Genomic DNA, 42,760 nt, shown 5'->3' with positions numbered 1-42,760 from the left:
TGGCGAAGGGGAAACACCCGGTTACATTCCGAACCCGGAAGTTAAGCTCTTCAGCGCCGATGGTACTGCACCGGGGACGGTGTGGGAGAGTAGGTTGCCGCCGGACAATCTTTGTAGCGGGGCTCTGGACGTTCGTCGTCCGGGGCCCCGCTTTTTCGCGTTCCCGGGTTTCCGTTCCGGTGTTCCCGGGGTGCTGCCGTGCCGTACGGCGGGCTCGTCGAGACCAACTGGTGGGCCTGTCATGCCAGGCGGCCTTGATCGATACGGCTCGTCGGGCGACGGAGCGGTCGGCTCGATCTTCGCCGAGAGACAGAGGCGAGACGGTCGCCGACAGCCGAGTCGTCGCCGTACTTCGCCGACTGGGTGTTGATGCCTGAGCACAGGGGCAGAGGAGGCCTGGGCGGTTGCTAGGCTGGACATGCCGGGCCACCCCACCGCGGGTGGCCTTCGTCGCGCTGGACCACGGATAAGGGCGGGGCAGCGATATCGAACGGGGCGCATCCCGTGGCCGAAGACCGCCCGTACAGCGATCGCCCATCCACAGACGAAGAGGGCGCGCTCGCCGGTGAGCAAATGAATGGACCAGAAGTGAACAGTGATAACGGGCGTGACGGCATGGGCCGGCGCGAAGAAGGCGAGAACCGCGAGTTCGGCGGTCGAGAGAGCGGCCGAGAGGGCCGCGAGTGGGGACGTTCAGGCGACGGTCCCCGATATGGCGAGCGCCGCGAAGGGCGTGGAGGCGGTTCCTACGGTTCCCGGGAGCGGAGTGAGCGCCCCGGTGGCTACCGCGACAGTGGTGAGCGGCGTCCGTTCAATCGTGACGACCGTCCCGGCCAGGGTCGTGACGACCGTGGTGAGCGGCGTTCCTACGGTGATCGTGATCAGGCGCGTAGCCGGTACGGTTCCCGGGATCGGGACGACCGCCCCGGCTACGGCCGTGGCGATCGTGGTCAGCGACCCCCGTTCAACCGCGAGGAGCGTCCCGGTCAGGGTCGCGATGACCGTGGTGAGCGGCGTCCGTTCAATCGTGACGACCGTCCCGGCCAGGGTCGTGACGACCGTGGTGAGCGGCGTACGTACGGTGATCGTGATCAGGCGCGTAGCCGGTACGGTTCCCGGGATCGGGACGACCGCCCCGGCTACGGCCGTGATGACCGTGGTCAGCGACCCCCGTTCAACAGGGACGATTGTCCCCGTGGTGGTTACCGCGATGACCGTGGTGAGCGGCCTCCCTTCAACCGCGAGGAGCGTCCCGGTCAGGGTCGCGATGACCGTGGTGAGCGGCGTCCGTTCAACAGGGACGATCGTCCCCGTGGTGGTTACCGCGATGACCGTGGTGAGCGCCGTCCCTACGGCGACCGCGGCGACCGTCCCGGTCAGGGTCGCGATGACCGTGGTGAGCGGCGTTCCTACGGTGATCGTGATCAGGCGCGTAGCCGGTACGGTTCCCGGGATCGGGACGACCGTCCCGGTTACGGCCGTGGTGATCGTGGTCAGCGACCCCCGTTCAACCGCGAGGAGCGTCCCGGTCAGGGCCGCGATGACCGTGGTGAGCGGCGTCCGTTCAACAGGGACGATCGTCCCCGTGGTGGTTACCGCGATGACCGTGGTGAGCGCCGTCCCTACGGCGACCGCGGCGACCGTCCCGGTCAGGGTCGCGATGACCGTGGTGAGCGGCGTCCGTTCAATCGTGACGACCGTCCCGGCCAGGGTCGTGACGACCGTGGTGAGCGGCGTTCCTACGGTGATCGTGATCAGGCGCGTAGCCGGTACGGTTCCCGGGATCGGGACGACCGTCCCGGTTACGGCCGTGGTGATCGTGGTCAGCGACCCCCGTTCAACCGCGAGGAGCGTCCCGGTCAGGGTCGCGATGACCGTGGTGAGCGGCGTCCGTTCAACAGGGACGATCGTCCCCGTGGTGGTTACCGCGATGACCGTGGTGAACGCCGTCCCTACGGCGACCGTGACGATCGCCCCCGCTATGGCCGTGAGGACCGAGGGGCACGTCCCTTCGGGGATCGTGACGGTGGATTCCGCGCCGAGGGCGGCGGATCCCGCACGCGCTACGGCCGTGACGAGCGTCCCGAGGAGCGCGATGAGGCCCGGAGTCGGTCGCGGGAGGAACTGCCCCCGCTCGCTCCCGACATCACGGCGGACGAGCTCGACAAGGACGTCAGGGACGAACTGCGCTCCCTCCCGCTCGACCTCGCCGACCTGGTCTCCTGCCATCTGGTGGCGGCCGGCCGGGCGCTTGAGGAGGGCGACCCTGAGCGCGCCTATGAGCACACCAAGGTGGCCCGTCGTTTCGCCGCCCGTATCGGTGTGGTCCGCGAGGCCGTGGGCATCGCCGCCTACCATTCCGGGCACTTCGCCGAGGCACTCAGCGATCTGCGTGCGGCGCGCCGTATGACCGGCTCCGACGCCTACCTGCCGGTCATGGCCGACTGCGAGCGCGGTCTCGGCCGTCCGGAGCGAGCTCTCGACCTGGTCCGAACCCCGGAGGCGGAGCGTCTCGACCGATCCGGCAAGATCGAACTCGCCATCGTGGAGTCGGGCGCTCGCCGGGACCTCGGTCAGAACGACGCCGCTGTCATCACGCTTCAGCGCCTTCCGGAGCTGCGTGACACGCGTCCGCACCCGTGGTCGGCGCGTCTCGCCTTCGCGTACGCCGATGCCCTGGCCGAGGCCGGGCACGAGGAGCCGGCGGTCGAGTGGTTCGGCCGCGCGATGGCCTTCGACGAGGACGGCGAGACCGATGCCGCCGAGCGGTACGCGCAGCTGACGGGGACCGTCATCGAGGACCTGGAGGAAGACGAGGACCTCGACGAGGTCGATGAGGTCGATGACGCCGCCGCACTCGATGCTCAGCTCGAGGACGAGGCAGATCTCGACGAGGACGAGCCGGTCTTCGGCGGTGTGTCCGACGTGACACCCGCCGTCGAGGAGATGCCCGCGGAGGAGGAGCCGCCCGCGAAGGCCGCGAGCGAGGCCGTACGCGGAGACGAGGCCGCCGAAGACGAGACCGGCGAGGCGGACGAGGCCGAGACCCGGGAGACCGGGGCCGGCGATGAGGCGGCCGAGGCCATCGAGGACGACGTCGCGAAGGCCGGGGGGAAGGCCGAAGCCGGCATCGGTCCGGCCTTCATCGAGCCGAACTTCGGCGACACCCTCGGCGACACGAACGAGGACGAAGACGAGGACGAGAAGAAGTAGCGGCTCCACGCCGCCTCGGGTGGGCCGGAAGGCTCACCCGAGGCGGTACGGGACCGGACCGGAGCGCGCCGGAGGTCATCGGCTCGATCTGCGGAGGCGTCGGCTCAGGGCTGGACCCGGTTCAGCCAGTGGAGGATTCCGGCCACGTTGGACGGGGCGCCGCTGAGCAGCTCGAACTGCTCGGCCGTCCCGTCGTCGTCCTTCAGGGCCGCGTACCGCTCCCGGGTGCGTTCCCTGACCATGGCCACCGCGTGGTCGAGGTCCATGCCCTCGGAGTGGGCCCGGCGCGTCAGGTCCACCCAGACGCGTAGTTCCTCCGCCGAGCGCTCCAGCGTCTCCGCCACGTTCGCGACCGGTCCGTAATGGCTGAACAGGAGCCGCTGGGGGGCCAGCGACTCGAACAACGCGATCGAGTCGAGCGCGGTCCGCAGGTCGAAGTCCGGGGGCGGGGTCGCCGGTCGCAGATCTCCCGTCTGCGGAAGATAGACGCCGGCGGCGTCGCCGACGTAGAGATCCCCTGTGCCGGAGTCGATCAGGCCCACGTGGTGCTTGGCGTGTCCCGGAGAGTAGTGGCTGCTCAGAGTGCGACCGTTGCCGAGATCGATGCTCCCCGTGTCTCCCAGGGCACGGATGCGGGACGACTCGGTGGGGGAGAGCTCCCCGAAGAGGGTGTCCAGCTTGTCACCCCAGACCATCCGGGCGCTGGACATGAGCCGCGAGGGGTCGGCCAGATGCCGGGCGCCTTTCTCGTGGACCACGACCTCGGCTTCCGGGTAGAAGCCCGCGATGTCACCGACCCCGCCCGCGTGGTCCAGGTGGATGTGCGTCACGACCACCGTGGCGAGGTCCGCGGGGCCCACACCCAGGGAGGTGAGGGCGTCGCGCACGATCGGGGCGGAGGTGGACGTACCCGTCTCGACCAGACAGGGACGGTCTCCCAGGATCAGGTATCCCGCTGTGATGCCGGAGTATCCGGCCATTCTCGTGTCGATCTCATAGACCTCGCCGCCGAGAGCGGTGATGTTGTCCACAGGTCACCTCAGAACTGGAACCGGCATCCCCAGAACGGCGTTCGGCCGTTCCGGCACAGCTCACATCGTAAAGAGTCGTCTCCGATCGGCAGAGGCAGAGATCGGAGGAAGATTCGATGGATCGCAACGAGGTCGTCCTGGTGGGTCGCCTGCCCGAGGCTGCGAGCGTCAGGAAACTGCGAAGCGGGAGCGCGCTCACCAGGTGGCGGCTGATCGTCCGTCGGCAGCCGCGGGCCCGGAGGGTCCAGGTGGACACCATCCCCTGTGCGTCGTTCGCCCCGGAGGTGGCTCTGGCCGCCGCCGGGTGGTTACCCGGTGACATGGTCGAGGTGAGGGGTTCGCTTCGCCGTCGCTGGTGGGGCGACGGCGGATCCAAGTCCTCGGGTTACGAGGTGGAGGTCCGCTCGGCGAGGCATCTCGGTCTCGCTCCCGGGACGGCCCCCACCGGCGACCGGGGTGGGGAGGAGGCGGCGGGTCGCGGGTCGGCGGAGCCGAGGCGGGGCGGGGGCAGACGCCATGAGCACGTGAAGGTCACGCCCTGGAACGGCGGGCGCCTCCCGGGCGGCGAGCGGGCCTCGGACGGAGCCGGCGGATCCGGATGAAGACACCGTGGCCGGCCGGACGATGGGCCGGACTTCACGGGGAGGCGTTCACCCGCGCCTTCATCGCCGGTCTTCGCCGTCAGTCGAGGTCGAACATTCGCAGGACCAGGCCTGTGCGGGGCTTGGGGCCGAAAGAGGTGGACTTGCGTGGCACCCGTTCCCTGTGGGACGCGACGGCGAGCACGTCGTCGACCTCCAGGGGGTTCATGAGCACGGCGGTTCCCCCCGAATCCCGGGCGAGTCGTACCGCGGCCTCCGCGTCGTGGTGCACGATCCGCACGGACCGCTCTTCATCGGGCATCCCCCAGATCTCGGGGAGCAGGAACTCGGCGAGGATCGAGGTGTTCAGCGCTCTCCAGCGGGCCGAGCGGTCGGCGGGCATGGCCCGCTCCAGACGTTCCCGGTTCGGGTCGGTGAGGAGGTGGGCGGTGCCTCCGGCCGACAGCAGGTAGGCCGGCTCCGCCGCGGCCGCCAGCGCGGAGAGCCCTTCGCCGAGGGATCCGTACTCCCGGATCCTCCAGGCCTCCCCGGCCCGGGTAAGCGCTTCGCCGAGCGGCAGCCCCGGGATCACCCGGTGGATGGCCTTGAGGTTGGGCGGGTAGGCGGTGGAGTCCACCAGGAGTGCCAGGCCGAAGTCCCGGGCGCCCGGCATCGGAGGCCGCCCCGGCGCGGTGGCTCCGGTGACGGCTTCGGCGGCGGTTTCGGCGGCGTGGTGCTCCCGCTGGAGGGCGAGATAAGTGGCGTAGCGGTGATGACCGTCGGCGATCAGCGCCCTGCGGGGACGCAGATCCTCATTGAGCAGGGCGAGCTCTTCGGGGGCGGTGATGGCCCACAGCCGGTGTCGCACCCTGTCATCGGTCGTCGCCTCGGCCAGGGGCGTCCGTGAGGCGGCGATCTCGTCCACGAGCCTGGTGGCCGGCCCGCCGTCGCCGTCGTAGAGCAGGAAGATGGGCTCCAGGTTGGCCTCGGTCGTGCGCATCAGGGCCAGGCGGTCGGCGACGGGCCCCGGCATGACGTCCTCGTGCGGCAGGATGATCTGCTCCTCGGGGCCTGCCAGACCCACGTCCCCGATGAGCCCCCGCTGCAGGATCCCGGGTCCGGTCTGCTCGTAGACGTACACGGCGGGTGACTCGTCGACCACCAGCACGCCGGAGGACAGCCAGGTCCGAAGGGTCTCGCGGGCTTCGGCGTAGCGGTGGCGGTCGCTGCCGGGAAGGATGAGCCGCACCACGTTGTTGGGGTGTGTGTCGAGGAGCTCCCGAGCGCCGACCTCTGAGATGAGGTCATAGGGCGGGGAGATCACCTCGGCCAGATCGCCGACCGCGAATCGCACGCCGCGAAACGGGCGTAGCACCAGCCCGTCAGGTGCCGGCAGTTCAGGATTCGCCATGGAGGGCATGTTGTCACAAAGGCCTGTAAGGCTCGGGGGCCGTCTTGAGGGCGCACTGGTGCCCGGGTCGTCAGGGAATCGGTCAGATCTGTCATCTGTCGATGAAGGAGGCCTCACATATGGTCCAAGGACGCAGCGGTTCGCCTGATTCCCCCGATCCAGAGGCGGGCGCTCCCGTCGGGGACGTCTATGACTGGTTTCAACGCGGGATGAAACTTCTGACCGAGGGCAGCCCGGCCGCCGCGGCCTCGCTGCTGGAGCGGGCCGCCGACGCCGAACCGGAGTCGCGCAGCATCAGGGAGGGGCTCGCCCGGGCCCAGTTCAACTCGCGGCAGTACGCCGACGCCGTCGACAGTTTCCGCTGGATCATCGACGCCAACCCGGCCGAGGACTACGCGTACTTCGGTCTGGGGCTCGCCCTGTGGCGCACCGGGGACATGGAAGCGGCGCAGGAGCCCCTGGCGATCGCCGTCGCGATGCGCCCCGACCAGCGTCATTACGTGTCGGCGCTGCGGAGCGTCCGTGCGACCCTCCGCGCCCGTCAGGCATGACGACCGGGGTGGTGGAATAGGGCGGTGGATTCCAACGCGCTCATCGATCCCTACGACACCCTCCTCCTCGATCTCGACGGCGTGGTCTATCTGGGCCGCGACGCCGTTCCGGGGGCTCCGGAGGCGTTGCGGCGGGCGGCGGAGGAAGGGATGCGGCTCGCCTACGTCACCAACAACGCCTCACGCACTCCCGGGGCGATCGCCGAGCACCTGAGCGCGCTCGGCGCCCCGGCGCGTGCCGAGGACGTCGTCACCTCGGCCCAGGCCGCCGCGCGGCTGGTGGCCGAACGGGTCGAGCCCGGTTCGGCGGTGCTGGTGGTCGGGGGGATGGGATTGCGCAGCGCCCTTCGCGCACACGGCCTGCGCCCGGTGAGCACCGCGGCGGAGGGGCCCGCCGCGGTCGTGCAGGGCATCGCTCCCGACCTCTCCTACGGTCTGCTCTGCGAGGGTGCCCTGGCCGTACGGCGGGGCGCCCTGTTCGTGGCGGCCAACGCCGATGCCACTATGCCCTCGGGCCGCGGTGAACTGCCGGGCAACGGGTCGATGACCCGGGTGATCGCCACGGCGACCGGGGTGGAGCCCGTCGTCGCCGGGAAGCCGGAGCCACCCCTGCACCGGGAGTCGATGCTGCGCACCGGCTCCCGGCGGCCCCTGGTGGTCGGTGACCGGCTCGACACCGACATCGAAGGGGCGATGAACGCGGGGGTGGACGCCCTGCTGGTGCTGACCGGCGTGACCGCGCCGCTCGACCTGCTGACGGCGGGCCCCCGCGGGAGGCCCACCTACGTCGCCGCGGACCTGTCGGCGCTGCACCGGCCCTACCCCGCGGTGCGGCGGTCCGGGGACGGATGGGTCTGCGAGGGCTGGACCGCCCGTTGGGAGAGCGGCCGGCTGCGCCTCGACGGCCATGGGGAGGGGATCGACGCTCTCCGCGCGGCCTGTGCCGCGACATGGGAGGCCGCCGGCGAAGGGAGGGCGGACGAGGACGCGGTGAAGGCCGCTTTGGGCTCCTCACTGCCGGGGGAGGGCGTCCGCCGTCGATGATCCGGTCACACGGGGCGGCACGGGTCGTGGATGCCGAAGACTCCGAGGATCAGAGGAGCTTGCGGAGCCGGAGGAGGTCGCCGAAGCTGGCGTCGATCTTCACTTTGCCACCGAACAGGGCGCGCCCCATGTCCAGCTCCCCGTTGACCAGGGAGATCAGATCGTCACTGCCGATGGTCAGCTTCACGTCGGCGGGCCTGCCGTCGGCGGAGGGCCTCTCCTCGAAGGGGCCAAGGCCGCCGTGGTGGATGCGTCCGTAAAAAGTGACGCCGAGGTCGCTGATGTGGCAGCTGATGCTGCGCTCGACCACGTGCTTGGCGCGGCTCGCCTGGTCAACCTCGTCGAACTGTTCGCCGAGTCTGCGCAGTGCCACCCGGCACTCGTCGACGGTCGCCATCGCGCGACGCTCCTTTCTCTTTCCGGACGCTTCCGGATCCTTTGACGTACGGACGGTAGCGTTCCACATGAACATAATGTGCGATCCGGCGTCCGGGGGTTCGCCGGAGGGGGGAGGCGTCGCCATGGTGTTCGATGCGCTGCGCGGTTACCTGCAGGGGGCCACCGGCCTCAGCGAGATGACGACGGCCAGGGCGCGGGAGGTGGTCCGTGACCTGTTCGGTCTGAGGGAGGCGGAGTCACCGCAGGCGTCCGATCAGATCGACGAGATGGCCAGGGAACTGGTCACGGCGGGGGAGGAGAGCCGGAACCAGCTCGACGAGATCATTCAGAACGAGGTGAACCGCCTGGTCGACGCGTTCGATCAGGCGCACGAGAGAGAGATCGAGGAGATCGACCGGCTGCGGACGCGCGTGGCCGAACTGGAGGCCCGGCTGGCCGAATCCGAGACGGCCGCACCGCGCGCCACGCGGAGCCGTACCGCCGCGAAGACCACGAAGACCGCGAAGACCGCGAAGAAGCCGGACGGGACCGCCGGGAAGGCAGCAAAGACGGCGAAGACGGCGAAGGCCACGGGAAAGGCCGCGGTGAAGACGGGGGCGGCGAAGACCGCCGGCGAGGCCGAGGCGAAGGAGAAGCCGGAAGGGGCCGTCGCGAAGGCCGGAAAGACGGGGAAGGCCGCCGGGAAGGCGACCGCCGAGACGGGGAAGGCCGCCGCGAAGACGGAGAAGGGGACGGCGAAAACGACCGCGAAGGCGGGGAGGGGTACGGCGAAAGCGGCTGAGGAGACGAGGAAGGGCACCGCGAGTACGGCGAAGGCCACGGGAAAGGCGGCGGAGAAGAAGACCGCTGGGGGGACCACCGGCAAGGCCGCCACGTCGCCCGGGACCGCAGGCAAGGCCACCGAGAAGTCCGAGGAGAGGGCCACCGGCAAGGCCGCCGCGTCGCCCGGGACCGCGGGCAAGGCCGCTGAGAAGTCCGGGACCGCAGGCAAGGCCGCTGCGAAACCCGGGGCCACTGGCAGGACCGCCGCGAGAACCGGTGGCGAGGCCGCGGAGAAGCCGGGGGAGGACACGGGCAAGGACGGGAAGGGCGCTGACAGGGCGACCGCGAAGGCCGAGAAAGCAGCCGAGCGGGCGACCGCGAAGGCGGAGAGGGCCGCGGAGAAGGCCGCTGAGGCGGGCAGGTCCGCGGAACGCGCCGAGAAGGCGGCGAAGGACACGGAGCGGGCCCGGGAGGCGTCCGGCGAGGGCGGCGAGGCGGGTCAGGGCGGCGGTGGCGCCGCGCCGCGGAAGACCGGTGGAAGATCCACAGGAAAGACCGCAGGAAAGACCACAGGAAAGACCGAGGAGAGAGCCGCCGGGAAGACCGAGGAGAGAGCGGCCGGGAAGACCGCGGGGAAGGCGGGCCGTACGACCGGGACGACGCGTGCCGCGGCGTCCGATACCGTCAAGGCGTCCACGGGCGGGGCGTCCCGTGCCCGTGCGGCGGACAGGACAGCGAAGAGGACGACGAAGAGCACTTCCGGAGGGGACGGATGACCCACCTGCCCGAAGAGACCGGTGAGGAAGAGACCGGTGGAGAGCGGGTCGACGCCGTGCTGAACGGGCTGACCCGGCTCGGCGAGATGCCCGTCTCGGCGCATGTGGGCGTGTTCGAGGAGGTGTTCGCCGGACTGGAGGGGGTGCTCGCGTCGGCGGACGACACCGCGGACCGGCGCCGGTGAGCCGGCGGGCACGTCTCGACAGCGAGCTCGTTCGTCGCCGGCTGGCCAGATCCAGGGAGCAGGCGGCCCAGCTGATCGAGGCCGGCCGGGTCACCGTCGGGGGCCAGGTGGCCGCCAAGTCCGCGACCCAGGTGGACACCGCCGCCGCGATCGTGGTGGCCGAGGCCCCCGGCGGTGTCGACTACGTCTCGCGGGGGGCGCACAAGCTGCTGGGCGCGCTGGAGGCGTTCGGGCCCCGTGGCCTGACCGTCTCCGGGCGGCGCTGCCTGGACGCCGGGGCCTCGACCGGGGGCTTCACCGACGTGCTGCTGCGCAACGGCGCGGCGCACGTGCTGGCGGTGGACGTCGGGTACGGCCAGCTCGCCTGGTCGCTGCGGACCGACGAGCGGGTCACGGTCATGGAGCGGGTCAACGTCAGGGACCTGACGCCCGACATGGTGGGGGAGGCTCCCACCCTGGTCGTGGGCGACCTGTCCTTCATCTCGCTGCGCCTGGTGCTGCCGGCCCTGACCCGCTGCGCCGCCGGGCGGGCCGACTTCGCGATGCTGGTCAAGCCTCAGTTCGAGGTGGGCAAGGAGCGGGTGGGCGCCGGCGGCGTCGTCCGGGACCCCGCCCTGAGGGCTCAGGCCGTACGAGACGTCGCCGAGGCCGCCCGGGGCCTCGGTCTCGTCGTGCGCGGCGTCACCGCGAGTCCGCTGCCCGGCCCGTCCGGCAACGTCGAGTACGTCGTCTGGCTGGGCAAGGGAGAGGGCGCGCCGCCGGTCGCCGACGTCGAGGCGGAGATCGGGCGCGCGGTGGCGGAAGGACCCCGCTAGGGTCTGTCGGTGGACGCGCCGAAGGCGCCGGTGCTCACCCCCCGAAAGAGTGGAACATGACGATCAAGCGCACCGTGCTGGTCACCGCCCACACCGGGCGGCAGGCGGCCGTCGAGAGCGCCCGGCTGGTGATCGGGCGGTTGCTGGAGGCGGGGGTGGCGGTGCGCGTCCTCGGCTCCGAGGCCGAGGCCGTGGCGTGCGCGGGCGCCGACGTGGTGCCGGACACCGCCGTGGCCGTCCAGGACGCCGAGATGATGATCGTGCTCGGCGGTGACGGCAGCCTGCTGCGGGCCGCCGAGTTCGCCCGTCCGGCCGGGGTGCCGCTGCTGGGGGTCAACCTCGGGCACGTCGGGTTCCTCGCGGAGGCGGAGGTGGAGGACCTGGCGGTCGCGGTGGACTGCGTGGTCCGGGGCCGCTACGACGTTGAGGAGCGGATGGCCGTCGAGGTCACCGCCCGCCTCAACGGGCGGCTGCTGGCCGACACCTGGGCGCTCAACGAGGCGACGGTGGAGAAGAACGACCGGATGCTGGAGGTGGTCGCCGAGATCGACGGGCGGCCTCTGTCACGATGGGGGTGTGACGGGGTCATCTGCGCCACTCCGACCGGTTCGACCGCGTATGCTTTCTCGGCCGGCGGCCCGGTGGTGTGGCCGGAGGTGGAGGCGTTGCTGCTGGTGCCGATCAGCGCCCACGCGCTGTTCGCCCGGCCGCTGGTGGTCTCCCCGCGGTCCCGGCTGGCGCTGGAGGTCCAGCCGGAGACGGCCGGGGCCGTGCTGTGGTGCGACGGCCGCCGCCGCTTCGATCTGCCCGCCGGGACACGGATCGAGGTGCGCCGCGCGGAGGTGCCGGTACGGCTGGCGCGACTGCACGGCCTGGAGGACACCGGGGCGCCGTTCACCGACAGGCTGGTCGCCAAATTCGGCCTTCCTGTGCAGGGGTGGCGCGGCCGGGCGAGGCCGTAGATCATCCCGGCGATCACGGTGCCGAGCGCGTAGGATCGTGCCCGCGCACCGCACTGATGTTCGGTGAATTCGATGTGACGGGAGGGACCAGTGCGACCCAGGGTCGAGGAGGTCCGCATCCAAGGGCTCGGCGTGATCGACGAGGCCGTCCTGGCGTTGTCGCCGGGATTCACCGTGCTCACGGGCGAGACCGGCGCGGGCAAGACGATGGTGGTGACCGGCCTGGGGCTGCTGTTCGGCGGCCGGGCCGACCCGGCCCGCGTCCGTCCGGGCTCCGACCGGGCGACCGTCGAGGGCACTCTCGTGGTGAACCCGGCGGGCCGGGTGGCCCAGCAGGTGCAGGACCTCGGGGGAGAGGTCGAGGACGGCGAGCTGATCATCTCGCGCACGGTCTCGGCCGAGGGCCGCAGCCGGGCCTGGCTGGGCGGGCGCACCGTCCCGGTGGGCACGCTGACCTACCTCGCCGAGGACCTCGTGGCCGTCCACGGCCAGATGGACCAGCAGCGGCTGCTGCAGCCGGGCCGTCAGCGCGCGGCCCTCGACCGTTACGCCGGCGAGGAACTGGTCAAGCCGCTGCGCGCCTACGAGCAGGCCTACCGGCGCCACCGGCAGGTGACCGACGAGCTCGCCGAGATCACCGCCCGCGCCCGGGAGCGCGCCCAGGAGGCCGACATGCTCCGGTTCGGGCTGGAGGAGGTCGAGCGGGCCGAGCCCAAGGCGGGTGAGGAGGCCGAACTGCGCGAGGAGGAGGAGCGGCTCTCCCATGCCGACTCGCTCCGCGGTGCGGCGGAGACCGCGCACCGGGCGCTGCTCGGTGACCCGATGGCCGGTGACCAGGACCTCCGGGACGCCGTCACGCTGGTCGGGCAGGCACGCTCCGCCGTCGAGGCGGTCCGTGACTTCGACCCGGCGCTGGCCGGGATCGCCGACCGGCTGGCCGAGGCCGGCTACCTCATCTCCGACGTGGCCACCGAGCTGGCCGCCTACGCCGAGTCGGTCGAGGCCGACCCGGCCCGCCTCTCGATGGTGCAGGAGCGCCAGGCGGTGCTGACCCATCTGGTGCGCAAGTACGGCGAGGACACCCGGGCCGTGCTGGCCTGGGCGGAGCGGGCCGCGCGGCGCGTCACCGAGCTGGAGGGCGACGACGAGCGGATCGGCGAGCTGACCCGCGAGCAGGAGGAGCTCACCGGCCGTCTCACCGAGCTCGCGGCCGAGCTGACCCGGATCCGCGCCTCCGCCGCCGAGCGGTTCGGGCAGGCGGTGACCGAGGAGCTCTCGGCGCTGGCCATGCCGCACGCCCGGGTGGTGGTCGTCATCACGCCCGCCGCCGAGTTCGGCCCGCACGGCCTGGACGAGGTGGAGCTGCGGATGTCCCCGCACCCCGCCTCACCGCCCCTGCCGCTGAACAAGGGGGCCTCCGGCGGCGAGCTGAGCCGGGTGATGCTCGCCATCGAGGTGGTCTTCGCCGGCGCCGACCCGGTGCCGACGTTCGTCTTCGACGAGGTCGACGCGGGCGTGGGCGGCAAGGCGGCGGTGGAGATCGGCCGCCGCCTGGCCCGTCTGGCCCGCACCGCCCAGGTGATAGTCGTCACACACCTGCCCCAGGTCGCGGCGTTCGCCGACCAGCACCTGGTGGTGGAGAAGGCGAGCGACGGCAGCGTGGTCCACAGCGGCGTGGTGGCGCTCGACCAGGACGGCCGGGCCCGGGAGCTGGCGCGCATGCTCGCCGGCCTTGAGGACTCCGAGCTGGGCCGCGCGCACGCCGAGGAACTGCTGGCGATCGCCGCCGCCGACAAAAGGGGTTGAGGAGGACTGTTCACGCCCATTCGGGGGAGCAGCCGGACGCGGGGAATCCGCGGTGACGAATCCGGCGGGCATCGGGCTGCCCGGCTCACCCGGTCGTCACCTCTGGCAGGATGGGTTCGATGAAGGTGCCGACTGACGGGCCTCGACGCAGGCTCACCGGTTACCTCCGCCACAGGAAGGTCTCGGACCTTCCCGGGGTGACGGCCGTGGCGCGGATCGACCGGCGGACGAAGAGGCTCACCAAGCGCCTCCGTCCCGGGGAGATCGCGATCATCGACCACGTCGACGTCGACCGGGTGAGCGCGGAGGCCCTTGTCGCGTGCGGCGCGGCGGGCGTGGTCAACGTCGCCGCGGGCATCAGCGGGCGCTACCCCAACCTGGGGCCGCAGATCATCGTCGAGGCCGGCGTGCCGTTCGTCGACAACGCCACCCCCGAGCTGTTCGACCGGATCTCCGACGGCGACCTGATCCGGCTGCACGACGGCGTCGTCCACCTCGACGACGAGATCGCCGGCAAGGGCGACGTGCAGACGGCCGAGTCCGTCGAGGCCGCCATGGCCGAGGCGCGGGCCGGGCTGACCACGCAGATCGAGGCGTTCGCGACCAACACGATGGAGTACATCCAGCGTGAGCGGGACCTCCTCATCGAAGGCGTCGGCGTGCCCGAGGCCGTCCACACCTCCATGGAGGACAGGCACGTCCTCATCGTGGTGCGCGGTTACCACTACAAGGAGGACATCGCCGTCCTGCGCCCCTACATCCGCGAGTACCGCCCCGTCATGATCGGGGTGGACGGCGGCGCCGACGCGCTCATCGAGGCCGGATACCTCCCCGATGTCATCGTCGGCGACTTCGACTCGGTGTCGGACAAGGCGCTCACCTGCGGCGCCGAGCTGGTCGTGCACGCCTACCGGGACGGCCACGCGCCGGGCCTGGAACGGATCCAGCGGCTCGGCCGCGACGCCGTCGTCTTCCCCGCCGTCGGCACCAGCGAGGACATCGCCATGCTGCTCGCCGACGACAAGGGCGCCGACCTGATCGTCGCCGTCGGCACCCACGCGACGCTGGTGGAGTTCCTCGACAAGGGACGCGCCGGCATGGCCAGCACCTTCCTCACCCGCCTGCGGGTGGGGAGCAAGCTCGTCGACGCCAAGGGCGTCAGCCGGCTGTACCGCAGCCGGATCTCCACCCCGTCACTGCTCCTGCTCGTGGCCACCACGCTGATCACCATGGGGGTGGCGATCATCGTCTCCCCGGTGGGCAAGATCTGGCTGGACAGCGTCCGCGACATCTGGAACGGCTTCATCTTCTGGTTGGTCGGACTCTTCTCGTGATCGATTTCCGCTATCACCTCGTCTCCATCGTCGCGATCTTCCTGGCGCTTTCGGTCGGCATCGTGCTCGGCACCAGCTTCCTGGAGGACCCCGCCATCAAGGCGACGGAGATCTTCGCCAACCAGCTCCGGGTGAGCAACGAGGAGTACCGCGACCAGCTGGAGACCGTGCAGAAGCGCGAGGCGGCCAACGACGCCTTCGTCACCGACTCGGCCCCCCGCCTGGTGCAGAACGCCCTCGCCACGGAGAGCGTCGTCATCGTCGAGGCCCCCGGCGCCACGACCGCCATGCGTGAGGGGGTCCAGGATCTCCTCACCAAGGCGGGGGCCACGGTGACCGGCCGGGTCGTCCTCGACGAGAGCTACGTCGACGCGGCCCAGGCCCCCCTCATCGAGAAGCTCGCCGACGACGTCAAGCCGGCCGACATGGTCTTTCCCGCCGACGCCACGCCGTACCGGAAGGTGGCCGCCGCGCTCGCCGGGGCGATCGTGACCGACGACCCGGCCCAGATCGGCAAGGAGAACCCGGTGGCCGCCGGGGTCCTGGACGCCTTCGAGGCCGGTGGGCTGCTCACCGTCACCGGCCAGCCGGCCAAGCGCGCCGACCTGGCGGTGCTGATCGCCCCGGCCGAGCCGTACACCGGGGAGAGCGCGGCCCAGCAGGCGAACGCGATCGTGTCGATGGCGCTGGGCCTGGACGAGACCGGCCGGGGCGTCGTCGTGGCCGGCGCGCCGTCCTCCGCCACGGCCGGTGGGACCATCGCCGCGCTGCGTGACGACACCGCCGCCGCCGAGAAGGTCTCCACCGTCGACAACGCCGATATGCCCATGGGGCGGGTCGTGGTGGTCTACGCTCTGCGGGAGCAACTGTCCGGGGCCACCGGCCAGTACGGCATCGGCTCGGGCGTCTCGGGCGTCGAGCCCAGCGCGTCGCCGGCCCCCACGGCCACCTCCGGAGGATGACCCGATGGCTCGTCGCGCTCTCACCGCCGCCCTGGCCGGCGCCTTCCTCGGCGCGGCCGCGGCCCGCGCCGCGTACGCGGCCTTCACCCGCAGGCCACCGGTCGGCGACGCCGACACCTGGAGCCGCGTCAACCATCGGGGTGAGCCCATCACGCTGCTGGAGGGCCCGGCGTTCGTCGCGGGCGCCGGCGTCGCCGCCGCGGCGGTCCCCGGCCTGCCCGCCCGGGTCCGCACGGCCGCGCTGCTGGCCGCGGTCGGCGCCGGCGGGCTGGGCGCCTACGACGACCTGTACGGCGTGACGGCCTCCAAGGGGTTCCGGGGCCACCTGGGCGCGCTGGCCAAGGGCGAGGTCACCAGCGGCGCGGTGAAGATAGCCGGAATCGGTCTGACCGGGCTGGCCGCGGCCGCGCTGACCGTGTCCGCGTCGGCCGCGAGCCGGCCCGCCGACGCGGTGATCGACGGCATGCTGGTCGCCGGCGCCGCCAACCTGGCCAACCTGTTCGACCTGCGTCCGGGCCGTGCGGTCAAGGTCGGTCTGCTCACCGGCGCGCCGCTGCTCGCCGCGGGCCTGCGCCGTGGCGACCCGGTGGCCGCGGCCCTGGCCGCGCTGCCACTCGGCGCATCGGCCGCCCTGCTGCCCGAGGACCTGGGCGAGCGGGCGATGCTGGGCGACGCCGGGGCCAACGCGCTGGGCGCGCTGCTCGGCCTGGCGGCTTCCGTCACCCTGGGGCGTCCCGCCCGCCTGGCCGCCCTCGGCACCGTGGCGGCGCTGACCGCCGTCTCGGAGAAGGTCAGCTTCACCAAGGTCATCGCCGGCAACCCGGTGCTCAACCGCATCGACATGCTCGGCCGCCGTCCCCCGGAGCAGGCGCCCGCCGGCTGATGGGGAGGAAGATCGGGCAGGGGGTCGCGGGCGCGGCGCTCCTCATCGGGATCGTCACCATGGCCGCCCGGATCGTCGGATTCGGCCGGTACTGGGTCCAGTCGCACACCGTCGCCAACTCCTGCCTGAGCACCGCCTACAACACCGCCAACTACGTCCCCAACATCGTCTTCGAGCTGGTGGCGGGTGGCGCGCTGGCCGGGATGGTGGTCCCGGTGCTGGCCTCGGCCGCCTCCCGATCCGGCGACGACCCCGGGGCACGGGCGGAGGCCGGGCGGATCACCTCCGCGCTGCTCACCTGGACGATGCTGGTCCTGGTGCCGCTGACCCTCCTCATCGCCGTCCTGGCCGGGCCGATCGTCTCGCTGCTGAGCGGCGACGCCAGGGAGTGCGACCTGTCGCAGGTCGTCGCCGCCGGGACGGACATGCTCGTCGTCTTCGCCCCCCGCATGATCTTCTTCGGGCTCGCCGTGGTCCTGTACGGCGCGCTGCAGGCCCACCGGCGGTTCATGGGTCCCGCCCTGGCGCCGCTGGTCTCCAGCCTGGTCGTGGTCGTCTCCCTCGTGGTGTTCGAGGCGGTGAACGGCGGCGCCGCCGACGACCTGTCGCGCCTGACCCCGGCGGGGAGCCTGACGCTGTCCGTGGGCGCGACCGTCGCGGCCGCGGCGATGGTGCTGACCGTGCTCGGCCCGGCGGCGCGGCTCGGACTGCGGCTGCGGCCCTCGCTGTCGTTCCCGCCCGGGGTGGCGGCCCACGCCCGGCGCCTGGCGGTCGCGAACCTGGCCGTGCTGGTGGCCCAGCAGGTCACGCTGACGGTCGTGGTCCGGCTGGCCAACCACTTCGGCGGGGCGGGCGTGGTGGGCGTCTACACCTACGCCTGGGCGCTGTTCCAGCTGCCCTTCGCGGTGTTCGTGGTGCCGGTGGCCACCAGTTCCTTCCCGCTGCTGTCCACCCGGGCGGCCGACGGCGACCGCGCCGGGTTCGACGACCTCGCGGCCTCCACCACACGGGTGGTGCTGCTGGTGACGGGCCTGTCGGCCGGGGTGATGGCGGCGGTCGCCACACCTGTGGCGCGGCTCTTCGTGGCGGGCACCGAGGGCGGCGACCCCCCGGCGATGGCCCGCGCGGTCGCGTTCTTCGCGCTCGGCCTGGTGGGCTACGGCCTGATGTTCCACCTCGCCCGGGTGCTGTACGCACGCGGCGAGGGCAGGGCGGCGGCGCTCGCCTCGGTCGCCGGGTGGGCGGTCGCACTGGTCGCGCAGGTCGTGCTGGCCCGTGCCGCGTCCGGCCCCCCGCAGGTGGTGGGGCAGCTGGCGCTGGGCGGCACCGCCGGGATGACGGCCGGCGGGGCGCTGCTGGCGCTGGCCGTACGTCGGGGCGCGGGTGCCGGGGCGCTGGCCGGGACGGGGCGGGCGCTACTCGCCGCGGTGCTCGGCGGGGCCGCCGCCTACGGCGCCGGACTGGTCGTCGCGGACGCCCTGACGGGCACGTCCACGTGGACGAGCGTGATCGCCGGAACGGTGGCCGCCCTGGCGGGTGCGACGGCGTTCGCGGTCGTGGCCGCGGTGGTCGACGGGCCGGACGCCCGGGCGCTGCTGGGCAGGTTCGGCGGGATCGTCGGCCTGGGCAGGCTCACCGGGGCCGGGGGCTCCGGCGGGGACGGCGGGGAGGCGGGGATGTCCGCCACGGGAGGGAGACGCTCCGATGACTGAGACGGCGCGGACGGTGTCGCGGGGGAAGGACGTCTCCGGTGGCCGGAACGGTGCGGACGGCGTCGCGGAAGAGGGGCGTTCCGATGGCTGAGCCGGTGCGGGTGGCGTTCGTGCTGGGGACCAGCGCGGGCGGGGTCGGACGGCACGTCGCGATGCTGGCCGGCGGTCTGGTGGAGCGGGGGGCGCGGGTGGTCGTGGCGGGCCCTGCGGCCACCGAGGAGAGCTTCGGGTTCGGCCGCCTCGGTGCGCGGTTCACGCCCGTGCCGATCTCTGACCGGCCCCGCCCCCGGGACGACCTCCGGGCACTGAGCCGGCTGCGGACGCTGCGCGGCGCCGGCGTCGTGCACGCCCACGGGCTGCGCGCCGGGGCGCTGGCCGCGCTCGCGCTGGCCGGGACCGGAACGCCGCTGGTGGTGACGCTGCACAACGCCGCCACCGCGGGCGGCGCGGTCGGTGCGGTCCACGCCGCCCTGGCGCGGATCGTGGCACGCCGGGCCGACCGCGTCCTGGTGGTCTCCGCCGACCTGGGAGAGCGGATGCGCCGGCTCGGTGCGCGGCACGTGACGGCCGCGGTGGTCCCGGCGCCCCCGCTGTCCCCGTCCGGGCTCCCGCCCGCCCGGGTGCGGGCGGAACTCGGCGTGGGCGAGCGCCCGATCCTGCTGACCGTCGCCAGGCTGGCCCAGCAGAAGGGGCTGGAGACGCTGCTCGACGTCGCCGCAGCCTTCGCTGCCGGCGCGGGGGAGGGACGAGGACCGGAGCGCCCGGCCGCGGGGGAGGAGTGGAGACCGGAGCACCCGGTCACCGGAGAGGAACAGGGGCCGGAGCCCTCGGCCGCCGGGGAGGAGCGGGGGCCGGTGTTCCTGGTCGCCGGGGAGGGCCCGTTGCGCGGGCCGCTGCGGGAGCGGATCGAGCGTGAGGGGCTGCCGGTGCGGCTGCTGGGCGATCGCGGCGACGTCGCCGACCTGCTCGCCGTGGCCAGGGCCCTGCTGGTGCCGAGCCGGTGGGAGGGCCAGCCGCTCACCGTCCAGGAGGCGCTGCGGGCCGGGGTTCCCGTCGTGGCCACCGCCGTGGGCGGCCTGCCGGACATGGTGGGGGAGGCCGGGCTGCTGGTGCCGTACGGCGACGCCGGCGCGATGCGCGAGGCGGTGGCCCGGGTGCTGGCCGACGACGGGCTCACCCGGGACCTGGGCCGGGCGGCCGCTCTGCGGGGACGCGCGCTGCCCGGACGCCGGGAGGCGGTGGAGGCCGCGCTGGCGGTTTACCGGGCGCTGTCCGGGGGAGGCGGAGGGGCGGAACAACCGACCACGCCTGATCGTTGAATTAGGCGGTTCCAAGCCACCCACCTATACTGGCTTGGTTAGGGGGGGAGTATCCCTTCGCGGCAGTCTCGTCATCACGGTGTCGCCCCGCCCCACGGGGCCCCCGGGGCTGTCGGTCCGCGTCTCGTCGCGGGCGGGAGAGACCTCCGGCAGTCAGTCATGCGCGCCGCCGGAGGTTACCAACCGTGATCGTTCCTGTCTGGGCCTGGATCGCCGTCATCGGTGGTCTCCTCGTGGTCCTCGCCCTCGATCTGTGGATCGTCGACCGGGGCGAACCCCGCGAGTTCTCCATGAAGCAGGCGGGGGCGTGGGTCAGCTTCTACGTCGCGCTCGCGGTCGTCTTCGCCGTCGTGCTGTGGATCACCGCCGGGGCGACCCCCGCGGCGCAGTTCATCGCCGGCTATCTCACCGAGTACAGCCTGAGCGTCGACAACCTGTTCATCTTCTACATCATCATGACCCGCTTCGCGGTGCCCAAGATCCACCAGCACAAGGTGCTGCTGGTCGGCATCCTGATGGCACTGGTCATGCGAGGCGTCTTCATCGCCGTGGGCGCCGCCGCGCTGGCGAGCTTCAGCTGGCTGTTCTACGTCTTCGGCCTCTTCCTCCTCTACACCGCCGTGCAGCTCATCCGCCAGCACGGCCAGGACGAGGACGAGCTCAAGGAGAACGCGGTCCTGCGCTGGGCCCGCCGGGCACTGCCGCACACCGACGACTACGTGGGCTCCCGGGTCTTCGTCAAGGTCGACGGCAGGCGCATGGTCACCCCGATGCTGATCGTGATGATCGCCATCGGCACCACCGACCTGCTGTTCGCGCTCGACTCGATCCCGGCGATCTTCGGTCTCACCACCGACGCCTTCATCGTCTTCACCGCCAACGTGTTCGCCCTGATGGGCCTGCGGCAGCTCTACTTCCTGCTGGGCGGGCTGCTGCAGCGGCTCGTCTACATCAGCTACGGTCTGGCGTTCATCCTTGCTTTCATCGGGGTTAAGCTGATTCTCGAGGCGCTGCACTCCAGCGGCGTCTCCTGGGCACCGGAGGTGCCGATCTGGCTCTCGCTGGCGGTCATCGCCGTCACCATGACGGCCACCACCGTCGCCAGCCTGGTGAAAATCCGCCGCGACGAGAGCAAGAGCAAGGAAGTGACCACCCCCGCGGGTGCCGAACAGGGCTAGCGGATCGGCACCTAAGGCGGTTTTCTTGTCTGGTTCCGCCGTATAAGGGTTGTCAGATGGGTAGCATCCTGCCTCAAGCAGGTAGACATACCGGTCTAATACCCCAATACATCACAAAAGGTTCCCCGTGTCCCACGATTCAGCAAGCCCTCAGCCCGGCCGGATCAGACTGGCTCGTGGCGTCTCCCCGTGGCTTCTCCCGACCGTGACCGCCGCCGCCGCGACCTCGCTGCTCAGCCGCCGCGACCGGCGCTGGGCGCTGGCGGCCCTCCCGCTGACCGCGCTCACCGGCGGGATGCTCTGGTTCTTCCGCGACCCCGACCGCGTGCCGGGCGCGGCGCGCGTCCTGTCCCCGGCGGACGGCGTGGTGCAGAGCATCGACCCGTGGCCCGACGGCCGCACGCGGGTGGCCATCTTCATGAGCCCGCTCAACGTGCACGTCAACCGCGCGCCGCTGGCCGGCACGGTCACCTCCGTCGAGCACGTCCCCGGCGGGTTCCTGCCCGCCTTCAACAAGGACAGCGACTCCAACGAGCGCGTCGTGTGGCACCTGGACACCGAACTCGGCGACATCGAGCTGGTCCAGATCGCCGGCGCCGTCGCCCGGCGCATCGTGCCCTACCTGGCGGCGGGCGCCAAGGTCAGGCGGGGCGAGCGGATCGGCCTCATCCGGCTGGGTTCACGGGTGGACGTCTACCTGCCCGAGGGGATCGCCCCCGCCGTGTCGGTCGGACAGAAGACCGTCGCGGGGGTGACCGGTCTTGACCACGGCTGACGCCGGCTGGCCGCTCGACGAGACGGACGACGAGCCACGCGGCCCCGTCGGCAAGGCGTTCCGTCTCTCGGCGGCCGACTCCCTGTCGCTCGGCAACGCGCTGTGCGGCTTCCTGGCCGTGTGCGTGCTGGCCTGGTCGGCCATCCGCGCGCTGCAGGAGGGCAAACCCTTCGAGGCCGACCCCCGTTTCTTCGGCACCGCCGTCGTGCTGCTGCTGATCGGCGCCACCTGCGACCTGTTCGACGGCCTGGTGGCCCGCAAGTTCCGAGCCTCGGCCATGGGCGCGGAGCTGGACAACCTCGCCGACGTGATCAGTTTCGGTTTCGCCCCGGCGTTCATGGTCGTCATCTGGGCGGGTTTCAACCCCAGCACGCCGTTCCCGCTGGTGATGGTGGTCGCGGCGTCGGTGCTGCTGGCCGGTGTCATCCGGCTCGCCCGGTTCGCCTGCGTCAAGACCAAGAGCGGCGACTTCATGGGCCTGCCCATCCCCATGGGCGCGATGACGGTGGTGTCGATCGTCCTTCTGTTCCCGCCGTCGAAGCTGACGGTGGTGCCCATCCTGGGCGTGGCCTACCTCATGGTCAGCCGGATCGAGTACCCCAAGCCCAAGGGCAACCTGGCGGCCGTCGTGCTGGCCTGGATGATGATCAACGTCGCCTGCCTGACCATATGGGCCGCCGGGCTGTCGGGGGGCGACTCGCTGATCAAGGTCGGGGCCGGCATGCAGATCGCCATCGTGGCGGCCATCCCGCTGCGCGTGCTGATGTTCAAGCGGGCCAAGCGCAAGGAGCGCCGCGAGGCCGAGCACGTCGGCTGACGGCCGGGCGCACGGCTCCCGAGGGCTTCCGCCGGGCGGGGCCGTACGCCCGCCCGGCCGATCACGGACGGCGCGCTACCCACGCGGCCGCTCATGGACGTGCGTGCGCCGGCCCCGCGCAGGACCGGCGCCGGCCGTACGGCCGCGCGGATCCGGGCGCGGGCCGTACGGGACGCCGGGCGCGAGGGCTCACCCGCCCTCGTGGTCCCGTCGCGGGCTCACCAGCCGCGGGCCCGCCACTGCGGCAGGGACGGGCGCTCGGCGCCCAGCGTGGTGTCCCTGCCGTGGCCCGGATAGACCCAGGTGTCGTCGGGCAGCCGGTCGAAGATCCGCTCCGACACGTCCCTGAAGAGCTGCTCGAACCGCTTCGGATCCTTGTCGGTGTTGCCGACGCCGCCGGGGAACAGCGAGTCGCCGGTGAACAGGTGCCCGGGATAGTACAGCGCGATCGAGCCGGGGGTGTGACCGCTCAGGTGGATCACCTCCAGGGACACCACGCCGACGGTCACGCCGTCGCCGTGCTCCACCTCCTGGTCCACCGGCACCGGCAGCTCGGGCGCGTCGAGCGGGTGGGCGACCACCGCCGCGCCCGTCACCCCGGCGACCCGCTCCAGCGCCTGCCAGTGGTCGGCATGCCGGTGGGTGGTCACGATCTTGCTGATCGGCCGGTCGCCGATGAGCGCCAGCAGCCGGTCGGCGTCCGCCGCGGCGTCGATGAGCACGCCGTCGCCGGTCTCGTTGCAGCGGACCAGATAGGCGTTGTTGTCGTACGGCCCGACGGCCAGCTTGGAGATCGTCAGGGCGCTCAGCTCGCGGACGTCGGCGGGACCGCCGACCCGCACGTCACCGGTATAGGTCATCGGTTGCCTCCAGGGTGGGAGCCGGTCCTTCGGGACCGGGGAACATCAGGAAACGCCGGGGAACACGGTGCGCTTCCACACCTCGGGATCCGTCTTTCAGGAGGGGGTCGTCGACGGGTACTCCTCGGGCGGGGCGGCGGGCAGGTTCGGGGGCGCGGTCAGGGTCAGCCAGGGCGGCGGCGCGGGCAGCGGCCCGGCGTCCGCCGAGGCGGGCCTGTTGCCCGCGGTCCCCTCCGGCATCACCCTGAGGCCCGTTCCCGGGGCGCGCCCGGTCAACCATCCCAGCAGGCTCCAGGCGTCGCCCTGGACGACCGGCCCCGAGCCCAGCCCCCGCCAGACCTGCCGGTGCTTGTCGCCCTCCTTGACCTCCTCCACCACGATCTCGCTGACCGTGCCGCGACCGTGCGGCCACGACACCATCGCGTCGTACAGCTCCCGGCGGACGAACGCCTCCGGCCAGTCGGCGCACCGGTATCCGGCGCCCAGGTCCACGTGGTGGATCTCGACCTCCCGCAGCCGGCGGACGAGGACGTACCAGGCGGGATGGGCGGGCCCGCGCATCCCGCCGACCGTCGCCCGCCACCCGTCGGAGGGCATGGCCAGCACCGCCTCCGCCAGCCGCGCGGCGCTGTCCTCCAGGTCGGCCAGCTGCTCCTTGACGGGCCGCGCCGCCCCCGCCAGGATCCCGGCCTCACGCGCCCCGGCGTCGGGGTACTGCGGCGTCTCGACTCCGGTCCTGGCCCAGGACAGCAGGTTGACGTGGCTGTCGGCGTTGCGCGATATGTGGGCGAGCACGTGCCCCCTGCTCCAGCCGGGCAGGCGGGAGGGCTCCGGGACGTCGTCGTCGGACAGCCCGGCGACGGTGGAGAGCAGCCGCCCCATGGAGCCGTCCAGCTCGGCCAGCAGCGTGTCTATGACGTTCATGCCCCAACTCCATCACCTGGGCGGGCCGCCGGGCCAGGGTATGGACGACCGTGTCTTCCCGGTCGTCCATCGGGCGGCCGTACGGCCCGCGGGAAGGCCGTAACCTTGAAGCGGACGGGAAACCTCATCCCCCGCACGACGCTCCGCGAAATTGTCGGACCCCGTCGCTAGTCTTCCCGCGACCGCTTCTGAAACCTTCCACATCGACGTCGGGACTGCTGTGGCTGACCGCCTCATCGTGCGTGGCGCACGTGAACACAACCTCAAGGACGTCTCGCTGGACCTGCCGCGAGACTCTCTGATCGTCTTCACCGGACTGTCCGGCTCGGGCAAGTCCAGCCTGGCCTTCGACACCATCTTCGCCGAGGGCCAGCGTCGCTATGTCGAATCGCTGTCGGCCTACGCCCGCCAGTTCCTCGGGCAGATGGACAAGCCCGACGTCGACTTCATCGAGGGCCTGTCGCCCGCGGTGTCGATCGACCAGAAGTCGACGAGCCGCAACCCCCGCTCGACGGTCGGCACGATCACCGAGGTCTACGACTACCTGCGGCTGCTGTGGGCGCGGGTGGGCAAGCCGCACTGCCCGAGCTGCGGGCGTCCCATCGCCAGACAGAGCCCCGAGCAGATCGTCGACCGGGTGATGGAGCTGCCCGAGGGCACCCGCTTCCAGGTGCTGGCCCCGGTCGTCCGCGGCCGCAAGGGCGAGTACGCCGAGCTGTTCAGCCAGCTCCAGACCAAGGGCTTCGCCCGCGCCAGGGTCGACGGCACGGTCGTCCGGCTGGACGAGCCGCCGACGCTGAAGAAGCAGGAGAAGCACGACATCGAGGTGATCGTCGACCGGCTCGCGGTGAAGGAGGGCTCACGCAGCCGCCTCACCGGCTCGGTCGAGACGGCCCTGCAGCTGTCGGGCGGCACCATCACGCTGGAGTTCGTCGACCTCCCCGAGGACGACCCGAACCGCGAGCGCTTCTACTCCGAGCACCTCTACTGCCCCTACGACGATCTGTCGTTCGAGGAGCTGGAGCCCCGCTCGTTCTCCTTCAACTCGCCCTTCGGCGCCTGCCCGGAGTGCACCGGCCTCGGGGTGCGGATGGAGGTCGACCCCGACCTCGTCGTGCCCGACCCGGAGAGGACCCTGGCCGAGGGCGCGATCTCGCCCTGGGCCGGCGGGCACACCAGCGACTACTTCGTCCGCCTGGTGGAGGCGCTCGGCCTGGCTATGGGCTTCAAGCTCGACACCCCCTGGGAGCGCCTCCCGCGCAAGGCGCAGAAGGCCCTGCTGAACGGCTACGACGAGCAGGTCCACGTCCGCTACCGCAACCGCTACGGCCGCGAGCGTTCCTACTACACCACCTTCGAAGGCGCGATCCCCTGGGTGCAGCGCCGCCACGCCGAAGCCGAGAGCGACGGCATGCGGGAGAAGTTCGAAGGCTACATGCGGGAGATCCCCTGCCCCGCGTGCAAGGGCGCCCGGCTCAAGCCCGTCTCGCTGGCCGTCACGGTGAACGACCGCTCGATCGCCGAGGTGTCGGCGATGTCGATCGCCGACTGCGCGGCGTTCCTGGCCCGCCTGGAGCTGTCCGAGCGCGACATGCACATCGCCGAGCGGGTGGTCAAGGAGATCAACGCCCGGATGGGCTTCCTGCTCGACGTGGGCCTGGACTACCTCACCATGGACCGCGCGGCCGGCACTCTGGCCGGCGGCGAGGCCCAGCGCATCCGCCTGGCCACCCAGATCGGCTCCGGCCTGGTCGGCGTCCTGTACGTGCTGGACGAGCCGTCCATCGGGCTGCACCAGCGCGACAACCAGCGGCTGCTGGAGACCCTGATCCGGCTCCGGGACATGGGAAACACCCTCATCGTGGTCGAGCACGACGAGGACACCATCGCCGCGGCCGACTGGGTGGTGGACATCGGCCCCGGCGCCGGCGAGCACGGCGGCCAGGTCGTCGTCTCCGGCACGGTGCCGGAGCTGCTGGCCAGCGAGGAGTCGCTGACCGGCGCCTACCTGTCCGGCCGCAAGGCCATCACGGTCCCGGCGGCGCGCCGCAAGCGCGACAGGAAGCGCCAGCTCACCGTCAAGGGGGCCCGCGAGCACAACCTCAAGGGCGTGGACGTGGAGTTCCCGCTGGGCGTGTTCACCGCCGTCACCGGCGTCTCCGGCTCGGGCAAGTCGACGATGGTCAACGACATCCTCTACAACGCCCTGGCCAAGGAGCTCAACGGCGCGCGCACCGTCCCCGGCCGCCACTCGCGGATCAACGGGATGGACCTCGTCGACAAGGTGGTCCACGTCGACCAGTCGCCCATCGGCCGCACCCCGCGCTCCAACCCGGCGACCTACACCGGCGTCTTCGACAAGGTGCGCGACCTGTTCGCGCAGACCACCGAGGCGAAGGTCCGGGGATACCAGAAGGGCCGGTTCAGCTTCAACGTCAAGGGCGGCCGCTGCGAGGCGTGCTCGGGCGACGGCACGATCAAGATCGAGATGAACTTCCTGCCGGACGTCTACGTGCCGTGCGAGGTCTGCCACGGCGCGCGGTACAACCGGGAGACCCTGGAGGTCCACTACAAGGGCAAGACCATCTCCGAGGTGCTCGACATGCCCATCGAGGAGGCGCTGGAGTTCTTCGACTCCATCCCCTCGATCAAGCGGTACCTCAAGACGCTCAACGACGTCGGCCTGGGCTACGTCCGGCTCGGACAGCCGGCCACGACCCTGTCCGGAGGCGAGGCGCAGCGCGTGAAGCTCGCCTCGGAGCTGCAGCGCCGCTCCACCGGCCGGACGGTCTACGTGCTGGACGAGCCGACCACCGGCCTGCACTTCGAGGACATCCGGCGGCTGCTGGGCGTGCTCGGCAAGCTCGTCGACGGCGGCAACACGGTCATCGTCATCGAGCACAACCTCGACGTCATCAAGACCGCCGACTGGGTGATCGACATGGGACCCGAGGGCGGTTCGCGGGGCGGCACCGTGGTGGCCACCGGCACACCCGAGGAGGTCGCGCTGGTGGAGGACAGCCACACCGGCCGCTTCCTGCGGAAGATCCTCGGCGCCTGAGGCCGGATGCGGGACCGGACCCCGGCATCAATAGCCTTTTGGTGCGGGGGTCCGGTCCCGGCGCGGCCCGCGTGCGCGGGCCGGCGGTCGTGACCGGCGGCACAGGCCGGCCCCCGGCGGACCACCCCCGGCGGACCACCCCCGACGGGCCGCCCCGGTACGGTCCGCGGCCTCCGGTACGGGGAAGACGAGGAAGGGCCTCAGATGAGCAGCAGTGAAGGTTCCGCCATGCCCACGCGCAGGCACGTCATCGGTGCCACGGCGGTGGCGGCCTGCGGGGCGGCGCTCGCCGGATGCGCCTCGGGGGATCCCGGCCCGGCGATCGTGCCGCCCGGCGTCAAGGGCAAGGTGGTCGCGCAGACCTCCGACGTCCCCGTGGGTGGCGGCCTCGTCATCTCCAAGTGGAAGGTCCTGATCACCCAGCCCTCCTCCGGGGTGTTCAAGGCGTTCAGCGCGAGCTGCCCGCACCGGGGCTGCGCGGTCGGCGGCGTCGCGGACGGCGTCATCAGGTGCCCCTGCCACGGCAGCGAGTTCGCCGCCGACTCCGGCAAGCTCCTCCAGGGCCCGGCGGAGGCCCCGCTCGCGGAGTTCCCGCTGAAGGTCGAGGGCGGCGGCATCGTCCTCGTCTGATCCGCGGTGCGCCGGGCGACCGGTCGTGGCGTCCCCCTCCCGCACCGCCGGGGCCCGGCGGCCCCCGGCCCGTCGCCGCGCCGGTGCGGAGCGCGGCAGAAGTTGAAGCTTCACAGATTTTTGACGCCGGGTACGGCATGCTGATCCGCATCGGGGAGTTCGCACCCGACGACGATCTGGGGAGAGTGACGATGACGGACGCGACACGCCGCGCAATGCTGCTGGGAGCCGGGGGCGCCGGGGTGGCGGCGGTGCTGACCGCCTGCGGCGGGGACGGCGGGCAGACGACCGCCGAGGTCGGGGAGCCGTCGGCGGCCGGGTCGGCCGACGCCGACACGCAGCAGGGCCAGGGGACCCTGGCCAAGACGGCCGACATCCCGGTGGGCGGCGGCACCGTCTTCGAGGACCGCAAGGTCGTGGTCACCCAGCCCGCGGCGGGGGAGTTCAAGGCGTTCAGCTCCGTCTGCACCCACAAGGGATGTCAGGTGCAGAGCGTCTCCGACGGCACGATCAACTGCCCGTGCCACGGCAGCAGGTTCGCCATCGCCGACGGGTCCGTGAAGCAGGGCCCGGCCACGAAGCCCCTTGAGGCCAAGGAGGTGAAGGTCGAGGGCGACTCGATCGTCCTCACCTGAGCCCCCGGGGCCTCCTTCGGGGCTCCCGGGCCCGGCCCGGGAGCCCCGGTCCGGGGAGGGCTCGCGGGAAGGAAACCTGTCGGCGCGGGCCGATAGGCTCTTGGTGTGGCGAGATCTGCAGGCGGTCCGGCGAGCTTCCGGCCGAGTCCGGGGTCGATCCCCGAGTCCCCCGGCGTCTACCGGTTCAGGGACCCCGACGACCGGGTGATCTACGTCGGCAAGGCCAAGAACCTCCGCCAGCGGCTGAACTCCTACTTCGCCGACTTCGCCGGGCTGCACCCGCGCACCCAGACCATGCTCACCACGGCCGCCGGTGTCGACTGGACGGTCGTCGGCACCGAGGTGGAGGCGCTCCAGCTCGAATACTCCTGGATCAAGGAGTACGACCCGCGGTTCAACGTCAAGTACCGCGACGACAAGTCCTACCCCTACCTCGCGGTCACCGTGGGGGAGGAGTTCCCCCGCGTGCAGGTCCTGCGGGGGGCCAAGCGCAAGGGCACCCGCTACTTCGGCCCCTACTCCCATGTCTGGGCGATCCGCGAGACGGTCGACCTGCTGCTGCGGGTGTTCCCGATGCGGAGCTGCTCGGCCGGGGTGTTCCGCCGGGCCGGGCAGGTCGGCCGGCCCTGCCTGCTGGGCTACATCGACAAGTGCTCGGCGCCCTGCGTGGGCCGGATCAGCCCCGAGGACCACCGGGCCCTGGCCGAGGACTTCTGCGACTTCATGGCGGGCAACACCGGCCGGTTCGTCAGGCGGCTGGAGCGCGAGATGGCCAGGGCCGCCGCCGAGCAGGAGTACGAGCGGGCCGCCCGGCTGCGCGACGACATCCAGGCCCTGCGGCGGGCCATGGAGAAGCAGGCCGTCGTGCTGGGCGACAACACCGACTGCGACGTGATCGCGCTGGCCGAGGACCCGCTGGAGGCGGCCGTCCAGGTCTTCTACGTCCGTGGCGGCCGTATCAGGGGCCAGCGCGGCTGGGTGGTGGACAAGGTCGAGGAGACCGGCCCCGGCGAGCTGGTCGAACGGTTCCTGCTGCAGATCTACGGCGACGCGGCCGCCGAGTCGGTCCCCCGCGAGGTGCTGGTGCCGGCCCCGCCGCCGGACGCCGACGCGATCGCCGAGCTGCTCGGCGAGCACCGCGGCGGCCGGGTGGAGATCCGCGTCCCGCAGCGCGGCGACAAGAAGGACCTGATGACGACCGTCGAGCGCAACGCGGCGGAGGCGCTCCGGCAGCACAAGCTCAAGCGGGCGAGCGACCTGACGTCGCGCAGCAGGGCGCTGCAGGAGGTCGCCGACGCACTCGGCCTCGACCAGGCGCCGCTGCGCATCGAGTGCTACGACGTCTCCCACATGCAGGGCACCGACGTGGTGGCCTCCATGGTGGTCTTCGAGGACGGCCTGGCCCGCAAGAGCGAGTACCGCAGGTTCTCCGTCCGCACCACCGGGGGAGACGTCGCCTCGATCCACGAGGTGATCTCGCGGCGGTTCAAGCGTTACCTGGAGGAGCGCTCGGCCACCGGGGAGCTCGACGTCGAGGCGGATGCCGGGCCGGGCCTGGAACCTCAGGCGGGTGCCAGGCCGGGCGTCGGCCCCGAAACAGGCGCCGGGGAGCCCGGTGCCGAGGCGGGCGCCGGGCCGGGCGGTGAACCCCAGGCGGGCGCCGAGCCGGGCATCGACCCCGAGACCGGCAGGCCGCGCAGGTTCGCCTACCCGCCCAACCTCGTCGTCGTGGACGGCGGCCCGGCCCAGGCCGCCGCGGCCCGGCGCGCGCTGGACGAGCTGGGCGTGGACGACGTGGCGGTCTGCGGCCTGGCCAAGCGGCTGGAGGAGGTCTGGCTCCCGGACGAGGAGCTGCCGGTGATCCTCCCCCGCACGAGCGAGGCCCTTTACCTGCTGCAGCGGGTGCGCGACGAGGCCCACCGCTTCGCCATCACCTACCATCGTTCCAAGCGGTCCAGGAGCGTCAGGGAAAGCGCCCTGGACGGGGTACCGGGGCTCGGGCCGGCCCGCAGGCAGGCCCTGATCAAGCACTTCGGATCGGTGAAGCGGCTTCGGGAGGCGACCGCCGCCCAGATCTGCGAGGTTCCCGGGATCGGCCCCGCCACGGCCGAGACGATCGTGTCGGCGTTGAAGGATGAGACATCATGAGCGAGGAACAGGCCCCGAACGACGAGCCGACCGCGGGCGTGGACCGCGGCGCGGGTGAGGCGCAGGGCACGGACGGCGGACGGCCGGATCAGCGCCGGGCGGCCGGCGGCCAGACCGCGTTCGTCATCGTCACCGGCATGTCCGGGGCGGGGCGGAGCACCGCGGCCAAGGCCCTGGAGGACCTGGGCTGGTTCGTCATCGACAACCTGCCGCCCGGGCTGCTGTTCGCCATGGCCGAGGAGGCCGGCCGGGTCAAGCTGGCCGCCGACAAGGTGGCGGCCGTGGTCGACGTGCGCAGCCTGGCCTTCACCACCGACCTCAACGCCGCGATCGGGGAGCTCGACGGGCGGGGCGTCGCCGTACGGGTGGTGTTCCTGGAGGCCAGCGACGAGGAACTGGTGCGCAGGTTCGAGAACGTCCGCCGCCCGCACCCCCTTCAGGGGGACGGCCGGCTGGTCGACGGGATCGCCCGCGAGCGGGGCATCCTGCGGGAGGTGCGGGCCAACGCCGACCTGGTCATCGACACCTCCAACCTCAACGTCCACGAGCTGCGCGGCAAGATCGTCGCCTTCTTCGGCGGCGATGACCGTCCGGGCCTGCGGGTCAACGTCGTCTCCTTCGGCTACAAGTACGGCCTGCCGGTCGACGCCGACCTGGTCGTCGACTGCCGGTTCCTGCCCAACCCGCACTGGGTGCCCGAGCTGCGCCCGATGAACGGCCTGGACCCCGCGGTGCGCGACTACGTCCTCGGCCAGCCGGGCGCCAAGGAACTGCTCGACGCCTACGAGGAGGTGGTCGGCATCATCGCGGCCGGCTACACCCGCGAGGGCAAGAGCTACGCCACGCTCGCGGTGGGCTGCACCGGCGGCAAGCACCGCAGCGTCGCCATGGCCGAGCAGATCGGAGCCCGGCTGCGTGACCGCGGCGGCCTGGACGTCCAGGTGAGCCACCGGGATGCGGGCCGGGAGTGACCGAGGATCTCAAGGTCGTCGCGCTGGGCGGCGGCCACGGGCTGTACGCCTCGCTGTCGGCGCTGCGCCGGGTCACCTCCCGGCTCACGGCCGTGGTCACGGTGGCCGACGACGGCGGGTCGAGTGGGCGGCTCCGCCGTGAGCTGGGGGTGCTGCCCCCGGGTGACCTGCGGATGGCGCTGGCCGCCCTGTGCGGCGACGACGAGTGGGGCCGCACCTGGAGCGAGGTCGTCCAGCACCGTTTCCGCAGCGAGGGCGAGCTGCACGGGCACGCCCTCGGGAACCTGCTGATCGTGGCGCTGTGGGAGCGGCTCGGTGACACGGTCGCCGGCCTCGACTGGGTCGGGCGGCTGCTCGGCGCGCACGGCCGGGTGCTGCCGATGTCGTCGGTGCCGCTCGACATCGTCGCGGAGGTCGAGCTGGACGGTGTGGTGAGCACCGTGCGCGGGCAGGTGGCCTGCGCCCTCACCCCCGGCAGGGTCCGGGCCGTCTCCCTGGTCCCGGCCGACCCCCCGGCCGGTCCCGAGGCGGTTCAGGCGGTCCTGGACGCCGACTGGGTGGTCTTCGGCCCCGGGTCGTGGTTCACCAGCGTGCTGCCCCACCTGAAGGTGCCCGAGCTGGCCGAGGCGCTGCACACCACCCGGGCGCGCCGCCTGGTCACGCTGAACCTCGCCCCGCAGCCCGGTGAGACCGACGGGTTCTCCCCCCAGAAGCACCTGGAGGTGCTCCGCCAGCACGCGCCTGCCCTGGAGATCGACGTGGTGCTCGCCGACGCGGGGGTGGCCGACGACCGCGAGGAGCTGGAGAAGGCCGCGGCCGGGCTCGGCGGGCGGCTGGTGCTGGCCGACGTCGCGTCCCCCGACGGCTCTCCGCGGCACGATGCGCAACGTCTTGCCTCCGTCCTGGACGAGATTTTCCGTGGGAAGCGTTGATCCTGGTCAGCGGTGCCCGTGAGTGCGAGAAACTTCTGTGTGCCCGGTTGTTCCGGGCTGCACGAGGTCTGATGGGGGAGGACGAACGATATGGCGGCGATGACAGGAGTGGTGAAGGACGAGCTGAGCCGGCTGCCGGTCCTGAAGCCGTGCTGCCGTAAGGCCGAGGTGTCGACGCTCCTTCGCTTCGCGAGCGGCCTGCACCTGGTCGGCGGACGGATCGTGATCGAGGCCGAGCTGGACACCAACGTCACGGCGCGGCGGCTCATCAAGGACATCGCCGAGGTGTTCGGGCATCGGGCCGAGGTGCTCGTCCTCGCCCCGGCGGGACTGCGCAAGGGCGCCCGCTACGTGGTGCGGGTGTACCGCGACGGTGAGGCGCTGGCCCGCCAGACCGGCTTGATCGACAACCACGGCCGCCCGGTCCGCGGCCTGCCCAGGCAGGTGGTGGCGGGGGCGACGTGCGACGCCGAGGCCGCCTGGCGCGGGGCGTTCCTGGCGCACGGCTCCCTCACCGAGCCGGGCCGTTCCATGTCGCTGGAGGTCACCTGCCCCGGGCCCGAGGCGGCGCTCGCGCTGGTCGGCTCCGCCCGCCGGTTGAAGATCCACGCCAAGGCGCGCGAGGTGCGCGGCGTCGACCGGGTGGTGGTCCGTGACGGCGACGCGATCAGCGCTCTGCTGACCCGGCTGGGCGCCCACGACAGCGTGCTGCTGTGGGAGGACCGGCGGATGCGCCGCGAGGTGCGGGCGACGGCCAACCGCCTGGCCAACTTCGACGACGCCAACCTGCGCCGCTCGGCCCGCGCCGCGGTCGCGGCCGGAGCCCGGGTCCAGCGGGCCCTGGAGATCCTCGGTGAGGAGGCCCCGGAGCACCTGGTGGTGGCCGGGCGGCTGCGGGTGGAGCACAAGCAGGCGTCCCTGGAGGAGCTGGGCCAGCTCGCCGACCCGCCGCTGACCAAGGACGCCATCGCCGGGCGCATCCGCCGCCTGCTCGCCATGGCCGACAAGCGCGCCCAGGACATCGGCGTCCCCAACACCGAGGCCAACCTCACCGTCGACATGCTGGCGCCGTGACGACGCGGGGTGCGGTGCGGGAGAGCCGCCGGGAGCGCCGCGGGGGAGCGCGGTGTGCCGGGGGTGCGCCGCGAATGTCGTGAGGGGCATCGCGGCAGGTCAACGGGCGCGCCGAACACACCCCACCCCACCAGTGGTCTAAACCAATTTGGGTCCTATAGGGTTCGTGTTGAGGTTTTCAGCCCGCCACACGCCGCCGGTCCCCGGGGCCGGCGCACCGACGTACGAGGAGATCGGTACCGTGAGCATCCGCGTAGGCGTCAACGGCTTTGGCCGCATCGGCCGCAACTTCTGGCGTGCGGTCGCTGCCAGCGGCAAGGACATCGAGATCGTTGCGGTCAACGACCTGACCGACAACGCCACGCTCGCCCATCTGCTCAAGTACGACAGCATCCTCGGCCGCCTGCCGTACGAGGTGAAGAGCACCGCCGACGAGATCATCGTGGACGGCAAGGCCATCAAGGCCTTCGCCGAGCGCGACCCGGCCAAGCTTCCCTGGGGCGACCTGGGTGTGGACGTCGTCGTCGAGTCCACCGGCCTGTTCACCGACGCCAACAAGGCCCGGGTGCACGCCGAGAACGGCGCCAAGAAGGTCATCATCTCGGCTCCGGCCAAGAACGAGGACGTCACGGTCGTGATGGGCGTCAACGACGACACCTACGACCCGGCCAGCCACACGATCATCTCCAACGCCTCCTGCACGACCAACTGCCTGGCCCCGATGGCCAAGGTCATCAACGACACCTTCGGTATCGAGAAGGGTCTGATGACCACCATCCACGCCTACACGCAGGACCAGAACCTGCAGGACGGCCCGCACAGCGACCTGCGCCGCGCCCGCGCCGCCGCCCTGAACGTCGTGCCGACCTCCACCGGCGCCGCCAAGGCCATCGGCCTGGTGCTGCCCGAGCTGAAGGGCAAGCTCGACGGTTACGCGCTGCGCGTGCCGGTGCCCACCGGCTCGGCCACCGACCTGACCGTCGAGGTCGGCCGCGAGACCACCGTCGAGGAGGTCAACGCCGCGCTCAAGGCCGCCGCCGACGGCCCGCTCAAGGGCTACCTGACCTACACCGAGGACCCGATCGTCTCCAGCGACATCGTCACCGACCCGTCGTCGTGCATCTTCGACGCGGGCCTGACCAAGGTGATCGGCAACCAGGTCAAGGTCGTCGGCTGGTACGACAACGAGTGGGGTTACTCCAACCGTCTCGTCGACCTCGTCGAGAAGGTCGGCCGAGACCTCTGATGAAGGACCTGTCCGCATTCGATGTGAAGGGTCGGCGCGTCCTGGTACGCGCCGACCTCAACGTCCCCCTGGACGGGGACGTCATCACCGACGACGGCCGCATCCGCGCCTCCGTCCCGACGATCCGGGAGCTCGCCGACAAGGGCGCCCGGGTGGTGGTCTGCGCCCACCTCGGCCGGCCCAAGGGCGAGCCGAACCCGAAGTACTCCCTGGCGCCGGTGGCCCGGCGCCTCGGTGAGCTGCTGGGGGCCGACGTCGCCTTCGCCTCCGACGTGGTGGGCGACTCGGCCCGGTCCGTCGTCGAGGGCCTCGGCGACGGCCAGGTGGCGCTGCTGGAGAACCTGCGGTTCGAGCGGGGCGAGGAGTCCAAGGACGACGCCGAGCGCGCCGCGTTCGCCGAGAGGCTCGCGGCCTTCGCCGACCTCTACGTCGGAGACGGCTTCGGCGCGGTGCACCGCAAGCACGCCAGCGTCTACGACGTGCCGAAGCTGCTGCCGCACGCGGCGGGCCGGCTCGTGCTCGCCGAGGTCGAGGTCCTGCGGAAGCTGACCGAGGAGCCGGCCCGGCCGTACGTCGTGATCCTCGGCGGCGCGAAGGTCTCCGACAAGCTCGGCGTGATCGGCAACCTCCTGACCAAGGTCGACCGGCTCCTCATCGGCGGCGGCATGGCCTACACCTTCCTGGCCGCCCAGGGCCGCGAGGTCGGGAAGTCGCTGCTCCAGGAGGACCAGCTCGACACCGTGCGCGGCTTCCTCGACGAGGCGGCCAAGCGCGGCGTGGAGCTCGTCCTGCCGGTCGACGTGCTGGCGGCCGTCGACTTCGCCGAGGACGCCGAGTACGAGGTGGTCGACGCCACCGCGATCCCGGCCGATCGCCAGGGCCTCGACATCGGCCCGCGCACCCGCGAGCTGTTCGCGGGCAAGCTGGCCGACGCCCGGACGGTGTTCTGGAACGGCCCGATGGGCGTCTTCGAGTTCGAGGCGTTCTCCGGGGGAACCCGCGCGGTCGCCGAGGCGTTGGTCGCCTCGGAGGCGTTCACCGTCGTCGGTGGCGGGGACTCGGCCGCGGCCGTGCGCACGCTCGGGCTGCCCGAGGACGGGTTCTCGCACATCTCCACCGGTGGCGGGGCCAGCCTCGAATACCTTGAGGGCAAGACCCTGCCCGGGCTCGTCGCCCTGGACAGCGGGGAGTGAACCGACTCGGTGAGCGGGCGCGCCGTCCCGGCGCGCCCGCTTCCGACGCCAGAAACGTGAGTAGCGCTCCGCGAAGCGGACGAGGAACGGCGGGTGACAGATGAGCACGGCACGCAAGCCCCTCATCGCCGGCAACTGGAAGATGAACCTCAACCACCTGGAGGCCATCGCTCACACCCAGAAGCTGGCGTTCGCGCTGAACGACAAGGACCTCGACCGGGTCGAGGTGGCGGTCCTGCCGCCGTTCACCGACCTGCGCAGCGTGCAGACCCTGGTGGACGGCGACAAGCTGCGCCTGGTGTACGGCGCGCAGGACCTGTCCGAGCACGACGGCGGCGCGTACACCGGGGAGATCTCCGGGGCGATGCTCGCCAAGCTCGGCTGCACCTTCGTGGTGATCGGGCACTCGGAGCGGCGGCAGTACCACCGCGAGGACGACGACGTGGTCAACGCCAAGGTCCACGCGGCCTACCGGCACTCGCTCACGCCGATCCTGTGCGTGGGGGAGAACCTCGAGGTCCGCCGGGCCGGCGGCCAGGTGGCCCACAGCGTCGCCCAGCTCGACGGGGCGCTGCGCAAGGTCACCGCCGAGCAGGCCGCGTCGATCGTGCTGGCATATGAGCCGGTGTGGGCGATCGGCACCGGCGAGGTGGCCACCCCGGAGGACGCCCAGGAGGTCTGCGGGGCGCTGCGCTCCCGACTCGCCGAGCTGTATGACGCCGATGTGGCCGCCGCCGTCCGTATCCTTTACGGAGGGTCGGTCAAGGCCGACAACATCCTCGGCATCATGGCGCAGCCCGACGTGGACGGCGCCCTGGTCGGCGGCGCCAGCCTCGATCAGGTGGAGTTCGTGAAAATCTGCCGTTTTGGTGAAATGTCAGGCTGACCGAGACGTTCGGGGGGTACGACTTGACATGAGGTCGTACCCTCTTAGAGCAAGTTTGAATCGTCACGCCTCAGGCGTCACACAAGGGTCGTGCCCGGACGCGGGCCGCGCGTAAATAGGGAACAGGTCAACGGTGACAATCGGAATCTCCATCGCCCTCATTCTGGCGAGCTTGCTGATGATCCTGCTCGTCCTGCTTCACAAGGGCAAGGGCGGGGGTCTGTCGGATCTGTTCGGTGGCGGTTTCTCGTCATCGTTCGGAGGGTCCTCCGTGGTCGAGCGCAACCTTGACCGGCTCACCATCATCACCGGTGTGGTCTGGTTCGTCTGCATCATCGCGCTGGGCCTTCTTCTCAAGCCCTGACCGGGGCTTTCAGACGCCCTGGCTTTCGCCAAGCGTGACAGTGGTTCAGCCCCCCGCGCCCACCCGGAGCGGCGGGGGGCCATCGAGCGAGGAGTTCATCCGTGGGTAGTGGCAACGCGATCCGTGGCAGCCGTGTCGGAGCCGGCCCGATGGGAGAGGCGGAGCGCGGCGAGGCGGCTCCCCGTGTGAGGGTCCCGTTCTGGTGCGCGAACATGCATGAGACGCGCCCCAGCTTCGCCAGCGACGCCCCCATACCGGAGTTCTGGGACTGCCCGCGGTGCGGCCTCCCGGCCGGTCAGGACGAGAGCAACCCGCCCGCGCCGCCGCGCAACGAGCCGTACAAGACGCACCTCGCGTACGTCAAGGAGCGCCGCAGCGACAAGGACGGCGCCCAGATCCTGGCCGAGGCCCTGGAGCGGCTGCGTTCCTCCTCCCGCCCGATGTACTGATCCGCTGATCCGGCGGATGTGAGGGGCCCCCGTGGAGAGCTTCCGCGGGGGCCCTCCGCGTCTCCCATGACCAGGGGACGCCGGGCGGCGGGTGAGGCGTCCCGGCCCCGCCGTACGGATGCCGGGGTTCAGGTCCCGGCCACGCCGCGGCGGTAGGCGTAGCCGACGGCCTGGGCGCGGTCGCGCGCCCCGATCTTGGCGAAGAGGTTGTTGACGTGCGTCTTCACCGTGGCCTCGCTGATGAACAGGGCCGCGGCGATCTCCGCGTTGGAGCGGCCCTCGGCGATGAGCCGCAGGACCTCACCCTCCCGCCTGGTCAGCCCGTCGGGCAGGGCGTCGCGCTCCCGGGCGGGACCCGTCCGCCCGGCGCGCTCCCGGCCGGGATCCGGCACGGCGGCGCGGTCCCGTACGGGGTCCGGCCGGGAGACGCGGTTCCGTACGGGGTCCGGCACGGCGGCACGGTTTCGTACGGGGTCCGGCACGGCGGCGTGGTCCCGGGAAGTGTCCGGCCGGGCGTCCTCCAGGTCTCTCCGGGCCGGACCGGTCGGCGGAGCCGGGGGCATGGCGTCCAGGAGGCGGCGCTGGACGGCCGGGTCGAGCTGGGCGTCGCCCCGCGTCACTGCGGCGACGGCCCGGGAGATCTCCTCGGCGTCGGCGCTCTTGGTGAGGAAGCCCCGGGCCCCGGCCCGCAGCGCGGCGAACACCGACTCGTCGTCGGAGTAGGTGGTCAGCACGACGACCTGGACGTCCGGATACGCGGCGCGGATCCGCCCGGTGGCCTCGACGCCGTCCATCCGGGGCATCCGCAGGTCCATCAGGACCACGTCCGGCCGTGTCTCCCGGACCAGCCGCAGGGCGGCTTCGCCGTCGCCCGCGGAACCGGCCACCTCGATGCCGGGCAGCAGGCCCAGCAGCAGCGTCAGCCCCTCACGCACGACCGTCTGGTCGTCGACCACCAGCACCCGGACGGGCGCGCCGCCCGTCTCCCTCCCGGCCTCGGTCATCCTGCGGTCTCCTCCGGTGGCTCGACGGGCCGGCGCGCGGCGGGGATCAGGCCCGGAGGGCGCCCCGCCGCCGGAGATCCCCCAACGGGCCGCTCCGTCATGGGAGACGGCCCGGCCGACCGTTCCGCCGCACGGATCCGCCCGGACCGTCGTTCGGCGGGGGACCGGCCGGAGGGTCGTTCCGCCGCGGGGAGCCTCAGCCGCACCCGGAAACCCCCGTCCGTCTCCCCGGCCTCCAGCGCCCCACCGAGCAGCTCGGCCCGCTCCGCCATCCCGACGAGACCGTACCCCCCTCCCGGTGTGCCCGGCCCGCTCCCCGAAGGGTTGGTCACCTCCAGCTCGCAGACCTCGCCGGCGAAGGCCAGCCGTACGGTGGCCGGCGCCCCGGGAGCGTGCCGGCCGACGTTGGTGAGGGCCTCCTGGGCGGTGCGGACCACCGCCAGCTCGGTCTCGGGCGCCAGCCGCCGTTCGGGGCCGGTCACCGTCAGCGGGCACGCCTGCCCGGTCGTGGCCCGGAACTCCTCGGTCAGGGCTTCGATCGCCGCCGGCAGTGGCGGGCTGTCCTCCCGCAGCGCCGACACGGCCCTGCGGGCCTCCTCCAGTCCCGACCTGGCGAGCTGCCCGGCGTGCTCCACCCGTTCCAGTGCTTCGGTGTGCCGCTCGGCCCGCAACAGCAGGCGCGCGCCCTCCAGGTGCACGATCTGCGCGGACAGGGAGTGGGCCAGCACGTCGTGGATCTCCCTGGCGATCCGCGCCCGCTCGGCGAGCACCGCCTCGCGTGCCTCGGCGGCCCGGGTCGCCCTGCGCTGCCGGACCGCGTAGGCGATGAGGAGGATCACGCAGACGTTGACGGCCAGGGGCAGCTCCTGTTCCCAGGAACGGCCGGCCAGCCCGGCCAGCAGCAGGCCGGTCAGCGCGAGCAGCCCCACCGGCACGGCCCGGTGCGGCGGATGGCGGAAGGCCGCCGCCCCGACGGTGAAGAGCAGGGCCGCGACGGCCAGGCCGCCGTCGGGAGAGAGAACGAGGAGGCCGATCGAGGCGATCACGGCGGTGCCGAGCCTGACCGGGATCCCGAGGACCGTGACCGGGGGCTTCTCCCGGCGGGCCGAGCCCGGCGGGGGAGCGGCGGCCAGGCATCCGGCGACGGCCAGCGCCAGTGCCGCGACCGTGAGGCGGTGGCCGGGGGCGGCGGTCTGGTCCCGGACCACCTGGACGACGGCGAACGCGGCGAACGTCGCGACCACCGCGACCCGCAGCAGGACCGCGGCCTGCCACCGGATTCCGGGCATGTCCCGAAGATACCCGTGGGCTCGGCCTCCCTCCGTACCGGGCCGTTTCCGGCGTTCCGCCGCGCGGGGCCTCCGGGCGCCGGACGGCGTCCGGCGGTGCGGGCCGTACGGCGACGCCCCAGCGGTGGGCGGCGGCATACGGAGCCCGGTACGGAGCGCCGTACGGTGCGGGGAGCGGTCACGCGTGCGCCGGGGCGGTGAGGTGCGGGGGCAGGGCGCGGGCTCGGCGGGCGACGAGGAGGGACTGGACGCCGATGGTCACGCCCATGAAGAACAGGATGGCCGTGGGCGCCGACGCGAGCCCGAGGGCGTGGCCGGCGCCGAGCAGCGCGACGCGCGCGACGGCGGAGGCCAGCCAGCCCAGCAGGGTCCATCGGGTGCCCTTGGACCAGGGCGTCCCCTTCCCGTCCCGCCAGACCCGGACGGTCGAGGCGCGCAGGACACCGAAGGCCACCGCGCAGGCGACATCCACGGCCAGCAGGAGCAGGCTGAGCGGCAGACGACGAGGGTCCACGAGCCCGCCGGAGGCGGCGCCGGCCACCATCATGAACAGGGCGAGCCAGAGGAGGCCGGTCCGGGTGGCGACCCGGGTCATCATCTGCCGGTAGAGCACGAAGGCGATGACGAGGACGATGACGGCCGCCGTGCTCAGCGGGTTCGTCGGAGTGAGCGAGTTCACGGGGAAGACGGTAGGGAAACGCGCGCCGGGGCGGATCGGCGCCGGGGTGGAGAGATTCGATCTCCACCCGTGGGTGGAGTGTCGGCGGATCGCCGTCCGCGATTCCCGCACCGGGCGGTGATCCGCGTCCCCGCGCCGGGGCGGCGGTCTGCGCCCTCGCATCGGGGCGATGGTCCGTGTCCCCGTACCGGGCTGCCGGGCTGAATGGCCCGTGCGACGCGGTTCGGGCCATACGGCGAAAAAATTTCGCGGCACGCATCTTTTCGTAATCCGCAAGTATGTGTACGGTGGTCCCATGGACACCGGGAAACCCGAGCGGCCGGGACTTCGGGAGCGCAAGAAACAGGAGACCCGTGCCGCGCTGAGCTGGGCGGCCATCCGCCTGGTCGTGGAGCGCGGGCTGGACGCCGTCCGGGTGGAGGACATCGCCGCCGAGGTCGGGGTGTCCCCCCGCACCTTCAACAACTATTTCTCCAGCAAGGGTGAGGCGATCGCCGCCCGCCACCTCGACCGCGCACGCCGGATCGCGGAGGAACTGCGCGCCCGGCCGGAGTCCGAGCCGCTGTGGGAGGCGATCCTCAACGCGGTACAGACCCAGTTCTCGCCCGCCGACATGCCCGCCGACATGTCCGGCGGCGCGGCCGGTGGCACGCGCGTCGACGCGTCCGGTGACATGTCCGGCGGCGCGGGCGACGAGGTGACCGGCGGCAGACGGGCACCCGACCGGCGGTGGATCGCCGGAGTCCAGCTGATGATCAGCGAACCCTCGCTGCAGGGCGAGATGTTCAAGGCGAACGCGGCCGCCGAGGCGGAGCTGGCCGCGGCGATCGCCGAGCGCACCGGCACCGACGCCGTCCGCGACCTGTACCCGCGGCTGGTGTCCGGCGCGGTCGGCGCGGCCGTCGGCCTGGTCATGGAGCGCTGGCTGCGGGCCGACCCGCCCGTTCCGTTCGGGCCGATACTCCGCGACGCGCTCGGCCAGCTCGCCGCGGGGCTGCCGGTTCCCGGTCGAGGGGAAACCGCCGGCCCCCGGGCCTGAGAGCGGTTCATCCGCCTTCCGGTCCCGCCGAACTTCCGGCTCTCCCGGATCCGCCGGCTCTGATCGATGCCGTCCCAGAGAGTCCGGGCCGGGAGGTCCGGTCTCCGGGGTCCGGTCCGGAATGCCTGGTTTCCGGGGTCCGGCCGGGGATGCTCGTCCCACCGGATCCGGGTCTCCGCCGGATCCCCACCCCGCCGAACCCCGTACCCGTGTGCCTCCGTCGGCCGTCGCCCGGGTGGTCCGTCACGGCCGCCTGCTGTCACCGTACGTGAAAATACCGTGACGAATTGTGTCGCCATGTTCCGCCCCCTCTTCATCGGGCTCCGAACCTCCGGGGCCTGAGTCCCCATCCATCCCACCGAGGAGGAACCGCCATGTCCGCAGACGTGGTCATCGCCGGAGCCGGCCCCAACGGGCTGATGCTCGCCTGCGAGCTGAGCCTGGCCGGAGTGCGGCCGATCGTGCTGGAGCGGCTGCCCGCACGCACCACCGAGAACCGCGCCAACGGCCTGGTCGGCCAGGTGGTGCGGATGCTCGACCGCCGGGGCCTGTACGGGCGGCTCGGCGGTGGCGCCGAGCCGCCCCGGCCGGTGCCGGGGTTCGTGTTCGGCGCGCTGCCGCTCGACCTGAGCACGCTGGACGACAACCCGCTCTACATGCTGGGGACGCCGCAGCAGCGCGTCGAGCAGGTCCTGGAGGAGCGTGCCGCCGAGCTGGGCGTCGAGATCCGCCGGGGGCACGAGCTCACCGGCCTGTCGCAGGACGCCGAGGAGGTCGTCGCCGACGTCACCGGTCCGGACGGCCCCTACCGGCTGAGGGCCCGCTATCTCGTCGGGGCCGACGGCGGGCGCAGCGTGACG

General features: G+C 72.2%; 40 protein-coding genes and 1 rRNA gene (1 of these 41 running past the window's edge). 32 read left to right on the top strand and 9 right to left on the bottom strand.

What is annotated here, in order from left to right; all coding sequences use genetic code 11:
* A 5S ribosomal RNA gene (rrf, locus tag ACFYSC_RS30215) occupies positions 1–106 on the top strand; the annotation flags it as partial.
* 587 nt (positions 107–693) lie between these two features.
* Here the strand turns inward: rrf and ACFYSC_RS30210 are convergent.
* Complete coding sequence (locus ACFYSC_RS30210) at positions 694–2,637, bottom strand: hypothetical protein (protein WP_389968411.1); 1,944 nt, start codon at positions 2,635–2,637, stop codon at positions 694–696.
* A 90-nt stretch (positions 2,638–2,727) separates the two neighbouring features.
* Here ACFYSC_RS30210 and ACFYSC_RS30205 point away from each other — a divergent pair, with 90 nt between their 5' ends.
* The gene (locus ACFYSC_RS30205) at positions 2,728–3,213 is read left to right on the top strand and encodes a hypothetical protein (RefSeq protein ID WP_389968410.1); all 486 of its coding nucleotides are present in this window, start codon (positions 2,728–2,730) and stop codon (positions 3,211–3,213) included.
* A gap of 104 nt (positions 3,214–3,317) precedes the next feature.
* On the opposite strand, the gene ACFYSC_RS30200 is transcribed toward ACFYSC_RS30205, so the two are convergent.
* Complete coding sequence (locus ACFYSC_RS30200) at positions 3,318–4,244, bottom strand: MBL fold metallo-hydrolase (RefSeq protein ID WP_389968408.1); 927 nt, start codon at positions 4,242–4,244, stop codon at positions 3,318–3,320.
* 116 nt (positions 4,245–4,360) lie between these two features.
* Between ACFYSC_RS30200 and ACFYSC_RS30195 the strand changes: the two genes are divergently transcribed.
* A complete protein-coding gene (locus ACFYSC_RS30195) occupies positions 4,361–4,846 on the top strand; it encodes a single-stranded DNA-binding protein (protein WP_389968406.1) in 486 nt (161 codons plus the stop codon).
* Positions 4,847–4,925: 79 nt separating this feature from the next.
* On the opposite strand, the gene ACFYSC_RS30190 is transcribed toward ACFYSC_RS30195, so the two are convergent.
* Entirely contained in the window at positions 4,926–6,245 is a 1,320-nt protein-coding gene (locus ACFYSC_RS30190) for a DUF1015 family protein (protein WP_389968404.1), read from the bottom strand.
* 200 nt (positions 6,246–6,445) lie between these two features.
* Between ACFYSC_RS30190 and ACFYSC_RS30185 the strand changes: the two genes are divergently transcribed.
* Positions 6,446–6,787 (top strand): tetratricopeptide repeat protein, encoded by a 342-nt coding sequence (locus ACFYSC_RS30185; RefSeq protein WP_362944239.1) that lies wholly within the window; start codon positions 6,446–6,448, stop codon positions 6,785–6,787.
* Positions 6,788–6,811: 24 nt separating this feature from the next.
* Positions 6,812–7,831: an HAD-IIA family hydrolase gene (locus ACFYSC_RS30180; protein WP_389968402.1), complete on the top strand. Its 1,020-nt coding sequence runs from the start codon at positions 6,812–6,814 to the stop codon at positions 7,829–7,831.
* A 49-nt stretch (positions 7,832–7,880) separates the two neighbouring features.
* Here ACFYSC_RS30180 and ACFYSC_RS30175 read toward each other — a convergent pair whose 3' ends face one another.
* Entirely contained in the window at positions 7,881–8,228 is a 348-nt protein-coding gene (locus ACFYSC_RS30175; protein WP_362944234.1) for an SCP2 sterol-binding domain-containing protein, read from the bottom strand.
* Between the two features lie 202 nt (positions 8,229–8,430).
* Here ACFYSC_RS30175 and ACFYSC_RS30170 point away from each other — a divergent pair, with 202 nt between their 5' ends.
* From ACFYSC_RS30170 to pssA, 13 genes are all read left to right on the top strand, one after another.
* On the top strand, positions 8,431–9,768 hold the full coding sequence (locus ACFYSC_RS30170) for a hypothetical protein (RefSeq protein ID WP_389968399.1): 1,338 nt from the start codon (positions 8,431–8,433) through the stop codon (positions 9,766–9,768).
* Positions 9,765–9,953 carry a hypothetical protein gene (locus tag ACFYSC_RS30165; protein ID WP_362944230.1) on the top strand — a complete coding sequence of 63 codons (189 nt, stop codon included), beginning with the start codon at positions 9,765–9,767 and terminating at the stop codon, positions 9,951–9,953. The genes ACFYSC_RS30170 and ACFYSC_RS30165 overlap by 4 nt, the downstream gene beginning before the upstream one ends.
* A complete protein-coding gene (locus ACFYSC_RS30160) occupies positions 9,950–10,768 on the top strand; it encodes a TlyA family RNA methyltransferase (protein ID WP_389968397.1) in 819 nt (272 codons plus the stop codon). Before ACFYSC_RS30165 ends, ACFYSC_RS30160 begins: the two co-directional genes overlap by 4 nt.
* A 56-nt stretch (positions 10,769–10,824) precedes the next feature.
* Positions 10,825–11,730, top strand: coding sequence for an NAD kinase (locus ACFYSC_RS30155; protein WP_389968395.1), 906 nt, complete (start codon positions 10,825–10,827; stop codon positions 11,728–11,730).
* 90 nt (positions 11,731–11,820) lie between these two features.
* Positions 11,821–13,536 (top strand): DNA repair protein RecN, encoded by a 1,716-nt coding sequence (recN, locus tag ACFYSC_RS30150; RefSeq protein ID WP_389968393.1) that lies wholly within the window; start codon positions 11,821–11,823, stop codon positions 13,534–13,536.
* A gap of 119 nt (positions 13,537–13,655) precedes the next feature.
* A complete protein-coding gene (steA, locus tag ACFYSC_RS30145; RefSeq protein ID WP_389968391.1) occupies positions 13,656–14,870 on the top strand; it encodes a putative cytokinetic ring protein SteA in 1,215 nt (404 codons plus the stop codon).
* The gene (locus ACFYSC_RS30140; protein WP_389968389.1) at positions 14,867–15,832 is read left to right on the top strand and encodes a copper transporter; all 966 of its coding nucleotides are present in this window, start codon (positions 14,867–14,869) and stop codon (positions 15,830–15,832) included. The genes steA and ACFYSC_RS30140 overlap by 4 nt, the downstream gene beginning before the upstream one ends.
* Before the next feature lie 4 nt (positions 15,833–15,836).
* A complete protein-coding gene (locus ACFYSC_RS30135; RefSeq protein WP_389968387.1) occupies positions 15,837–16,715 on the top strand; it encodes a hypothetical protein in 879 nt (292 codons plus the stop codon).
* Positions 16,715–18,427, top strand: coding sequence for a murein biosynthesis integral membrane protein MurJ (murJ, locus tag ACFYSC_RS30130; RefSeq protein ID WP_389968385.1), 1,713 nt, complete (start codon positions 16,715–16,717; stop codon positions 18,425–18,427). The genes ACFYSC_RS30135 and murJ overlap by 1 nt, the downstream gene beginning before the upstream one ends.
* Before the next feature lie 83 nt (positions 18,428–18,510).
* On the top strand, positions 18,511–19,746 hold the full coding sequence (locus ACFYSC_RS30125) for a glycosyltransferase family 4 protein (RefSeq protein ID WP_389968383.1): 1,236 nt from the start codon (positions 18,511–18,513) through the stop codon (positions 19,744–19,746).
* A gap of 185 nt (positions 19,747–19,931) precedes the next feature.
* Positions 19,932–20,924, top strand: coding sequence for a TerC family protein (locus ACFYSC_RS30120; RefSeq protein WP_389968381.1), 993 nt, complete (start codon positions 19,932–19,934; stop codon positions 20,922–20,924).
* A 127-nt stretch (positions 20,925–21,051) separates the two neighbouring features.
* Complete coding sequence (locus tag ACFYSC_RS30115) at positions 21,052–21,699, top strand: phosphatidylserine decarboxylase (protein ID WP_389968380.1); 648 nt, start codon at positions 21,052–21,054, stop codon at positions 21,697–21,699.
* On the top strand, positions 21,686–22,516 hold the full coding sequence (gene pssA, locus ACFYSC_RS30110) for a CDP-diacylglycerol--serine O-phosphatidyltransferase (RefSeq protein ID WP_362944206.1): 831 nt from the start codon (positions 21,686–21,688) through the stop codon (positions 22,514–22,516). The genes ACFYSC_RS30115 and pssA overlap by 14 nt, the downstream gene beginning before the upstream one ends.
* 218 nt (positions 22,517–22,734) lie before the next feature.
* On the opposite strand, the gene ACFYSC_RS30105 is transcribed toward pssA, so the two are convergent.
* Positions 22,735–23,376, bottom strand: coding sequence for an MBL fold metallo-hydrolase (locus tag ACFYSC_RS30105; RefSeq protein WP_362944204.1), 642 nt, complete (start codon positions 23,374–23,376; stop codon positions 22,735–22,737).
* A 96-nt stretch (positions 23,377–23,472) separates the two neighbouring features.
* On the bottom strand, positions 23,473–24,300 hold the full coding sequence (locus tag ACFYSC_RS30100) for a maleylpyruvate isomerase family mycothiol-dependent enzyme (RefSeq protein ID WP_362944202.1): 828 nt from the start codon (positions 24,298–24,300) through the stop codon (positions 23,473–23,475).
* Positions 24,301–24,520: 220 nt separating this feature from the next.
* On the opposite strand from ACFYSC_RS30100, the gene uvrA reads away from it, so the two are divergent.
* The 12 genes from uvrA to ACFYSC_RS30040 all read left to right on the top strand — a co-directional run bounded on the left by uvrA (position 24,521) and on the right by ACFYSC_RS30040 (position 37,889).
* Positions 24,521–27,361 (top strand): excinuclease ABC subunit UvrA, encoded by a 2,841-nt coding sequence (uvrA, locus tag ACFYSC_RS30095; RefSeq protein WP_389968377.1) that lies wholly within the window; start codon positions 24,521–24,523, stop codon positions 27,359–27,361.
* 204 nt (positions 27,362–27,565) lie between these two features.
* On the top strand, positions 27,566–27,991 hold the full coding sequence (locus ACFYSC_RS30090) for a Rieske (2Fe-2S) protein (RefSeq protein WP_389968375.1): 426 nt from the start codon (positions 27,566–27,568) through the stop codon (positions 27,989–27,991).
* Between the two features lie 191 nt (positions 27,992–28,182).
* Positions 28,183–28,626, top strand: a complete 444-nt coding sequence (locus ACFYSC_RS30085; RefSeq protein ID WP_389968373.1) for a Rieske (2Fe-2S) protein — start codon at positions 28,183–28,185, stop codon at positions 28,624–28,626.
* A gap of 105 nt (positions 28,627–28,731) precedes the next feature.
* Positions 28,732–30,774 carry an excinuclease ABC subunit UvrC gene (gene uvrC, locus ACFYSC_RS30080; protein ID WP_389968371.1) on the top strand — a complete coding sequence of 681 codons (2,043 nt, stop codon included), beginning with the start codon at positions 28,732–28,734 and terminating at the stop codon, positions 30,772–30,774.
* Entirely contained in the window at positions 30,771–31,745 is a 975-nt protein-coding gene (gene rapZ / locus ACFYSC_RS30075) for an RNase adapter RapZ (RefSeq protein WP_362944192.1), read from the top strand. The genes uvrC and rapZ overlap by 4 nt, the downstream gene beginning before the upstream one ends.
* Complete coding sequence (yvcK, locus tag ACFYSC_RS30070) at positions 31,742–32,677, top strand: uridine diphosphate-N-acetylglucosamine-binding protein YvcK (protein WP_362944190.1); 936 nt, start codon at positions 31,742–31,744, stop codon at positions 32,675–32,677. The genes rapZ and yvcK overlap by 4 nt, the downstream gene beginning before the upstream one ends.
* 90 nt (positions 32,678–32,767) lie before the next feature.
* Entirely contained in the window at positions 32,768–33,751 is a 984-nt protein-coding gene (gene whiA, locus ACFYSC_RS30065) for a DNA-binding protein WhiA (RefSeq protein ID WP_389968368.1), read from the top strand.
* A gap of 241 nt (positions 33,752–33,992) precedes the next feature.
* Complete coding sequence (gene gap / locus ACFYSC_RS30060) at positions 33,993–34,997, top strand: type I glyceraldehyde-3-phosphate dehydrogenase (RefSeq protein ID WP_362944188.1); 1,005 nt, start codon at positions 33,993–33,995, stop codon at positions 34,995–34,997.
* Entirely contained in the window at positions 34,997–36,190 is a 1,194-nt protein-coding gene (locus ACFYSC_RS30055; RefSeq protein ID WP_389968366.1) for a phosphoglycerate kinase, read from the top strand. The genes gap and ACFYSC_RS30055 overlap by 1 nt, the downstream gene beginning before the upstream one ends.
* Before the next feature lie 100 nt (positions 36,191–36,290).
* Complete coding sequence (gene tpiA / locus ACFYSC_RS30050; protein ID WP_389968364.1) at positions 36,291–37,076, top strand: triose-phosphate isomerase; 786 nt, start codon at positions 36,291–36,293, stop codon at positions 37,074–37,076.
* Positions 37,077–37,209: 133 nt separating this feature from the next.
* The gene (gene secG, locus ACFYSC_RS30045; protein ID WP_179827931.1) at positions 37,210–37,440 is read left to right on the top strand and encodes a preprotein translocase subunit SecG; all 231 of its coding nucleotides are present in this window, start codon (positions 37,210–37,212) and stop codon (positions 37,438–37,440) included.
* A gap of 101 nt (positions 37,441–37,541) precedes the next feature.
* Positions 37,542–37,889 carry an RNA polymerase-binding protein RbpA gene (locus tag ACFYSC_RS30040; protein WP_179827933.1) on the top strand — a complete coding sequence of 116 codons (348 nt, stop codon included), beginning with the start codon at positions 37,542–37,544 and terminating at the stop codon, positions 37,887–37,889.
* 128 nt (positions 37,890–38,017) lie between these two features.
* Here the strand turns inward: ACFYSC_RS30040 and ACFYSC_RS30035 are convergent, their stop codons facing one another.
* The 3 genes from ACFYSC_RS30035 to ACFYSC_RS30025 all read right to left on the bottom strand — a co-directional run bounded on the left by ACFYSC_RS30035 (position 38,018) and on the right by ACFYSC_RS30025 (position 40,861).
* Positions 38,018–38,893, bottom strand: a complete 876-nt coding sequence (locus ACFYSC_RS30035; protein ID WP_389968361.1) for a response regulator — start codon at positions 38,891–38,893, stop codon at positions 38,018–38,020.
* The gene (locus tag ACFYSC_RS30030) at positions 38,890–40,182 is read right to left on the bottom strand and encodes a sensor histidine kinase (RefSeq protein WP_389968359.1); all 1,293 of its coding nucleotides are present in this window, start codon (positions 40,180–40,182) and stop codon (positions 38,890–38,892) included. The genes ACFYSC_RS30035 and ACFYSC_RS30030 overlap by 4 nt, the downstream gene beginning before the upstream one ends.
* Positions 40,183–40,360: 178 nt before the next feature.
* Positions 40,361–40,861, bottom strand: coding sequence for a hypothetical protein (locus tag ACFYSC_RS30025; RefSeq protein ID WP_389968357.1), 501 nt, complete (start codon positions 40,859–40,861; stop codon positions 40,361–40,363).
* A 295-nt stretch (positions 40,862–41,156) separates the two neighbouring features.
* On the opposite strand from ACFYSC_RS30025, the gene ACFYSC_RS30020 reads away from it, so the two are divergent.
* Positions 41,157–41,900, top strand: a complete 744-nt coding sequence (locus tag ACFYSC_RS30020; protein WP_389968355.1) for a TetR family transcriptional regulator — start codon at positions 41,157–41,159, stop codon at positions 41,898–41,900.
* 374 nt (positions 41,901–42,274) lie between these two features.
* Positions 42,275–42,760, top strand: partial view of an FAD-dependent monooxygenase gene (locus ACFYSC_RS30015; protein WP_389968353.1) — the start only. 1,206 nt of this gene lie beyond the right edge of the window; 486 of the gene's 1,692 nt are visible here — the first part of the coding sequence; it begins with the start codon at positions 42,275–42,277; its stop codon lies beyond the right edge, outside the window.

This window comes from Streptosporangium sp. NPDC004379, from assembly GCF_042873875.1.
Classification (GTDB): Bacteria; Actinomycetota; Actinomycetes; order Streptosporangiales; family Streptosporangiaceae; genus Streptosporangium.
Note: the sequence above shows the minus strand (reverse complement) of the source record. Positions and strands in the feature narration are given on the sequence as shown.

Excerpts from the sequence above, each read along its gene's own strand:
- rapZ (WP_362944192.1), top strand. The coding sequence starts at position 30,771 with ATGAGCGAGGAACAGGCCCCGAACGACGAGCCGACCGCGGGCGTGGAC.
- ACFYSC_RS30020 (WP_389968355.1), top strand. The coding sequence starts at position 41,157 with ATGGACACCGGGAAACCCGAGCGGCCGGGACTTCGGGAGCGCAAGAAA.
- ACFYSC_RS30100 (WP_362944202.1), bottom strand. The coding sequence starts at position 24,300 with ATGAACGTCATAGACACGCTGCTGGCCGAGCTGGACGGCTCCATGGGG.
- ACFYSC_RS30055 (WP_389968366.1), top strand. The coding sequence starts at position 34,997 with ATGAAGGACCTGTCCGCATTCGATGTGAAGGGTCGGCGCGTCCTGGTA.
- ACFYSC_RS30035 (WP_389968361.1), bottom strand. The coding sequence starts at position 38,893 with ATGACCGAGGCCGGGAGGGAGACGGGCGGCGCGCCCGTCCGGGTGCTG.
- murJ (WP_389968385.1), top strand. The coding sequence starts at position 16,715 with ATGGGGAGGAAGATCGGGCAGGGGGTCGCGGGCGCGGCGCTCCTCATC.
- ACFYSC_RS30195 (WP_389968406.1), top strand. The coding sequence starts at position 4,361 with ATGGATCGCAACGAGGTCGTCCTGGTGGGTCGCCTGCCCGAGGCTGCG.
- ACFYSC_RS30030 (WP_389968359.1), bottom strand. The coding sequence starts at position 40,182 with ATGCCCGGAATCCGGTGGCAGGCCGCGGTCCTGCTGCGGGTCGCGGTG.
- ACFYSC_RS30090 (WP_389968375.1), top strand. The coding sequence starts at position 27,566 with ATGAGCAGCAGTGAAGGTTCCGCCATGCCCACGCGCAGGCACGTCATC.
- ACFYSC_RS30190 (WP_389968404.1), bottom strand. The coding sequence starts at position 6,245 with ATGCCCTCCATGGCGAATCCTGAACTGCCGGCACCTGACGGGCTGGTG.
- ACFYSC_RS30085 (WP_389968373.1), top strand. The coding sequence starts at position 28,183 with ATGACGGACGCGACACGCCGCGCAATGCTGCTGGGAGCCGGGGGCGCC.
- ACFYSC_RS30155 (WP_389968395.1), top strand. The coding sequence starts at position 10,825 with ATGACGATCAAGCGCACCGTGCTGGTCACCGCCCACACCGGGCGGCAG.
- ACFYSC_RS30125 (WP_389968383.1), top strand. The coding sequence starts at position 18,511 with ATGGCTGAGCCGGTGCGGGTGGCGTTCGTGCTGGGGACCAGCGCGGGC.
- ACFYSC_RS30185 (WP_362944239.1), top strand. The coding sequence starts at position 6,446 with ATGAAACTTCTGACCGAGGGCAGCCCGGCCGCCGCGGCCTCGCTGCTG.
- ACFYSC_RS30105 (WP_362944204.1), bottom strand. The coding sequence starts at position 23,376 with ATGACCTATACCGGTGACGTGCGGGTCGGCGGTCCCGCCGACGTCCGC.
- steA (WP_389968391.1), top strand. The coding sequence starts at position 13,656 with ATGAAGGTGCCGACTGACGGGCCTCGACGCAGGCTCACCGGTTACCTC.
- ACFYSC_RS30175 (WP_362944234.1), bottom strand. The coding sequence starts at position 8,228 with ATGGCGACCGTCGACGAGTGCCGGGTGGCACTGCGCAGACTCGGCGAA.
- tpiA (WP_389968364.1), top strand. The coding sequence starts at position 36,291 with ATGAGCACGGCACGCAAGCCCCTCATCGCCGGCAACTGGAAGATGAAC.
- ACFYSC_RS30165 (WP_362944230.1), top strand. The coding sequence starts at position 9,765 with ATGACCCACCTGCCCGAAGAGACCGGTGAGGAAGAGACCGGTGGAGAG.
- whiA (WP_389968368.1), top strand. The coding sequence starts at position 32,768 with ATGGCGGCGATGACAGGAGTGGTGAAGGACGAGCTGAGCCGGCTGCCG.
- ACFYSC_RS30205 (WP_389968410.1), top strand. The coding sequence starts at position 2,728 with ATGGCCTTCGACGAGGACGGCGAGACCGATGCCGCCGAGCGGTACGCG.
- ACFYSC_RS30135 (WP_389968387.1), top strand. The coding sequence starts at position 15,837 with ATGGCTCGTCGCGCTCTCACCGCCGCCCTGGCCGGCGCCTTCCTCGGC.